The 57,671-nt window shown below is 74.4% G+C and carries 36 protein-coding genes (2 of these 36 running past the window's edge); 28 read left to right on the top strand and 8 right to left on the bottom strand.

From position 1 onward, the window contains the following. Window positions 1–834 carry the beginning of a DNRLRE domain-containing protein gene (locus ACFQSB_RS30370; RefSeq protein WP_380830273.1) on the bottom strand. Its footprint begins 2,700 nt before the window's first position, so 834 of the gene's 3,534 nt are visible here — the first part of the coding sequence; it begins with the start codon at window positions 832–834; the stop codon falls past the left edge of the window. Window positions 835–1,682: 848 nt separating this feature from the next. Here ACFQSB_RS30370 and def point away from each other — a divergent pair. The 3 genes from def to ACFQSB_RS30355 are packed head-to-tail and all read left to right on the top strand — an operon-like array spanning window position 1,683 to window position 4,609. Then, the gene (gene def, locus ACFQSB_RS30365; protein WP_354850044.1) at window positions 1,683–2,231 is read left to right on the top strand and encodes a peptide deformylase; all 549 of its coding nucleotides are present in this window, start codon (window positions 1,683–1,685) and stop codon (window positions 2,229–2,231) included. Window positions 2,232–2,234: 3 nt separating this feature from the next. Then, on the top strand, window positions 2,235–3,185 hold the full coding sequence (gene fmt / locus ACFQSB_RS30360) for a methionyl-tRNA formyltransferase (protein WP_380830272.1): 951 nt from the start codon (window positions 2,235–2,237) through the stop codon (window positions 3,183–3,185). Beyond that, on the top strand, window positions 3,185–4,609 hold the full coding sequence (locus ACFQSB_RS30355) for an RsmB/NOP family class I SAM-dependent RNA methyltransferase (RefSeq protein WP_380830271.1): 1,425 nt from the start codon (window positions 3,185–3,187) through the stop codon (window positions 4,607–4,609). Before fmt ends, ACFQSB_RS30355 begins: the two co-directional genes overlap by 1 nt. A gap of 57 nt (window positions 4,610–4,666) precedes the next feature. On the opposite strand, the gene ACFQSB_RS30350 is transcribed toward ACFQSB_RS30355, so the two are convergent. Continuing rightward, the gene (locus ACFQSB_RS30350) at window positions 4,667–5,689 is read right to left on the bottom strand and encodes a hypothetical protein (RefSeq protein WP_380830270.1); all 1,023 of its coding nucleotides are present in this window, start codon (window positions 5,687–5,689) and stop codon (window positions 4,667–4,669) included. A 109-nt stretch (window positions 5,690–5,798) separates the two neighbouring features. Here ACFQSB_RS30350 and ACFQSB_RS30345 point away from each other — a divergent pair, with 109 nt between their 5' ends. Further along, on the top strand, window positions 5,799–6,440 hold the full coding sequence (locus tag ACFQSB_RS30345; protein ID WP_380830269.1) for a TetR/AcrR family transcriptional regulator: 642 nt from the start codon (window positions 5,799–5,801) through the stop codon (window positions 6,438–6,440). Between the two features lie 521 nt (window positions 6,441–6,961). Here ACFQSB_RS30345 and ACFQSB_RS30340 read toward each other — a convergent pair. Continuing rightward, window positions 6,962–7,279 (bottom strand): hypothetical protein, encoded by a 318-nt coding sequence (locus ACFQSB_RS30340; RefSeq protein ID WP_380830268.1) that lies wholly within the window; start codon window positions 7,277–7,279, stop codon window positions 6,962–6,964. 2 nt (window positions 7,280–7,281) lie between these two features. On the opposite strand from ACFQSB_RS30340, the gene ACFQSB_RS30335 reads away from it, so the two are divergent. The 12 genes from ACFQSB_RS30335 to ACFQSB_RS30280 all read left to right on the top strand — a co-directional run bounded on the left by ACFQSB_RS30335 (window position 7,282) and on the right by ACFQSB_RS30280 (window position 39,191). After that, window positions 7,282–8,181 (top strand): AfsR/SARP family transcriptional regulator, encoded by a 900-nt coding sequence (locus tag ACFQSB_RS30335; protein ID WP_354850058.1) that lies wholly within the window; start codon window positions 7,282–7,284, stop codon window positions 8,179–8,181. 610 nt (window positions 8,182–8,791) lie between these two features. Continuing rightward, on the top strand, window positions 8,792–14,224 hold the full coding sequence (locus ACFQSB_RS30330) for an SDR family NAD(P)-dependent oxidoreductase (RefSeq protein ID WP_380830267.1): 5,433 nt from the start codon (window positions 8,792–8,794) through the stop codon (window positions 14,222–14,224). Then, the gene (locus ACFQSB_RS30325) at window positions 14,221–23,475 is read left to right on the top strand and encodes a type I polyketide synthase (RefSeq protein WP_380830266.1); all 9,255 of its coding nucleotides are present in this window, start codon (window positions 14,221–14,223) and stop codon (window positions 23,473–23,475) included. Before ACFQSB_RS30330 ends, ACFQSB_RS30325 begins: the two co-directional genes overlap by 4 nt. Continuing rightward, window positions 23,472–27,377, top strand: coding sequence for an SDR family oxidoreductase (locus tag ACFQSB_RS30320; protein ID WP_380830264.1), 3,906 nt, complete (start codon window positions 23,472–23,474; stop codon window positions 27,375–27,377). The genes ACFQSB_RS30325 and ACFQSB_RS30320 overlap by 4 nt, the downstream gene beginning before the upstream one ends. A 16-nt stretch (window positions 27,378–27,393) precedes the next feature. After that, window positions 27,394–28,245, top strand: a complete 852-nt coding sequence (locus ACFQSB_RS30315) for a 3-hydroxyacyl-CoA dehydrogenase family protein (protein WP_380830263.1) — start codon at window positions 27,394–27,396, stop codon at window positions 28,243–28,245. Between the two features lie 86 nt (window positions 28,246–28,331). Then, window positions 28,332–28,577: an acyl carrier protein gene (locus ACFQSB_RS30310; protein ID WP_380830262.1), complete on the top strand. Its 246-nt coding sequence runs from the start codon at window positions 28,332–28,334 to the stop codon at window positions 28,575–28,577. Window positions 28,578–28,591: 14 nt separating this feature from the next. Continuing rightward, entirely contained in the window at window positions 28,592–29,752 is a 1,161-nt protein-coding gene (locus ACFQSB_RS30305) for an acyl-CoA dehydrogenase family protein (protein ID WP_380830261.1), read from the top strand. Further along, window positions 29,745–30,797, top strand: coding sequence for an HAD-IIIC family phosphatase (locus ACFQSB_RS30300; RefSeq protein ID WP_380830260.1), 1,053 nt, complete (start codon window positions 29,745–29,747; stop codon window positions 30,795–30,797). Before ACFQSB_RS30305 ends, ACFQSB_RS30300 begins: the two co-directional genes overlap by 8 nt. 19 nt (window positions 30,798–30,816) lie before the next feature. After that, entirely contained in the window at window positions 30,817–31,572 is a 756-nt protein-coding gene (locus tag ACFQSB_RS30295; RefSeq protein ID WP_380830259.1) for a thioesterase II family protein, read from the top strand. Next, complete coding sequence (locus ACFQSB_RS30290; protein ID WP_380830258.1) at window positions 31,563–32,309, top strand: 4'-phosphopantetheinyl transferase family protein; 747 nt, start codon at window positions 31,563–31,565, stop codon at window positions 32,307–32,309. The genes ACFQSB_RS30295 and ACFQSB_RS30290 overlap by 10 nt, the downstream gene beginning before the upstream one ends. Window positions 32,310–32,397: 88 nt before the next feature. Then, window positions 32,398–34,152: a fatty acyl-AMP ligase gene (locus tag ACFQSB_RS30285; RefSeq protein ID WP_380830257.1), complete on the top strand. Its 1,755-nt coding sequence runs from the start codon at window positions 32,398–32,400 to the stop codon at window positions 34,150–34,152. A 50-nt stretch (window positions 34,153–34,202) separates the two neighbouring features. Further along, on the top strand, window positions 34,203–39,191 hold the full coding sequence (locus tag ACFQSB_RS30280) for a type I polyketide synthase (RefSeq protein ID WP_380830256.1): 4,989 nt from the start codon (window positions 34,203–34,205) through the stop codon (window positions 39,189–39,191). 180 nt (window positions 39,192–39,371) lie between these two features. Here the strand turns inward: ACFQSB_RS30280 and ACFQSB_RS30275 are convergent, their stop codons facing one another. Together ACFQSB_RS30275 and ACFQSB_RS30270 are read right to left on the bottom strand one after the other, a co-directional pair. Next, window positions 39,372–40,127: an ABC transporter permease gene (locus tag ACFQSB_RS30275; protein WP_380830255.1), complete on the bottom strand. Its 756-nt coding sequence runs from the start codon at window positions 40,125–40,127 to the stop codon at window positions 39,372–39,374. Between the two features lie 3 nt (window positions 40,128–40,130). Beyond that, a complete protein-coding gene (locus ACFQSB_RS30270; protein WP_380830254.1) occupies window positions 40,131–40,949 on the bottom strand; it encodes an ABC transporter ATP-binding protein in 819 nt (272 codons plus the stop codon). Window positions 40,950–41,001: 52 nt separating this feature from the next. Between ACFQSB_RS30270 and ACFQSB_RS30265 the strand changes: the two genes are divergently transcribed. Both ACFQSB_RS30265 and ACFQSB_RS30260 read left to right on the top strand, forming a co-directional pair. Continuing rightward, window positions 41,002–41,667 carry a TetR/AcrR family transcriptional regulator gene (locus ACFQSB_RS30265; RefSeq protein WP_380830253.1) on the top strand — a complete coding sequence of 222 codons (666 nt, stop codon included), beginning with the start codon at window positions 41,002–41,004 and terminating at the stop codon, window positions 41,665–41,667. 198 nt (window positions 41,668–41,865) lie between these two features. Then, entirely contained in the window at window positions 41,866–42,279 is a 414-nt protein-coding gene (locus tag ACFQSB_RS30260) for an ASCH domain-containing protein (protein WP_380830252.1), read from the top strand. Here the strand turns inward: ACFQSB_RS30260 and ACFQSB_RS30255 are convergent. Next, entirely contained in the window at window positions 42,263–43,378 is a 1,116-nt protein-coding gene (locus tag ACFQSB_RS30255) for an epoxide hydrolase family protein (RefSeq protein WP_380830251.1), read from the bottom strand. The two genes, ACFQSB_RS30260 and ACFQSB_RS30255, sit on opposite strands and share 17 nt — an antisense overlap. Before the next feature lie 63 nt (window positions 43,379–43,441). Between ACFQSB_RS30255 and ACFQSB_RS30250 the strand changes: the two genes are divergently transcribed. Next, window positions 43,442–44,440: a helix-turn-helix transcriptional regulator gene (locus ACFQSB_RS30250; RefSeq protein ID WP_380830250.1), complete on the top strand. Its 999-nt coding sequence runs from the start codon at window positions 43,442–43,444 to the stop codon at window positions 44,438–44,440. 123 nt (window positions 44,441–44,563) lie between these two features. Here ACFQSB_RS30250 and ACFQSB_RS30245 read toward each other — a convergent pair whose 3' ends face one another. Continuing rightward, window positions 44,564–45,142: a dihydrofolate reductase family protein gene (locus ACFQSB_RS30245; RefSeq protein ID WP_380830249.1), complete on the bottom strand. Its 579-nt coding sequence runs from the start codon at window positions 45,140–45,142 to the stop codon at window positions 44,564–44,566. A 148-nt stretch (window positions 45,143–45,290) separates the two neighbouring features. Between ACFQSB_RS30245 and ACFQSB_RS30240 the strand changes: the two genes are divergently transcribed. Next, complete coding sequence (locus ACFQSB_RS30240; RefSeq protein ID WP_380830248.1) at window positions 45,291–46,295, top strand: sigma-70 family RNA polymerase sigma factor; 1,005 nt, start codon at window positions 45,291–45,293, stop codon at window positions 46,293–46,295. 77 nt (window positions 46,296–46,372) lie between these two features. On the opposite strand, the gene ACFQSB_RS30235 is transcribed toward ACFQSB_RS30240, so the two are convergent. Continuing rightward, a complete protein-coding gene (locus tag ACFQSB_RS30235; protein ID WP_380830279.1) occupies window positions 46,373–47,197 on the bottom strand; it encodes a hypothetical protein in 825 nt (274 codons plus the stop codon). 714 nt (window positions 47,198–47,911) lie between these two features. Here ACFQSB_RS30235 and ACFQSB_RS30230 point away from each other — a divergent pair. The 8 genes from ACFQSB_RS30230 to lanM form a co-directional block, all read left to right on the top strand. Continuing rightward, entirely contained in the window at window positions 47,912–48,247 is a 336-nt protein-coding gene (locus ACFQSB_RS30230; protein WP_380830247.1) for a hypothetical protein, read from the top strand. Window positions 48,248–48,389: 142 nt separating this feature from the next. Continuing rightward, a complete protein-coding gene (locus ACFQSB_RS30225; RefSeq protein ID WP_380830246.1) occupies window positions 48,390–49,169 on the top strand; it encodes a sensor histidine kinase in 780 nt (259 codons plus the stop codon). Between the two features lie 149 nt (window positions 49,170–49,318). After that, complete coding sequence (locus tag ACFQSB_RS30220) at window positions 49,319–49,606, top strand: hypothetical protein (RefSeq protein ID WP_354850120.1); 288 nt, start codon at window positions 49,319–49,321, stop codon at window positions 49,604–49,606. A 95-nt stretch (window positions 49,607–49,701) separates the two neighbouring features. Beyond that, on the top strand, window positions 49,702–49,998 hold the full coding sequence (locus ACFQSB_RS30215; protein ID WP_354850122.1) for a hypothetical protein: 297 nt from the start codon (window positions 49,702–49,704) through the stop codon (window positions 49,996–49,998). Further along, a complete protein-coding gene (locus tag ACFQSB_RS30210) occupies window positions 49,995–50,708 on the top strand; it encodes a hypothetical protein (protein ID WP_354850125.1) in 714 nt (237 codons plus the stop codon). The genes ACFQSB_RS30215 and ACFQSB_RS30210 overlap by 4 nt, the downstream gene beginning before the upstream one ends. Next, on the top strand, window positions 50,701–52,866 hold the full coding sequence (locus tag ACFQSB_RS30205) for a cysteine peptidase family C39 domain-containing protein (RefSeq protein ID WP_380830245.1): 2,166 nt from the start codon (window positions 50,701–50,703) through the stop codon (window positions 52,864–52,866). The genes ACFQSB_RS30210 and ACFQSB_RS30205 overlap by 8 nt, the downstream gene beginning before the upstream one ends. Continuing rightward, window positions 52,863–55,628 carry an ATP-binding cassette domain-containing protein gene (locus tag ACFQSB_RS30200; protein ID WP_380830244.1) on the top strand — a complete coding sequence of 922 codons (2,766 nt, stop codon included), beginning with the start codon at window positions 52,863–52,865 and terminating at the stop codon, window positions 55,626–55,628. The genes ACFQSB_RS30205 and ACFQSB_RS30200 overlap by 4 nt, the downstream gene beginning before the upstream one ends. Window position 55,629: 1 nt before the next feature. Beyond that, window positions 55,630–57,671, top strand: the 5' portion of a protein-coding gene (gene lanM, locus ACFQSB_RS30195) for a type 2 lanthipeptide synthetase LanM (RefSeq protein ID WP_380830243.1). 1,129 nt of this gene lie beyond the right edge of the window; 2,042 of the gene's 3,171 nt are visible here — the first part of the coding sequence; the start codon lies at window positions 55,630–55,632; the stop codon falls past the right edge of the window.

Genomic DNA, 57,671 nt, shown 5'->3' with positions numbered 1-57,671 from the left:
GTAGGCGCTCGTGACCGTTTTCGCGCCGCTGGTGGTGGTGGCCGGCTCGGAGCCGTACCTGATCGTGTCCGGGTCCCAGCCGGCGGTGACCCGGCGGACCTGCACGCCCGGGCCCGCGGTGGAGCACGTCGACGACCAGTAGGTCCACAGCCTCAGGTCGGTGTCCAGGATGTGCTTGCCGCGAAGGCCGGCGATGTCGTTGAACAGCAGATATGAACGGGCGACGGTGGTGCCGCCGTCGAAGGTGCCCGCCTTCAGCTCGGTGGAGCCGCGCTGGGAGTCGGGGAAGTTGGTCGCCACCCAGGTGTCGGTGCCGACCGTCAACGTGCTCGTCGGGTCGATGGTCACCGGGTACCGCAACGCGGGATCGCTGAGGTAGCCGGGGTCCGGCCGCAGTGTCAGCACGGCTCCGCCCGCCTCGCGGCGGATCGACGTCGTGACCTCCGCCTGACGGGTCGCCTCGCCGGAAGCGGGATCCTTGGAGGAGTCCCACATGTGCGGAGCCGGTGCGGAGATGACGGTCGTGCCGAGGCCGTCGACGAGGCGAAGACCGTGATCGGCGTCCTTCTGCAGCGTGAGGCCCTTGGTCCTGATCGGCAGAGTGATCGTCAGGGGACCGGACGGCGGCCGGCGCAGAACCAGCGAATGCGTGAAGCCCTGCGGCAGCGACGTGACGACCAGGTCCCCGTCCGGCACCACGCCCGTGTAGGTGGCGGTGTTCCCCCGGACCGCCGGCGCCGGGAGCGGGTGGTTCCAGCCCACCGCGAACGAGCGACCGCCGTTGTCGATGGATGCGAACGGCGCGGTCCCTCCGTGGGACAGCCGTAGATCCACCTGCGCCGCCCTGGGCTTGAGTTCACCGCCGGCGGAGACCAAGGACGGGTCGATGGCGGTCCACGACCCGTTCCCTCTCATCCTGATCGGGCGGTGTGCGCCTCCGTCGTCAGACTGCCGTCCGGGTTCGCCCACGTGGTCGAGTACTCGGTGCGGGCATCGGCCACCTCGACACGGGTCTTCCGCGTGCGGGCGGCCTGCTGCGCCGATGAGAGAGCGGACCGCGGGGCCACGGCTGAGGGGGTGGGCGACGGCCCGCGCTCGGCCCGCGCTCCGGACGCCACGCCGCCGAAGGCCACGCTCGTCATCAGGCCGAGGACGAGCGCCATCCGGAGCGATGGCCGGGCGGGCATTCCTTGACCGGCGCGACGCTTTCCGGCGCGCCATAAGCGTGGGTGGGGAGTCACTGAATCCTCCAGGACACGCGGAACGGGGAATGGCTGACCGGAAGGTCCCGTCCCGTCCGGGGGAGCCGGTATTCCGCCAGCGACTGACCCTAGGTCGGGCTAACCCCACCAATTTGGTGAGTGCTGGACTGATTCTCGTTCAGTGCGGCATTTGTCCATAAGCATTTCCACGTACGTGCAAACGCCCAGGCAGCCCGCGCGCGCCGCCCGCGCCACAGTGATCGACACGGCCACGAACGATCACGCGCCGCGGGCCGCGCCTGCTCCCGCCGGGACGGCGCCGCCGGTGTAGCCTTCGACGACGCCGCGGAACCCGATCAATCCCGGCGCCGTGGGCTCCGACCGGCGGGTGGGGGCGCTCCCGTGATCGCGGACGCGGCGTTCGCGGTGAGCCACATAAACTAGTGAGACCTTCAATTCGTGACGTGAACGGAGTCTTCCGTGGCCATACAGTCGATCCGCCTGTTCGGCGACCCGGTGCTGCGCACCCCCGCGGAGCCGGTCAAGGACTTCGACAAGGAGCTCCGCAAGCTCGTCAAAGACCTCACCGACACGATGATGGACGCCCCCGGCGCCGGCCTGGCCGCGCCGCAGATCGGGGTCGGCCTGCGGGTGTTCACCTACTACGTGGACGACACCCTCGGCCACCTGGTCAACCCCACCCTCGACCTGTCGGAGGACAAGGACGAGGATGGTGAGGAGGGCTGCCTGTCCTTCCCCGGCCTCACCTTCCCGACGCCGCGCGCCATCCGCGCCGTCGCCAAGGGCTTCGACATGCACGGCGAGCCGGTCACCATCGAGGGCACCGACCTGATGGCCCGCTGCGTGCAGCACGAGACCGACCACCTCGACGGCGTGCTGTTCATCGACCGCATGGATCCCAAGCAGCGCAAACTGGCGATGAAGGCGATCCGCGAGGCCGAGTGGAGCGGGCTGGCCGCCCCGGCCGTCAAGTTCTCGCCGCACGCCACTCAAGGGAAGGCTCTCTAGCAAGTGCGCCTCGTCTTCGCCGGAACCCCCGAGACCGCCCTGGCCCCGCTGCGGGCGCTGCTCGACTCGCCCAGGCACGAGGTGGTGGCCGTGGTGACCCGCCCGGACGCCCAGTCCGGGCGGGGCCGCAAGATCCACCCAAGTCCCGTCGCCGAGCTGGCCGAGTCCGCCGGCATCGAGGTGCTGCGTCCGGCCAAGGCGGGCGACCCCGAGTTCCTGGCCCGGCTCAAGGCCATCGACCCCGACTGCTGCCCGGTCGTGGCCTACGGTGCGCTGCTGCCCCAGTCGGCGCTGGACATCCCCCGGCACGGCTGGATCAACCTGCACTTCTCGCTGCTGCCGGCCTGGCGGGGCGCCGCCCCGGTGCAGCACGCCGTGCTCCACGGCGACCCGATCACCGGCGCGGCGACGTTCCAGATCGTCAAGGCGCTCGACGCCGGCCCGGTGTACGGGGTGGTGACCGAGGAGATCCGGCCCGACGACACCAGCGGCGAACTGCTGGCCCGCCTGTCGGAGTCGGGCGCGGGCCTGCTGGCGGCGACGCTCGACGGCGTGGAGGACGGCACCCTGGAAGCCCGCCCGCAGCCCGCCGAGGGCGTCAGCTACGCGCCCAAGCTGGAGGTGGCGGACGCGCGGGTCGACTGGACGGCGCCCGCGATGCGCGTCGACCGGCTGGTGCGCGCGTGCACCCCGAACCCCGGCGCCTGGACCGAGTTCCGGGGCGCGCGGCTCAAGCTCGGCCCGGTCGCGCCCGTCCCCGGCCCCTCGGCCCTCGTGCCCGCCGAGGGCGCTCTCGCGCCGGGGCAGATCGCCGTCGCCAAGGACACCGTCCTGGTCGGCACCGCCACCCACCCCGTGCGGCTCGGCGAGGTCCAGCCGCAAGGCAAGCGCCTGATGGCCGCCGGTGAGTGGGCGCGCGGCGTGCGCCCCGGCGCCGACGACCGGCTCGCCTGATGGGCTCCCCGAGCGGCGCCGGCCGCACGGGCGGCGGACGGCCCGGCGCGGGCGGCAGGAGACCCGCCCCGGGCGGCAGGAGGCCGAAGCCGGTGCGCGACGAGGCCCGCAACGTCGCCTACGACCTGCTGCGGGCCGTCGACGAGCGCGACGCCTACGCCAACCTGCTGATGCCCACGCTGCTGCGCGAGCGAGGCCTGTCCGGCCGTGACGCCGCCCTGGCGACCGAGCTGGCCTACGGCACCCTGCGCGGCCTCGGCACCTACGACGAGATCGTCGCCGCGTGCAGCGACCGCCCGCCGGAGGACATCGACCCGCCGCTGCTGGACGCCATCCGTCTCGGGGTCCACCAGCTCCTCAAGACGCGGGTGCCCCCGCACGCCGCCGTCAGCGCGACGGTCGACCTGGTGCGGCTGCGCGTGGGCACCGGCGCCTCGAAGTTCGCCAACGCCATCCTCCGCAAGGTCGCCACCCGCGACTTCGACCAGTGGCTGCCCATCGTCGCCCCCGACCCCGGCGAGGACGCCGTGGGCCACCTCGCCGTCGCCTACAGCCACCCGCGGTGGATCGTCTCGGCGCTGCGCGACGCGGTCGGCGGCGGCTTCGAGGAGACCGCCGACCTGCTGGCCGCCGACAACGAGCGCCCCGCGGTGACGCTCGTCGCCTGGCCGGGCCGCAGCACCGTCGGTGAGCTGGTCGAGGACGGCGCGGCCGCGGCCCGCTACTCGCCGTACGCGGCCTACCTCCCCGAGGGGGACCCGGCGTCCCTGGAGGCCGTCGCGCAGGGCCGTGCGGCCGTCCAGGACGAGGCCAGCCAGCTCGTCGCGCTCGCCCTGACCCGGGTGCCCGTCGAGGGCTCCGACCGCTACTGGCTGGACATGTGCGCCGGCCCGGGCGGCAAGGCCGGGCTGCTCGACGCGCTCGCCGTGCAGAACGACCGCCACCTGCTCGCCGCCGACCAGCGCTTCCACCGCGCCCGGCTGGTGTGGCGGGCCACGCGCAGGGCCGGGGTCATCACCGCCGACGGCACCCGGCCCGCCTGGCGGGACGGCGCCTTCGACCGGGTGCTGGTCGACGCCCCGTGCACCGGCCTCGGCGCGCTGCGCCGGCGCCCCGAGGCCCGCTGGCGGCGCTCCTCCGACAGCGTCCAGGAGCTCGGCGCGATCCAGCGGCGCCTGCTCGGCTCGGCCCTGGACGCCGTCCGCCCCGGCGGGGTCGTGGCGTACGTGACGTGCTCGCCGCACCTTGCCGAGACCCGCGTCGTGGTCGGCGACGTGGTCAAGAGGCGGGGCGACGCCGAGCTGCTGGACGCCCCGTCCTACCTTCGCGAGGTCGACCACCTGGGCGAGGGCCCCTACGCCCAGTTCTGGCCCCACCGCCACGGCACCGACGCCATGTTCCTGTCCCTCATCCGCCGCACCTGACCCCGGCGCCCGCCGGCCCGGTGGGCACAAGAGGGGCCGGTGCTTCGCCGCCCCGGGTCAGCCGGAGTAGCGTTCGGCGATCGCGGCGAAGGCGGCTTTGGGCTCCCAGGGCATGTCGGGGTAGGTGTCGCCGTTGCGGCCGTCGAGGACCTTGACGATCCCGAGGCTGGCGAGGTCGAGGTCGTCGCGGGGGTCGCCGTCGGGGCGGTGGGGCAGGTTGCGGAGCGCGAAGAGGTGGACGAAGGCGCTGTCGACGCCCTCGCCGTCGAAGATCTCGAGCAGTTCGCCGAGGTAGGCCGCCTGGCCGGCCTCGTCGCGCTCGTACCGCCCGTCCAGCCGCATCGCGCCGGTGGCTTCGTCGATCTGCAGGATCTCCATGCTGCGTGGCGCGACATCGCCCGCACCGCGCCAGGTCGCGGTGCCGAAACCGGTGACGGCGACGGGTTTGGGTTGTGCGACGAGGTCGCGCACGCCCCCTCGGAACCGGTCGGCGACCTCCGCGGATCGGATGAGCTCGTAGGTCACGAAGTCGAACAGGTCCCAGTCGACGCCCTCGAACGGGATGGCGGCGTAGGTGACCTTTCCGTGGAAGCGCTCGCGGACCGCTGCCACGGCGGTGGTGAGAAAGTCGCCGATACGGGTCCTGACCTCGGCGAGGCGTTCCGCCCGGCCGTCCGGGTCGCCCAGCAGGCGAGCGAGTCGTTCCTCGAGGCGGTCACCGTCGGCGAATCCCCGGTTCATGAGGCTCAGCTCGACGCCGGTGACGAACACGACCTCGGCTCCCGCTGCGCGCAGCCGCTCGGCCCGGTCGGCGCAGTCGAGGAACAACGCGAGGATCTCGTCGGTCGTCAGGTCCAGCGGGTACGGCGAGAACCAGACCTCGAGGCCGAGGCCGGCGGCACAGCGGGCGGCGAGCTCCAGGCGCCCCGGGTCGCCGCCGACGATCTGGACGGCATTGCAGTGCAGGTCGTCGCGGATGATGGTCAGCTCTCGCCTGACCAGCTCCGGGTCGAAGCCTTCCACCGAGTTGACGCCATCGCGGATGAACCCGGTGTCGTAGGTCATGCCCTTTGCGCGCATGGATGTCGGTCCTTTCTCGGATGTCTGTGGAGCGGACGAGAGGCGACGCTACCAGATTCTTGCGTGCACGCATCTTTGCGTGCACGCAAGGTGGGTTAGGATGAGGGACGTGACGACGAATCGGCCGGGCCTGCGTGAACGGAAGAAGGAGGCCACCAGACAGGCGCTCCGCGCGGCGGCGCTGCGCCTCGCGCTGGAACGCGGGCCCGAGAACGTCCGCGTCGACGACATCGCCGAGGCCGCGGGCGTGTCGCCCAGGACCTACAACAACTACTTCGCAAGCCGTGAGCAGGCGATCGTCGCCGCGGTCACCGCGGAGCGCGCGTCACGGGTGGCGGCGGCCGTGGCCGCCCGTCCCGCCGACGTCGGCCTCGCCGACGCCGTCATCGACGCCGTCGTCGGGGAGTACACCGACCCCGGCGACGATGCGCGGGACGCGCTGCTGATGATCACTGCCAGTTCCGCCCTGCGCGCCTGCTACGCCGACACCGTCACCACGATGGAGGGGCCGCTCGCCGAAGCCATCGCCCAACGCTGCCGAGGCATGGACCCGCTGACCGCCCAGGTGCTCTCCGCCGGAGTCGGCGCGGCCGCCAAGGTCGCGCTCCAGCGGTGGCTGCGATCGACGGCCGTGCCCGCGTCGACGAGCGGCTTGGTGGCGCCGTCGGGATCGCTGCCGAACCTGATGCGCATCGCGCTGATGCCGCTCGCGCCGGCACTGGACGCGGCCGCGACACGCCCACGCCCATGACGGGTCTCGAAAGGCACGCACATCGCGGGGAGCTTCGGCTGTGGCGACCCGCCGGCGGGGGCCACACCGCCGCCGGGGCGCTCGGGAGGTGCTGACCGGAGCCACGACGCCGTGGGTTCCGACGGGAGGACGTGGTGATGCAGCCTTGCTAATTTTCCGGGGGAATTGTTAGCGATATCGCACATTGGGGCGGGCGGGTCTGTGGGATTCGGTCAAGAGTTTACCGCCCGGTAACCCCCTGATCCGTGAGCGATTCACCGGTCGGTAACCCGCTTACGTGTGGGGGCGCGAGCGCGGATGCCGGCAGGCGGCATGGAAGGCTTGACGATTCCATTGCCGCCGGGCTCTCCGGGACGTTCCGGATCATGAGGCGTCGTTCCCGCCGGCCGGCCGCCGGGTGACGGACGGATCCGGGCCGACCGAAAATTTATCTTGACGAGGCGGGGGTGGGGTGGGAATATCACGAGTGGCGATGATTGCACAAACGTGACATGTGGTCTTACCGCTGAATGTCATGTGACTTACTCCTGAATGTCATGCAACAGAGCGGCACGCTCGAATGTGGCGCAAATCCATCGCATCGGCCGGCGAGCAGGTGTGGCTGTGCTCGGAATACGAAGCGCATCTGAACCGGCTTCCTCCCATTCGATGGATGCGCCTTTCAAGCCTTTCGTGACGCTGCGACGTTCCCCAGATGGGCGATGTTCGATGACCGCGCCGATGTCCGGGCTCATCGACACCGCCCGCGTGAAGTCCGATGCGCACGAGCCCCAGGTACCGGCTTGCCCTCTGAGCCGCTCGACCATGACATCGACCGCCGCTCGAAGGCGAAGGAGCACACGTGATCCCTCATCACGCGGTCGGCCACCCGGCCGCTGTGGCGCCGCAGGCGGGGCCGTCCGGACAACGGCGGTTCACGCGCGAGGGCTCCACGCACATGAAGATCTCGTTGCTCGGCCCACTGGAGGTGCTGGACGCCGCCGGTGGCAGGATCACCCCGAGTTCCTTGAGGCAGCGGATGCTGCTCGCCCGCCTGTGCGTCGATGCGGGGCGTGTCGTCTCGGCCCATCAGCTCCTGAGCGCGCTGTGGCCCAGCGAGCGGCCTCGCACGTCGTTGACGGCACTTCAGGTGAACATCTCCAGGTTACGGAAGTACCTGGCGAACGCCGGAGTCGATCCCGGCACGGTGGTCACGGCGCCGGATGGATACGCGATCGACCTGGAGTGTCATCAGCTGGATGTCCGCGACTTCCGTGGCCTGGTCGCCGAGGCGCGGCAGAGCGACAGGGAACGCCGGACGGAGTTCGCGACCAGACAGCTCCGGCAGGCGCTGTCGCTGTGGCGAGGCGACCCGTTTCGCGATCTGCGCGACTCGGTGGTCCTCGAATGCGCGGCACGGGCGTTCGAGGAGGAGCGGAACGCCGCCTACGAGAGGCTGATCCAGCTCGAGCTGGACCTCGGACGCCACCAGCACATCATCGGCGAGCTGTACGAACTGACCTCGCGGTTCCCCACCTGGGAGACGTTGCACGCACAGCTGATGATCGCGCTCTATCGGGGCGGCAGGACCGCCGAGTCTCTCACCGTCTACGAGGCGATCCGCCGGCGCCTGGTGGCGGAGCTCGGCATCGAGCCGTCGGGTTCACTCAAGCGGATCCAGCTCGCCGTTCTGCGGCAGGACGACCAGCTCGAGTTCCCTGTCCCCCGGGTCGCGGCGATCGTGGTGGGCGAAGCCGGTTGACCGGATGAGGCGGCAGAGCCACCGGGAGCGCACCGGCCCGGGGCCGGGCTGATCCCACGCCCCATTCACGCCCTTCGGTGATCGCGAATCGCGATCAGGCACCCGGAGCGCGCCCGAGGTGAATGCTCGCCGTGCCTTTTGCCGATCCGGCGATCCGGCGATCCGGTGATCCGTTTTCCCTCGCTGTAACCCGGGCATCCATGATCGGCCGTGGCCGAAAGCCGGACTCGCCGGGCTCCGGCTCCCTGGACGCCTGACGCCGGCGGGGGCCGCGCGTTCACCTCAGGCTCCCGCCGTGTTCGCGCGCGGGTGGGCGGGCCGATGTCCCGGTGGTCGCGGGATATGCCGTCACAAACGTCGCGGACGGCGTGCGGCGCATTTTCCCGCGTTTCCCCCTGTGGTGCGCGGCATCCCCGTTCGTCGTCGCTCATCCTGCCTCGCGGGCCCGTGTAATAGATCGGACAGCGTGCTGACAGCGGCGTGAAAGGGCCCTGAAAACGCCATGTAAATGAGGTGAAAGCGCGACTGTCTAGCCTCGGTCTCAGCGTTCTGGAAGGCGTCGCCCGGTATAGGACGCGGCACGGCGAAATGCTCGACGAAAGGACAGCAGGTGTCTGATCCCGGAGAAGTCGAACGGTGGATCGTCGGCCGGCTGGCCGACCTCACCGGCCGCGCCGCCGACGACATCGACCCCACGGACACCTTCGCCGCCCATGGGCTCGCCTCGGTCGAACTCGTCGGCCTGCTCGCCGAACTCGAGGACCGGCTCGGCGCCCCGGTCGACCCGGCGGTGGCCTACCGCTGGCCCACCCCCGCGGCGCTGGCCACGGGCCTCGCGGACGCCGGCCCCGCCCCGGCCCGCGACGGTCCGCACGCCGCGCACGGCGGCGTGCCCCACGGCGGTGTCCCGCGTGACGGCGGGCCGCGCGACCCGGTCGTGATCGTCGGTGTGGCCTGCCGGTTCCCCGGCGGCGCCGACACCCCGGAGGCGTACTGGGACAACCTGGTCAAGGGCGTCCACGCGGTCACCGAGATCCCGGCGTCGCGCTGGCAGGAGCCGCCGGCCTTCGACCACGAACGGCCCACCTCCAGCCGCTACTCCTACACCCGCGAGGCGGCGTTCCTGAGCGACGTCGCCGGATTCGACGCCGCGCTGTTCGGCCTCTCACCGCAGGAGGCGCTGCGCACGGACCCGCAGCACCGGCTGCTGCTGGAACTGGTGTGGGAGGCGCTGGAGAACGCGGGCCTGCGGCCGGACGGCATCGCCGGCGACCGTACCGGTGTCTTCGCGGGCCTCATGGACTCCGGCCAGTACACCCGCCTGCAGCGGGACCTGCACGGCGACGGCCTGCTCACCGACCCGACCTTCGGGCTCGGCGCGGCGCCCAGCGTCGCCGCCGGGCGCATCGCGCACCGCCTGGACCTGCGCGGCCCCGCCTTCACGATCGACACGGCCTGCTCCTCGGCGCTGGCCGCGCTGCACCTCGGCGGGCAGAGCCTGCGCCGCGGCGAGACCGACCTGGTGATCGTCACGGCGGCCTCGCTCATCCTGCACCCGGAGGTCTTCGTGCAGGGATGCGCGATGTCGATGCTGGCCCGGGACGGCCGCTGCAAGACCTTCGACGCCGCCGCCGACGGCTTCGCCATGGGCGAGGGCGGCGGGGCGGTGATCCTGGAGCGGATGTCCGACGCGGTACGCCACGGGCACCGTATCCGCGCCGTTCTGCTCGGCTCCGCCGTCAACCAGGACGGCCGCAGCAACGGGCTGACCGCGCCCAACATGGCCTCGCAGACCGCCGTCATCCGTGACGCCCTGGCCGACGCCGGCGTCGCCCCGTGGGACGTGGCGTTCGTGGAGGCCCACGGCTCCGGCACCGCGCTCGGCGACGAGATCGAGCTGTCCGCCCTGCGGGAGGTCTTCGGCGCGGCCCGCACCGCGCCGCTGTGGGTCGGCGCCGTCAAGACCCAGGTCGGTCACCTGCTCGCGGCCGCGGGCATGGCCGGTCTGATCAAGACGGTGCTCGCTCTGGAGCACGGCGAGCTGCCGCCGAACCTGCACCTGGAGACCCCCAACGGCGCCGTCGAGCCGGACGGTCCGGTCCGGCCCGTGCCGGGGCGCCTGGAGCTGCCGGCGCCCGCCGCGGCGGTCGCCGGGGTCAGCTCCTTCGGCTGGTCCGGCACCAACGCCCACTGCCTGCTGCAGGCACCCCCACCCGCGGCCACCGCGCCGGTCGCACTCACCGCGTCCGCCGCGTCCGCCGCGTCCGCCGCGTCCGCCGCGTCCGCCGCGTCCGCCGCGTCCGCTGGGTCGGCTGGGTCGGCTGGGTCGGCTGGGTCGGCTGGGTCGGCTGCGTCCGCCGGGTCGGCCGGGTTCGCCGGGTTCTCCGGGTCTGTCACGTCGGCCGTGCCTGCCGGGCACCGGGCGGTGCCACAGGACGTGGCGGACCCGGCCCCGATCACGATTCCGGCCTCGGACGCGGTCCCGGCCTCGGACGCGGTCCCGGCCTCGGACGCGGTCCCGGCCTCGGACGCGGTCCCGGCCTCGGACGCGGTCCCGGCCTCGGACGCGGTCCCGGTCTTGGGCGCGAGCCTGCTGTTGCTGTCGGCGGCGAGCCCTGAGGCGCTGCGGGAGCAGGCGGCGGGGCTGGCCCGGCACCTGGCCGAGGGGCCCGCACCGGACCTGGCCGACGTGGCCCGCACGCTCGACGAGGGACGCGCCCGCCTGCCGGCGCGCCGCGCGCTGGTGGCGGCCGGCGTCGCCGACGCGGTGGCGCAGCTGTCGGCCACGCCCTTCGTCCCGGCGCACGTGCTGCGCCACGGGGGCCACCGCCCCCGCGTGGCGTACCTGCTGCCCGGCGTCGGCGACCACCACCAGGGCATGGGCCGGGAGCTCTACGCGACCGAGCCCGCCTTCGCCGACGTCGTGGACCGCTGCCTGGACGTGCTCGCCCGCGACCACGGGATGGACCTCGCCCCGCTGCTGTTCACCGGCCCCGCGGCGGACCGGCCGGACGCCTTCGCCGCTCTCGCGGGGGCTCCGCCGGACGGTGACGCCTTCGCCTCTCTGGCGGCCGCGCGGCGGGGGACCGCGGGCGGCGACCCGCTCGCCCGCGCCGGCCTCTCGCACCCGTACGTGTTCACCGTCGAGATGGCCCTGGCCGCCCTGCTCGGCAGCCGCGGCATCCGGCCGGCCGCGCTGCTCGGCTACAGCCTCGGCGAGTACGCCGCCGCCTGCCTGGCCGGGGTGTTCACCCTGGAGGACGCGCTGGCCGTGGTGGTGCGGCGGGCCGAACTCATCGAGACGGTCCCGCGTGGCGCCATGCTGGCCGTCGCCGCGGCGCCGGACGACCTCGCCGACGATCTCGGCGACGTCCTCGCCGCCGGATCGATCGCCGTCGCCGCCCTGAACGGGCCTGCCATGACCGTGCTGTCCGGCACCGCCGACGCGGTCACCGACGCCGCCCGGCGGCTGGCCGGCCGCGGTGTCGCCTCCGTGCGCATGCGCAGCGACCACGCCTTCCACGCCCCGCTCCTGGACCCGGTGCGGGACGACCTCGCGGCGCTGATCGCGGGCGTCGCCCGTTCGGCGCCCTCCGTGCCCATCGTCTCCAACACCACCGGCACCTGGCTGACCGGCGAGGAGGCGACCAGCCCGCGCTACTGGGCCGACCACCTGTGCCGGCCCGTGCGCTACGCGCAGGGCGCGGCCGAGCTGCGGCGGCACGCCGACGTCCTGGTCGAGGTCGGCCCCGGAACCACCCTCGGCACGCTGCTGCGCCAGAACGGCCTCGCCGGGCCGGACGGCGTCGTCGTCGCCACCATGCGCTCGCCCGAGGAGCGCCGCACCCGGCCCGGCCCCGACGCCGGCGAGCGGGGGACCGTGCTGCGCGCCCTCGGTGACCTGTGGGAACGCGGCGCGGGCGAGCCCGGCCACGGCGGCGCCGGCCGGATCGTGAGCCTGCCGACCTACCCGTTCCAGCGCTCGCGCTACTGGCCCGAACCGGACCCGGAGGCCGCCTCCGCGCCCATGCACGCCGCGCCGCAGGGCCTGCTCACCTACGTCCCGCAGTGGACGCGCGACAGCGTCCGCCCGGCTCCGGCCCCGGACACCGCGCCGGCGCCCGGGGAACGGCACCTGGTCCTGGCCGATCCGGACGGGGTCGGCGCCCACCTGGCCGCGCGGCTGCGTGCCGAGGGCGGCACAGTGCTGGAGGCGCGTCCCGGCGACGGTTACCAGCGGCAGGGCGACCGGTGCGTGATCGACCCCGCCGACGCCGGCCACTACCGCCGGCTCGTCGCGGAACTCGGTGACGGCCCCGGCCCGGTGACCGTGGTCCACCTGTGGAGCCTGAACACCGGCGCGCTGCTCGGCGACGCGGCGCGGGACCCGGACGCCACGCTCGACGGCGCGCTGCGTCACGGTTTCGACAGCCTGTTGCTGCTCACCCAGGCGCTGGGCGGCCAGGTGCCCGGGGCCGGCCTGCGCCTGCTGACCGTGTCGGCGGGCTGCGCCGAGGTGGTCGGCGGGGAGGCGTCCGCGCCCGAGCGGGCCGCGGTGCACGGGTTCGGCCGCTCGCTCCCTCACGAGTACCCGGGGGCGCGCTGGTCGGGACTGGATCTCGACGCCCGCGACGGCGCGGCCGAGCGCGCCCGTCAGGTCCGCGAGGAGCTGGGGCGGCTGCGCCTGGACGACCAGCCCACCGGCCCCGGCGCGCTGGTCGCCTGGCGGCGGGGACACCGGTGGACCCGGTCCTGGCGGCCGGATACCACCGGCCACCGCCCGCCCATCGGCCGCGGCGCCCCCGCGTGGCGGCCGGACGGGGTCTACCTCATCACCGGCGGCACCCGCGGCCTCGGCCTGGCCCTGGCGCGGGAACTCGCCCGCACCGGCGTACGCCGGCTGGCGTTGCTGGGCCGCGGCCCGCTCCCCGCGCTCGCCGACCGACCCGGCCTGCCCGAGGCGGGCGACGAGCGGCTCGCGCGGACCGCGCGCGGGGTCGCGGAGGTGACCGCGCTCGGGGCCGAGGTGCTGCTGCTCGCCGCGGACGCCGGTGACCCGGCGCAACTGCGCCGGGCGGTGGGCGAGGCGCGGCGGCACTTCGGCGCGCTGCACGGGATAGTGCACGCCGCCGGTGTCCCCGGCGGCGGTCTCATCCAGCACAAGACCCCGGCGCAGGCGCGGGCCGTGCTCGCGCCCAAGGTCGCCGCCCTCGGCCCCTTGCTGGAGCTGGCCGGTCCGGGCGCCCCGCCGGGAGAGCGGCTGGAACTGCTGCTGTGCTACTCCTCGGTCGCCGCCGAGGTCGGCGGCCCGGGCGAGAGCGACTACGGCGCGGCCAACGCCGTGCTGGACGCGTTCGCCGCCGCGGCCGACCAGCCCACCGGTACCCGTGTCTGCTCGGTGTCGTGGGGACCGTGGCGGCACGACGCCTGGCAGTCGGCGGCGCTGGCCCACTCGCCGGCGCTGGCGCGGGCCGTACGCGACTACCGCGATCGCCATGGCATCGGCGTGGCCGAGGGCAGCGCCCGCGCGGCGGGCCTCGCCGCCGAGGGACGGTCCACCGTCATGGTCGTCGGCGAGCCGCTGGACCTGCTCGCCCGGCGCTGGGCAGAGCTGCGCACCCCGGCCGAGACGCCCTCCGGCGGCGAGGCGGACGGGGGTGGGAGGACCGCCGGGGCCGGCCGCTATTCGCGGCCCGTGCTCCGCCAGGCCTACGTCGCGCCGCGCACCCCGCTGGAGCGGCAGGTGGCGCGGGTGTGGAGCGCGTTCCTCGGCATCGGCGAGATCGGCGTGCACGACCCGTTCTTCGACCTCGGGGGCAACTCCCTGGTCGGCATGAGCATCGTGCGCGCGCTGGAGGAGCAACTGCGGGTGAGCGTGCCACCGGCCGCGCTGTTCGAGCATCCCACGGTCGCGGAGCTCGCCACCCGGATCGGCGGAGAGCCGGCCGGCGCGCGGCCCCTCGCGGCGAGTGAACGCGGGCGGCGCCGCCGGCAGGCGCGCACGGGCAACGGCGGCGAGCGAAGGCGAGGAGGGTCGGCGTGACTGACCAGACGACCACGGAGTTGTCGGACACCGACATCGCGATCGTCGGCATGGCGGGCCGGTTCCCCGGCGCGGCCGGCACCCGCGAACTGTGGGCCCTGCTCCTCGACGGCAGGACGGGCATCACGCGGTTCACCGACGACGAACTGCGCCGCGCCGGGGTGCCCGAGCACCTGCTGGCCGACCCGGCGTACGTGAAGGCCGGCGCGGTGCTGGACGACGTCGACCTGTTCGACCCGGCGTTCTTCGGGCTGTCGGGGAAGGAGGCGCAGCTGCTCGACCCGCAGCAGCGGCTGTTCCTCGAGTGTTCCTGGAGGGCGTTGGAGGACGCCGGTTGCGATCCGTCCGGCTTCGGCGGCCTGATCGGCATCTTCGGCGGCGCCGCGTGGAGCACCTACCTCACCAACAACCTGCTGCCCAACAAGCCCCTGGTCGCCTCCACCGGCGAGCTCGCGATCGGCCTGGGCAACGAGAAGGACTCGCTCACCACCCGGGTGTCGCACATCCTCGGCCTGGCCGGGCCCTCCCTGGGCGTCCAGAGCTACTGCTCGACCTCGCTGGTCGCCGTCGCCACCGCCGCCACCAGCCTGGCGGGCGGCGAGTGCGACCTCGCCCTGGCGGGCGGCGTCTCGGTGCAGGTGCCGCACCGGGTCGGCTACCTCTACCAGGAAGGCGGGATGACCTCGCCGGACGGCGGCTGCGCCGCGTTCGACGAGTCGGCGCTTGGCACCCCGGTGGGCAGCGGCGTCGCGGTGGTGGCACTGCGCCGGCTGGGGGACGCGCTGCGCGACGGTGACCGGGTGTACGCGGTGATCCGTGGCTGGGCGGTCAACAACGACGCCGGGCGCAAGGTCGGCTTCACCGCTCCGGGCGTCGGCGGTCAGGCCGCCGTGGTCGCCGAGGCGCTGGCCAGCTCCGGCCTCGCCCCCGGCGACATCGACTACCTCGAGGCGCACGGCACCGGCACGGCGCTCGGCGACGCGGCCGAACTCGCCGCCCTGCAGAAGGTGTTCGACGGGCAGACCTGCCTCATCGGCTCGGTGAAGACGAACCTCGGCCACCTCGACCGCGCAGCCGGGGCCACCGGGCTGATCAAGGCCGCGCTCAGCCTGCACCACGGGCAACTGCCCGCCACCCTCAACTTCCGCACGCCCAACCGCCAGCTGCGCCTGGGCGGCGCCACCCTGGACGTGGTCACCGAGCGCCGCGACTGGGCCCGGGGCGAGCGCCCGCGGCGGGCCGGGGTGAGCGCGTTCGGCATCGGCGGCACCAACGCGCACGTGGTGCTGGAGGAGGCGCCGTACGCGGCCCGGGAGACCACCGGCGGCACGGGCGTCGAGCTGCTGGTCTGGTCGGGCCGCACCGCGTCGGCCGCCGACCGCCTCACGGCGGGGCTGGCCCGGCGGCTGGCCGGCGACACCTCCGGCGGTCTCCTCGCGGACGTCGCGTACACGCTGCGACGCGGTCGCACCGCGTTCGAGCACCGCAGGTTCCTCGTGGCCGCCGACGCGGCCGAGGCCGCGGTGGCCCTGGGGGCGGGATCGGGCGTGGCCGCACGCCCGGAGCCGCGCACCGACCGGGCGGTACGGCTGCTGGTCCCGGACCGGTGCACCGGCCTCGGCTGGGCCGAGGAGTTGCACGCCGCCGAACCGCGGTTCCGCGACGCGGTCGAGGAGTGCCTGGCGCGGGCGGCCGAGGTGACCGGCGCCCCGATCCCGAGCCTGGCCGCGAGCCCGCCGCAGGTCGCCGCGTTCGCCGCCGCGTACGGGCTGGGGCGGTGGCTGCGGGCTCACGGGGTCGGCGCCGCCGCCGTGCTCGGCCACCGGACGGGCGCGGCCGTCGCCGCCTGCCTGGCCGGCGCGCTGCCGCTGCGGGAGGCGCTGGCGGTCGCGATGACGGCCGCCGGCCCGACCGGCCCGGCGGAACTGGCCGCCTGGCTGCGGCGGCACGTCACCTTCAGCGCGCCCTCGATCGCGGTGTGGTCCAACCTCACCGGCGAGCCGCTCGACGCGGCCGCCGCCCAGGACCCCGGGACGTGGGCGCGGCTGCTGACCGCCGCCGACTTCGCGGCGGCGGACGCGCTGTCGCGCGACGAGGACGCGGTGCTGCTCGAACTCGGCGCCGACGGCCTGCTGTCGAGCACAGTAGGGCGTCCTTCGACGCGAGGCCCATCGCGTCCCGCCGGCCTGACGCTGTTCCTCGACCGCGACGCCGCCACCGCGCGGCACGCCGCGTACGCCCTGATCGGACGGCTCTGGCTCGCGGGCGTGCCGGTGGACTGGACACGGTTCCAGCAGGACCGCCCGCTGCGGAAGGTCGATGTGCCCGGCCACCCGTTCGACCGCGCGCGCTACTGGATCGACCCGCCCTCCGTGGTCCCGCCTCCCGTGGTACCGCCCGTCGGGGCCGGAGTCACCGAGGCGGGAGTCATCGCGGCCTCCGAGGCGGGAGGCGCCGCGGTCTCCGGGGCGGGGGGCACCGCGGTCTCCGGAGCGGACGCGACGCCCACCGGGGCCGATGTCGCCCCGAACTCCGGCGGGTCCGGCGAGGTGTTCCTCACCGCGCCGGTATGGGAGCCCGTGCCGGGGCCCGCGCCCGCGCCGTGGCCCTCCACGCCGCACGTTCTGCTCCTGGCCGGCGACGCCCCGACCGGACGGGGCCTGCGCGGCCGCCTCGCGGAGCTCGGCGTCCCCTGCACCGTGGTGCGCCCAGGGGCGGGGCTCCGGCTCGCCGGCGACGGCTGCGCCATCGACCCGGACCGCCCGGACCACTACGCCGACCTGGTGCGCTGGGCCGGGGGACAGGCGGGGGACCGGCCCGTGCTGGCCATGCACCTGTGGGCGCTCGACGCGCGCGACCCGGCGCGGAGCGCGGTCCTGGGCTTCGCGAGCGTCGCCGCGCTGGCACGCGCGCTCGGCGAGTCGGCCCTGGACGGACCACAGATGCTGGCCGTCACCCGCGGCGGGTGCGCGGCGGCGCCCGGCGACGTCCCCGTGCCCGAGCAGGCCGCGGTCGCCCCGGTGTGCCTCGTCGCGCGCCAGGAGTACCCGGGGCTGCTCTGCCGCGCCGTGGACCTCGGCGCGGCGGAGGCGGACGCCGCCGGCGTGGCGGACGCGCTGCTGGAGGAGGCCCGCCGGCCCGCGCACGACGTCGCCGTCGCCATCCGCGGCGGCGTCCGCCTCGCCGCCCGGCACGTCCCCGTCCCCGCGCCCGCGGCGCCGCGCTCGGCGATCCGGGCGGGCGGCACCTATCTCATCACCGGCGGGCTCGGGGACGTCGGCCCGCTCGTCGCGGCGCACCTGGCCGAGCGCGGCGCGGCGCGCGTCGTGCTCACCAGCAGGACCGGCCGGGCCGGGACGCCGCCCGCGCTGCGCCGCCTGGCCGCCGCCGGCGCCGAGGTGGAGATCGCGGTCGCCGACGTCACCGACGCGGCCCGCATGCGCGAGCTGGTCGCCGACCTCGCCCGGCGGCACGGCCGCGGCGACGGCGTCGTGCACGCGGCCGGCGAGACCGGGGCGGACGGCTTCGTCGCGCTGCGCGACCTGGGCGCGGCCCTCACGGCGCGGCACTTCGCGCCGAAGCTCGGCGGGGCGCGGGTTCTGCGCGGGGTGCTGGAGGAGCTGCCCGCGACCGAGGCTCCCGACTTCTGCCTGCTGTTCTCGTCGGTCGCCGCGGTGCTCGGCGGCATCGGCTTCGCCGCGTACGCGGCCGCCAACGCCGCGCTGACGGCGCTGGCAGAGGCGGCCGACGCCGGGCAGGGCCCGACGCGCTGGCTCGCCGTGCAGTGGGACACCTGGGCCCTGACCGCGCGCCGCCTGGCCGGCGGGCCGGGCGCGGCGTTCGCCGCCTACGCGATGACGCCGGACCAGAGCACGGCCGCCCTCGACGGCGCGCTCGCGTCGGCGTGCCCGGCGATGACGGCGACCGCCGCGGACCCGGCGCGGCGAATCGCGGGCCGGCTGCCCGAGCCGGCCGCCGCCCCGGCGCCCGAGGTGCAGCGGTTCCCGCGCCCGGACCTGGCCCAGCCGTTCGTGCCGCCCGCGCCGGGCGCCGAACGCCGGCTCGCCGCCATCTGGGCCGAGCAGCTCGGCCTGCGGGAGGTCGGCGCGCAGGACAACTTCTTCGACCTGGGCGGCACCTCACTGCTGGGACTGCAGTTGCTGACGACCGTGGCCCGGGAGTTCGGCACGCGGCTGCCGGCCGTGGCGCTGTTCGAGGCCCCCACCGTGCGGAGCCTGGCCATGCTGCTGCAGCCGCCGCCCGTCACACCCCCCGTCACGCCGGTCGCGACCGCTCTCGCCGGGCACGGCCCGGAGCCGGCGGCGGACACCGCGCCCGTCGCGGTGCCGCCGCCCGGCGCGGCGACCGCGCCCGCGCCCGCCAAGCCGGTCGCAGCGGTCCCCGCGCCCGCCAAGCCGGTCGCAGCGGTCGCGGCCGCCGCGTCGGGGACGGAGGCGACCGTACGCGACCAGCGCATCGCCATCGTCGGCATGTCCGGACGGTTCCCCGGCGCCGCGAACGTCGCCGAGCTCTGGCGGAACCTGCTCGACGGCACCGAGTCCATCAGTTTCTTCAGTCCGGAGGAGCTCGCCGAGGCGGGCGTCGACCCCGAACTGTCCGCGCGGCCCGACTACGTGCCGGCCCGGCCCGTGCTGGACGGCATCGCCGACTTCGACGCCGGGTTCTTCGGCTTCAGCCCCCGCGCGGCCGCGCTGACCGACCCGCAGCAGCGCGTCTTCCTGGAGGTGTGCTGGGAGGCCCTGGAGCACGCGGGCTACGGCGCGCCCGGCGGACGCGGCCGGGTCGGGGTGTTCGGCGGCACCAACATCAGCACCTACTTCCTGCACTCCCAGCAGTACGACCTGCTCGCGGCGGGGGAGGTCAACGACTACGAAGTCGTGATGGGCAACGACAAGGACGCCCTCACCACCACCGTGTCCTACACCTTCGACCTCACCGGGCCGAGCGTCGCGGTGCAGACGTTCTGCTCGACCTCGCTGGTGGCGGCGCATCTGGCCTGCCGCAGCCTGCGGGCGGGGGAGTGCGAGCTGGCCCTGGCCGGCGGCGTGTCGATCCGGGTGCCGAACCGGGTCGGGCACCTCTACCAGGAGGGCGGCATGGCCTCGCCCGACGGGCACGTACGCGCCTTCGACGCCCGGGCGCGCGGCAGCATGTTCGGCGACGGCGCCGCGGTGGTGGTACTCAAGCCGCTGGCCGACGCGCTGCGCGACGGCGACACCGTGTGGGCCGTCATCCGCGGCTCGGCGATGAACAACGACGGCGCGATGAAGGTCGGCTACACCGCGCCCAGCGTCGCCGGGCAGGCCACGGTGATCCGCGAGGCGCTGGCCGACGCGGGCGTGCGCCCGGGGGAGGTCGGCTACGTCGAGGCGCACGGCACCGGCACGCCGCTCGGCGACCCGATCGAGGTCGCGGCGCTGACCCGGGCCTTCGGCCCGGACGTGGAGCACGGCTCCTGCGCGCTCGGGTCGGTGAAGACCAACGTCGGGCATCTCGACCGGGCCGCGGGCGTCACCGGGCTGATCAAGGCGGCGCTGGCGGTGCGGACCGGGGTGCTGCCCCGGCAGTTGCACTTCACCGAGCCCAACCCGGAGATCGACTTCGCGGGCAGCCCGTTCTACGTCCAGACCGAGCTGACGCCCTTCCCCGGCGGCCCGGACCGTCCGCGCCTGGCCGGGGTCAACTCGCTGGGCATGGGCGGCACCAACGTCCACATGGTGGTCGAGCAGCCGCCGGCCGCCGGCCCGGCCGAGCACGCCGGACACGCGCGCCGCTACCACGCGCTGCTGCTGTCCGCGCGGGGCGACGAGGCCGCCGAGCAGGCGTGCCGGCGCCTCGGCGAGCGGCTGCTGGCCGAGGACGCGCCGGAGCTCGCGGACGCGGCCTTCACCCTGCAGACCGGACGCGCCGTGTTCGGCCACCGCCGGGCCCTGGTCACCGGGTCGCTGCAGGAGGCGGGCGCGTCGCTGGCCGGCCTGCCGGGCGCTCCGGGGCCGATGGCCCGCACCGACGCCACGCGCGAGCGCCGGGCCGCGTTCGTGTTCGCGGGCGTCGGCGAGCAGTACCCGGGCATGGTCACCGAGCTCTACCGGCGCGAACCGGTCTTCCGCGCGGCGCTCGGCGAGTGCGCCGAGGTGATACGGGAGTGCGATCCCCGTATCGACACGGTCGGGCTGCTGACCGGCGCGCGGGCGGGCGGGCCCGACCTCGCCGCGCTGCTGGGCCGCGGCGCGGACGCCGGCTCCGGTGACGAGCGGGCCGCGGCGCTGCGACGCACCGACGTCGCGCAGCCGCTGGTGTTCGCCGCCGAGTACGCCATCGCCCGCACGCTGATGGCCTGGGGCGTCCAGCCGGAGCTCATGATCGGCTACAGCCTCGGCGAGTACGTGGCGGCCTGCCTGGCGGGTGTGCTCTCGCTGCGGGACGCGCTGCGCCTGGTGACCCACCGGGCGGCGCTGATCTCGGCCATGCCCGCCGGGGCGATGCTCGCGGTGCCGCTGTCGCCGGCCCGGCTGCGCGGCCTGGCCGGCCCGCTGGAGCCGGCCGGGCTGGACGTGGCCGTGGTCAACGGCCCCGACAGCCTCGTCGTGGCGGGCGCCGTGACCGCCGTGCGGGATCTGGCCGCGCGGCTGACCGAGCAGGGAGTGGCCAGTCGTGAGCTGGACACCACCCACGCGTTCCACTCCCGGCGGCTCGCGCCGCTGCGCGCGGAGCTGACCGGCTGGATCGCGGAGAACGTGACCCTGCGCCCGCCGGTGATCCCCTACCTGTCCAACGTGACCGGCGGGCCCGCGGACGCCGACCTGGTACGCGACCCGGCGTACTGGGCCCGCCACATGTGCGAGACGGTGCGCTTCGACGACGCCATCCGCGCCGTCGTCGACCGGGCCGATCTGGCCGTCGTGGAGATCGGCCCAGGCTGGTCGCTCGGCGCGATGATCCGCTCCTCCGGCTGCCCCCGCGAGCGGTGGCCGCTCATCGTCTCCACCCTGCCCGCCGCCCACGACCCGCGCCCCGACGACCTGACCCTGACCGACGCCCTCGCCCGGCTGTGGCTGACCGGCGTGGACGTCGACTGGCAGGCCATGCACGGACCGACCGGCGACGCCCCCGCCCGGCGCCGGGTGCCGCTGCCCACCTATCCGTTCCAGCGCCGGCGGTACTGGCTCGACGGCGCCTCCGGCGGCCGTCCGCGAGCGGCCGGGGCGGCCGAGCCCGCCCAGGAAGGCGGCGGCTCGCTGGCCGAGGCGGGCAGGCTGCCCCGGCTGGACGAGCGGGACTGGCTGTACGCGCCGGCGTGGCGGCAGGTGCCCTCGGCCGGCGCCGCCGGCCCGGCCGCCGGCTCGTGGCTGGTCTTCACCTGCGAGGGGAGCGCCGCCGAGCTCACCGCGGCGGTGCGGGACGCGGTGGCCGCGTCCGGCGGCGACACGGTCATGGTGCACGCCGGGCCGGCGTACGCCGAGGACGGCGAGAGGTTCCGCGTCCGGCCCGGCTCGCTGGAGGACACCGTACGGCTGCTGCGTGAGCTGCGTGCGCGCGGGTTCCAGCCGGACCGGGTACTGCACCTGTGGACGCTGGCCGACCGGCCGGACGAGCGGGAGCACGTCCGGCTCGGGTTCGAGACGCTGACCGCGCTGGCCCGCGCCGCGGGTGAGGTCGGCTGGGGCGACTGGGCGCTGGACGTGGTGACCCGGGCCACCCAGCAGGTGCTGCCCGGCGAGGAGCTGCGGCCGGCCCGGGCCACGGTCACCGGCCCGGTGCGGGTGATCCCGCTGGAGTACCCGCGGGTGCGCACCCGCCTGATCGACGTGACCGACGCCGCCGACCCGTGCGTCCTCGGCGCGCTGCTGGCCGGTGACGGCGAGCAGGTGGTGGCGGTGCGCCACGGCCTGCGCTGGGCCTGCGACCACGTCCGGCTACCCGACCTGGCCGGAGGCGGCGACCCGCTGCGCGACGAAGGCGTCTACCTGATCACCGGCGGCCTCGGCGGCATCGGCCTGGCGATGGCGCGGGAGCTGGCGCGGGAGCGCCGGGCGCGGCTGGTGCTGTTCGGCCGCACCGGCCTGCCCCCGCGCTCCCGCTGGGACGCGATCGTCGCGGGCGCGGAAGGCGCGGAAGGCGCGGAAGGCGCGGAAGGCGCGGAAGGCGCGGACGGCGAGGCCGACGAGCGGACCCGGCGGCGGGTGACCGCGGTGCGCGAGCTGCTCGACGCCGGCGCCGAGGTCGAGGTCGTCGCCGGGGACGTGAGCAACCCGTCCGACGTGGAGAAGGCGGTCGGCCGGGCGTTCGAGCGGTTCGGCGCGCTGCACGGCGTCTTCCATGCCGCGGGCGTGCCCGGCATCGGCCTGATGCAGCTGAAGGACCCGGCCGACTTCGGCCGGGCGCTGGCGCCGAAGGTCGCCGGCACCGAGGCCCTGGCCGCGGCCCTGCGCACCGGGGAGAGCGACGAGATCGCGCTCGACTTCCTGGTCCTGTTCTCCTCGATCACCTCGGTCACCGGCGGCGGCCCCGGCCAGGTCGACTACTGCGCCGCCAACGCCTACCTCGACGCCTTCGCGCGAGCCCGCGCGGCCACCGGCCGGCGCACGGTCGCCGTCGGCTGGGGCGAGTGGCGCTGGAACGCCTGGTCGGCCGGCCTCGACGGCTACGACCCGGCGCTGCGCGAGTTCTTCACCCGGCACCGGGACCGCTTCGGCATCGGCTTCGACGAGGGCTGGCGGGCACTGCGCCGGAGCCTTTCGGCCGGCCTGCCGCACGTCATCGTCTCCACCCAGGACTTCGGCTCGATCGTGCGGCTGAGCACCGCCTTCGACGTGGACACCGTGCGGCCGGGCGGCGAGGACTCCGGCGCCCGCTACCCGCGGCCGGAGCTGGCCACCGCGTACGCCGCGCCGCAGACCGCGACCGAGCGGATCGTCGCCGGGGCCTGGGGCGAGGTGCTGCGGCTGGACCGGGTCGGCGTCGCCGACAACTTCTTCGAGCTCGGCGGCAACTCGCTGATCGGCGTGGACCTGATCGGCCGGCTGCGGGTGGCCCTGGACCTCGCCGAGCTGCCGCCGCACGTGCTCTACGAGGCGCCCACGGTCGAGGCGCTCGCCCGGCTCGCCGACACCCTGCGGGACGGCGCCGGCGGCGACCGGCCTGGCGCGGACGGGCGGCGGCAGGACCGGGCCGACCAGCGGCGCGTGGCTCTGCGGAACGGCGCCCCCCAGCGAAGGAGGAAGCGATGAACCAGCCCGACGACACCGGGACCGGTGCGGCGGTGGCCGTCATCGGGATGGCCGGACGGTTCCCGGGAGCCGCCGACGTCGACGACCTATGGGACGCGCTGCTGGCCGGCCGGCCCGGGCTGCGCCGGGCCACCGACGAGGAGCTGCGCGCGGCCGGGGCCGGCGACGACGAGCTCGCCGACCCGCGGTATGTGCGGGTGACCGGGCCCGTCGACGACGTGGCGCTGTTCGACGCCCCCTTCTTCGGCCTGACCCCGGGCGAGGCCGAGGCCACCGACCCGCAGTACCGGCTGTTCCTCGAATGCTGCTGGGAGGCGCTGGAGGCGGCCGGCTACCGGCCCGACCGGATGCCCGGCTCCACCGGCGTCTTCGGCGGCTGCGGCTTCAGCCACTACCTGCAGCGGAACCTGCTCACCCGCCCCGACCTCACCGGCTCGCTGGGCAAGCTGCAGTTCGCCGCGGGCAACGACCGCGACGCGCTGACCACGATGGTGTCCTACAAGCTCGGCCTGCGCGGCCCCAGCCTCGGCGTGCAGAGCTTCTGCTCCACCTCGCTGTCGGCGGTCCACCTGGCCGTGCAGAGCCTGCTGACCTACGAGAGCGACGTCGCGCTGGCCGGCGGCGCTTCGATCGACCTGCCCCAGCCGGCGGGCTACCGGTACGAGGAGGGCGGGATCGTCTCCCCGGACGGGACGGTGCGCAGCTTCGACGCCGCCGCCAACGGCACGGTCGTGGCCAACGCGGTGGGCGTGGTGGCGCTCAAGCGGTTCGACGACGCCCTGCGCGACGGCGACCAGATCCACGCCGTGGTCCTCGCCTCGGCGATGAACAACGACGGCCGCGGCAAGGCCGGCTACTCCGCCCCGGGCACCGCGGGCCAGGCCGCGGTCATCGAGGACGCGATCCGGCTGTCCGGAGTGGACCCGGCCGACATCGGCTACATCGAGTGCCACGCCACCGGCACCATGCTCGGCGACTCGGTCGAGCTGTCGGCGATGCGCCAGGCGTTCGCCGCGATCGAGCGGGAGCACCCGCCGGCGGGCCCGCGCCCGGTGACCGTTCTCGGCTCGCTCAAACCGACCCACGGGCACATGGACCGCGCCTCCGGCGTGGCCGGGCTCATCCGCGCCTGCCTCGCCCTGCGCCACGGCGTGCTCCCTGGCACGCCGCACTACCGCACGCCCAACGCGGCGCTGGCCGAGGCGGGCGGCCGGTTCTCCGTGCTGACCGAGCAGCGGCCCTGGCCCGGCGAGGAGGGTTCCCGCCACGCCGGGGTGAGCTCGTTCGGCCTCGGCGGCACCAACGTGCACGTGGTGCTGCGCGAGCCTCCGCGACCTGCTCCGCGGCCCGCCGCGTCCGGGCCGTACCTGCTGGCCTGGTCCGCGCGCGACCAGGACGCGGTGGCCGAGGTCGCGCGACGGCTGCGCGCGCACCTGTCCGCCCGCCCCGGCCTGGACCTCGGCGACGTGGCCTCCACGCTGCAGCGGTCGCGGACCGGATTCGCGGTTCGCGCGCACGTCGTGTGCGCCGACCGCGAGGACGCGCTGGCCGCGCTCGCCGACCCGGCGCGCTGGTCCACCGGGACCGCCGAGCGGCGCGATCCGCCGGTCCGCCTGGACCTGCCCGACGCCGGCCCGGCCCGCGCGCGGGCTTGGAAGGAGCTGGCCGGCGCGGTTCCCGGACTGGCGGACGATGGCGGCCCGGCGGCCCTGGTCCGCCTGCTGGCCGCGGCGGGCCTGCGGATCGCCGAGCTCACCGGCCCGGACCACCGGCGCGACGAGCTCGCCGACCTGCCGCTCGCCGAGCCGGGCGCGCCGGGCGGTCCGGCACTGAGCCTGACGCCGCCCGACCAGGGCGCGGCCGCCTGGCTGCTGCGCCGGGTCGGCGACCTGTGGCTGTCCGGAGTGGACTGGGATTGGGCGGTGCTCTCCGACGGGCACCGGCGCCGGGTGGCCCTGCCCACCTACCCTTTCCGCCGGCGGCGCTACTGGATCGAGCCGGGGCCCGCGGCCGGGACCGCGGCCGCCACGGGCGAGCCCGACCTGTCCCGCCGCGACGAGGTCGCCGACTGGTTCTACCAGCCGGTCTGGCGCGCGCGGCCGCTGTTCGCCGAGCCGTCCGCGCGGCGGCTGCGCGAACTCGGGCCCTGGCTGGTCCAGGGGGACGGCCCGTTCGGTGAGGCGGTCGCCGCCCGGCTGCGCGCGGCAGGGGCGCAGGTGTGGGCGGTACGGCCCGGCGGGGCGTTCGGCGGATCCGCCGCCGACGGCTTCACCCTGCGCGTCGACGACCACGGCGACCACGAACGCCTCGCCGAGGCGCTCGGCGCACCGCCCCGCACCGTGCTGTGGGGCCCCGGGCCCGGCCTGCCGGTCCCGGACGGCGCCGGCGCGCACGAACGGGCCGCGGCCTTCGACCAGGCCCAGCGGCACGGCTTCCACGGCGCCCGCGCGCTGGCCGCGGCGCTGCTGCGCCGGCCCGCCGCCGAGCCGCCGCGGATGCTGCTGCTCAGCCGCCTCGCGCAACACGTCGTCGGCGACGACCTGCGCCGCCCCGAGGACGCCACCCTGGGCGGCCTCGCGCTGGTGCTCAACCAGGAGCACACCGGCATCCGCTGCCGCCACGTGGACCTGGACGTGCCCTGGGACCGGCCGCCGTCCGGCCAGGCGGTGAGCGACCTGCTCGCCGAGGCATGCGAGGGCGACGACCCGCAGGTCGCCCACCGCGACGGCGGCCGCTGGGTGGCCGGCTACGAGCGGTTGCCGGTGCCGCCCGTCACCCGCGACGCCGCCCGGCCCGGGCTGCCCGACGGCGCGGTCGTGCTCATCACCGGCGGCCTGGGCGAGGTCGGGTTCGCGATCGCCGAGCACCTGGCCCGCACCGTCCGCGCCCGGCTGGTCTTGACCGCGGCCTCCGCGCTTCCGCCGCGCGAGGAATGGCAGGCCTGGCTCGGACGCCCGGACCTCGCCGAACGGGTGCGCCGCGGCCTGCGCAACGTGCTCGCGCTGGAGCGGGCGGGCGCCGAGGTGCTCGCGCTGACCGCCGACGCCGCCGACCCGGCGCGCATGCGCGAGGTCGTCGCCGCGGCCGAGGAGCGGTTCGGGCGGCTGGACGCGGTGGTGCACGGCGCGGGCGTGTCGCACCAGGACCACTTCGGCACCGCCGTCGCGATGACGGCGCGGCAGGCCGAGGCGCACTTCCGGCCGAAGGTGCACGGCTTCCTGGCGCTGCAGGAGGCGCTCGGCGACCGGGCGCCGCACCGGCTGACGCTGTCGTCGCTGGCGGCGGTCCTGGGCGGACTGGGCTTCGCCGCCTACGCCGGCGCCAACGCCGCACTCGACGCGTACGCCCTGGCGGCGCGGCGGGCCGGGGCGGGCCGCTGGCTGTCGGTGGACTGGGAGGCGTGGCGCACCCGTGCCGAGGCGCACCTCGCGCCGGGCACGACCATCGCCGCGTACGCGATGACCGTCCCCGAGGGCGTGGAGGTCTTCGACCGGGCCTGGTCGCTGATCCCGAAGCTCGGGCGGCTGGTCACCTCCAGCGGCCCGCTCGCGGCCCGGCAGGCCCAGTGGACGGCCTCGGCGCCCGCCGCGCCGGCGCCCGAGGAGGCCGGCGCCCCGCGCCATCCCCGCCCCGATCTGACCACCCCGTTCGTGCCGCCGGCGACGACGCTGCAGCGGCGCCTGGCGCGGGTGTGGAGTGAGGTGCTCGGCGTCGAGCGCATCGGCCTGGACGACGTGTTCTTCGAACTGGGCGGCCACTCCCTGCTGGCCACCCAGCTGACCGGCCAGGTGCAGCGGGAGCTCGGCGTCCCGGTGTCGGTGATGACCGTGCTGCACCACCCCACCCTGCGGCGGTACGCCGCCGAACTGGCCCCCGTGGCCGGTGAGCAGACCACCACCTGAGAGGAGAACGTCGACCATGAGCGTGATCGGTGTCGCCGGAGCCGGTGTGATGGGCACCGGCGTGGCCCAGAACCTGGCCCAGACCGGGCACCAGGTGGTCCTCATCGACAAGGACCCGCAGGTGCTCGGCACGGCGCTGCGGAAGATCGAGACGCAGGCGCGGATGAGCCGGCTGCTCGGCGGCCCGGCCGTGGACGCCGCCGCCGTGCTGGCGTCCATCACCACGGCGATGGGCCCCGAGGCCCTGGCCGAAGCCGACTTCGTGATCGAGAACATCACGGAGAACTGGGAGCTCAAGCGGGAGCTCTACCGGGAGATGGACCAGGTCTGCAAACCGGAGACCGTGTTCGTGGTCAACACCTCCGCGCTGCCGATCACGAAGGTGGCGTCGGTGACCGGCCGGCCGGACCAGGTGATCGGCGTCCACTTCATGAACCCGGTGCCGATGAAGCCGGCGGTGGAGCTCATCCCGGGCCACCACACCTCGGCCGAGACCGTGCGGCGCACCCGCGAGCTGCTGGGCGCGATGGGCAAGAAGGCGGTCGACGTCAAGGACGCCTGCGGCTTCATCTCCAACCGGGTGCTGATGCTGACCGTGAACGAGGCCGCGTTCCTGGTGCACGAGGGCGTCGCCACCGCCGAGGCCGTGGACGAGGTCTTCCGCAGTTGCTTCGGCCACCCGATGGGGCCGCTGGAGACCGCCGACCTGATCGGCGTCGACACCATCCTCTACAGCGTCGAGGTGCTGTACGAGCACTACGGCGACGGCAAGTACCGGCCCTGCCCGCTGCTGCGCACCATGACCGACGCCGGTCTGCACGGACGCAAGTCCGGCCGCGGCTTCTACGACTACGGCGCCTCCGCCTGACCGGCCGCACGGTCCGGTCCGGCCGCGCCCCTCAGTCCGGCCGCACAGTCCGGTGCGGCCGCAAACCACCACCGGGGAGGGACATCATGTCCGACCACGACACCACGACCATCGCCGCCTTCGTCCACCAGCGCTACCCGCAGGTGGAGTTCGCCCACGACCAGGACATCTTCTCGCTCGGGTTCGTGAACTCGCTGTTCGCGATGGAGCTGGTCATGTTCGTGGAGAAGACGTTCGGCTTCACGGTGCCCAACCAGGAGCTGCGCCTGGACAACTTCCGCACCATCGACTCGATCGCCGCGCTGGTCCGCCGCCAGACGGCGATGGTCTGACGGCGGGCACGGCGATGACCTCGTCGCTGACCGAGCCCGCCGCCCTCGACCTGGGCCCCGCCGTGGACCGGGCCGCGGCACGGCGCTTCGCGCAGACCCACCTGGCGCCGCTGGCCGGCCGGTTCGACCAGGACGGCCGCGTCCCGCGGGAGACGCTCGACCGGATCGGCGCCGCGGGATTGTGGGCGCCGTTCCTGCCGGTCGAGTACGGCGGCCGGGGAGCCTCGATGCTGACCGTGGGCCACGTCCACGAAGAGGTGGGCCGTGCCTGCTCGTCGGTGCGCAGCCTGCTGACCGTGCACGGGATGGTGTCCTGGGCCGTGCTGCGCTTCGGCGGCCCCGAGCAAAGGGAGCGGTGGCTGCCGCGGCTCGCCGCCGGAACGGTGCTGGGCGCCTTCTGCCTGTCCGAGCCGGGCGCGGGCAGCGACGCCGCGAACCTGACCACCCGGGCCACCCGCGGAGCGCGGGGCTGGGTCATCGACGGCGTCAAGAGGTGGATCACCGGAGGGCAGCGCGCCGACCTGTTCCTGGTGTTCGCCCGGACCGGCGGCGGCATCGGAGCGTTCCTGGTGCCGCGCGACGCGCCGGGCGTGACCGTCACCCCGATCCACGGCATGCTCGGCACCCGTGGCAGCATGCTCGCCGAAGTCACCTTCGACGGCGCGCAGGCCGGGCCCGACGCTCTGGTCGGCCCGGACGGCTTCGCCGCCGGCATGGTCATGACCGGCGTGCTGGACCTGGGCCGTTACAGCGTGGCCGCCGGGTCGGTCGGCATCCTGCAGGCATGCCTGGACGCCTGCGCCCGCTACAGCGCCCAGCGCGAAGTGAGCTCGGGACCGCTGTGCGACCTGCAGCTCATCAGGGCGAAGTTGTCCGACATGGTCACCGACACCCGGGCCGCGCGGCTGCTGTACGAGGAGGCCGGGCGGCTCAAGGACCGCGGCGACGCGGGCACGATCATGGCCACCTGGGTCGCGAAGTACTTCGCCTCCGTCGCCGCCGCCCGGCACGCCGCCGAGGCCGTGCAGATCCACGGCGCCGCGGGCTGCGCCCCGGGACACCCCGTGGAGCGGCTGTTCCGCGACGCCAAGGTCATGGAGATCATCGAGGGCAGCAACGAGATCCAGCGGATCACGATCGCCGCCGACGCATACAGGGAGGTCGCTCATGGGTGACGAACTGTCCGAGGAGAAGCGCCGCGGCCGGGTCAAGTGCGTGGTCTGGGACCTGGACCACACGCTGTGGGACGGCGTGCTGCTAGAGGACGGCGCGGTGAGGGTGAAGCCGGAGGTCGCCGAGGCGATCCACGCGCTCGACGGGCTCGGCATCCTGCACTCCATCGCCAGCAAGAACGACCACGAGGCGGCCTGGGAACAGGTCGAGAAGGCCGGCCTCGCCGACAGGTTCCTGTACCCGCAGATCGGATGGAACGCCAAGTCGCACTCGGTCCGGCAGATCGCCAAGAAGCTCAACATCGGGCTCGACGCGATCGCCTTCGTCGACGACCAGGAGTTCGAGCGGGCCGAGGTGGCCGCGGCCTGCCCGCAGGTCCTCTGCGTGGACCCGGCCGGCCTCGCCGGGGCGCTGCGGACGCCGGAGTTCCGGCCCCGGTTCGTCACCGCCGAGTCGCGCATGCGCCGCGAGATGTACCTCGGCCAGATCAGCCGCGACGACGAGGAGGAGCGCTTCGTCGGCACCGGCGAGGAGTTCCTCGCCCAGCTCGACCTCGTCGTGCGCATCGAGACCGCCGCGCGCGACGATCTCCAGCGCGCCGAGGAGCTGACCGTCCGCACCAACCAGCTCAACTCCACCGGCCGCACCTACTCCTACGACGACCTCGACAAGCTGCGCACCTCCGACGACCACCTGCTGTACGTCGTCACCCTCGACGACCGGTTCGGCTCCTACGGCAAGATCGGGCTGGTCCTCGTCGAGACCTCGGAGAAGATCTGGCACCTGCGCCTGCTGCTGATGTCGTGCCGGGTGATGTCACGCGGCGTCGGCACGATCGTGCTCAACCACCTGCTGCGCCGGGCCCGCGACGCCGGCGTGGAACTGCACGCCGACCTGGTCGAGACCGGCCGCAACCGGATGATGCAGATCGCCTACGCGTTCGCCGGCTTCCACGAGCTCGGCCGCGACGGCCGGCACGTGACGCTGCGGGCCGACCTCGGCGCCATCCCGCCCCCGCCGTCCTATGTCCGCCTGCTCACCGACTGACCGGACGGGAGACGCGACGGTGTCCGTACACCTCGGGGCCGGCAGATGGCTGCCCGGTCCGGTGGCCGCCGGGGCACGACTGCGGTTGCTGTGCCTGCCGCACGCCGGGGCGGGCGCCTCGGCGTACCGGCGGTGGGGCGCCGGGCTGCCGGCCTGGATCGGCGCGGTGCCGGTGCAGCCGCCCGGACGGGAGACCCGGCTGGGGGAGCGGCCCTACCGGGACTGCCGGGCGCTGGTGCGGGACCTGGCCGGCGAGGTCGCGCCCACGCTGAGCCGCCCGTACGCCGTGTTCGGGCACAGCCTCGGCGCGCTGCTGGCCTACGAACTGGTGCGGGAGCTGATCGAGAGGGGCTGCCCGCCGCCGGCGCGGCTGTTCGTGTCCGGACGCAAGGCCCCGCAGCTCGCCGAGACCCTTCCCCGCCTGGCCGGCGCCTCCCTCGACGAGCTGGCCGGCCTGCTGAGCCTGCTCGGCGGCACCCCGCCGGAGCTGCTCGGCGACCGGAAGGTGCTCGCGCTGATGGCGCCGGTGCTGCGCGCCGACTTCGCCGTCAACGAGAGCCACCACTACGCCCCGCACGCGCCGCTGGAGGTGCCGATCACCGCGTTCGCCGCCACCGCCGACGCCCGCGCCTCGGTCGCCGACGTCGCCGCCTGGGGTGCGCGCACCGGCGCGGAGTTCCGCCTGCACACGCTGCACGGCGGCCACTTCGCCGTGCTGGAACAGGCCACGCGGGTACACGCCCTGATCGCCGAGGAGCTCGCGCCGTGGAGCTGACCATCCTGCCACCACCGGTCCAGGGCCTGCGCCTGTGGCGGGTGCCGCTGGACCAGGACGTGGCCGCGCGCCGGCGCGCCTGGGCGCTGCTCAGCCCGGACGAGCAGGCGAACGCCGGGCGCTTCGCCCAGGCCGGGGACCGGCACCGGTACACGGTGGCGCGCGCCGCGCTGCGCACCGTGCTCGGCCAGGCCTGCCGCCTGCACCCCCGGGCGGTGCGGCTGGCCACCTCCGAGACGGGCCGTCCACGCCTCGCGCCGCGCGCCCGCCCCGGCGCCCGACCGCTCGACTTCAACCTCTCCCACAGCGGCGACGTCGCGCTGATCGCCCTGTGGCGCGGCACGGGACGCGTCGGCGTCGACGTCGAGCACGGCTCGGCACTGGTCGACTACGCCGCGGTCGCGCGGTCCATGTTCCCGGCGGTGGAGGCCGACCGGGTCGCCGCCGCCCGGGGCGAGGACCGCGCCGACCGGTTCCTGCGCCTGTGGACGGCCAAGGAGGCCTACCTCAAGGCCCTGGGCGTCGGCATCGCCCGGCTGCGCGACGTCGTGGTGCGTCCCGGCTCCGTGCGCCTGGGCGCGGACCCGCGCTCGGCGGGCCGGCTGTGGCCGCTGGACGTCGCGGCCGGATGCGCCGCCGCCGTGGTGCTGTGCCCGGCGACGCCGGGCCTCGGGACACCGGACGCGCGACGCCGAGGCACGACCGCGCGATGGAGGGTGAGCGATGGACGACCCTGAACCGTTCCGACCGGTACGACTAAGACGACTTCCGGCCCTGCCGGCCGCACGCGGGCCGGGCCTGGGCTCCCGCGACAAGGAGAAGCCGATGTCCACGAGCTTTGTCCACCATGTCCGAGCGATGCTGGAGCGCTACGCCGACCGGCGCCACTACACGGTCGTCCGGGAGATCGCCGGCGGAGTGGTGGAGGAGCGCACCAGCTACCGCCAGGTCGACGAGCGGGCCAGGCAGATCGCCGACGGGCTGGCCCGGCGGCTGGCCGTCGGCAGCCGGGTGCTGCTGGTCTACCCGAACGGCGCCGAGTTCCTCATCGCGTTCCTCGGCGCCCTGTACGCGGGCATGATCCCGGTGCCCGCGCCGCTGCCGCACGACGGCCGCAGCATGAAGCGCATCTCGGGCATCATGATCGACGCCGACGTGCGCCTGGTGCTCACCGCCGAGCAGAGCGCGCCGGGCGTCACCGAACTGCTGCGCGAGGACGGCCGCTTCGACGCGCTCGACTGCCTCGTCACCGACGCCGCGCCGCTGGGCGACGCCGCCCGGTGGCGCATGCCCGAGGGCGTCGGACCCGGCACGGTCGCGTTCCTGCAGTACACCTCCGGCTCCACCAGCGAACCCAAGGGCGTGATCGTCACCCACGCCAACCTGCTGGCCAACGAGCGGGAGCTGACGACGGCCTGCGCCATGGACGACGGCACGGTCATGGTCAGCTGGCTGCCGCACTTCCACGACATGGGCCTGATGGGCGGGCTGCTCGCGCCGTTGTTCGCCGGCGGCGACTCGGTGCTGATGACCCCCACGCACTTCATCAAGCGGCCGGCGCACTGGCTGCAGGCGATGACCCGGCACCGCGCCACCAACACCTTCGCCCCGAACTTCGCCTACGACCTGTGCCTGCGCCGGGTCACCGACGAGCAACTGCGCGAACTCGACCTCAGGACGCTGCACACCTGTATCAACGGCGCCGAGCCGATCCGCGGGCGGACGGTGGCGGACTTCACCCGGCGCTTCGCGGCGGCGGGACTGCGCCCCGACGCCGTCAAGCCCGGCTTCGGCCTGGCCGAGGCGACGCTCGCGGTCACCGCGACCCCCCGCGGGAGCGCCGCGCTCACCTGCGAGGTGGACCGGGATGCGCTGACCCGCCACCACATCGTGCCGGTCACCGCCGGGGCCGGCACGGTCCTGGTCAGCAGCGGCAGGCCGATCGAACAGCAGGTGCGCATCGTCGACCCGCGGACGCGGCGGGTGCTCGCCGAACGCGCCGTCGGCGAGATCTGGACGCGCGGCGCCAGCATCGCCCGAGGCTACTGGAACAAGCCCGGCGAGACGCGCGAGACCTTCGGGGCGCACACCGCGGACGGCGAAGGCCCGTTCCTGCGCACCGGGGACCTGGGCTTCCTGCTGGACGGCGACCTCTACGTCACCGGCCGGCTCAAGGACGTCATCATCGTCAACGGCCGCAACATCTACCCGCAGGACGTCGAGCAGCTCGTCGAGTCGGTGCACCCGGCGCTGCGGGGCAGGATCGGCGCGGCGTTCGCGGTCGGCGCCGACCCCGAGCACGTCGTGATCGTGCAGGAGACCAGCGTCCCTCAGCTACGCGGCCTGCCCGCGCGGGAACTCGCGCTGCAGGTGCGCCAGGCGATCGTGCGGACGTTCGACCTGTCCATGCCCGGCATCGTCCTGATCGCCTCCGGCGTGCCGCGCACCACCAGCGGCAAGGTCCGCCGGCGCGCCTGCCGGGACATGTTCCTGGCGCGGGACCTCAACCCGGTGCACGAGGACCTGCCGCCGCGGCTGCTGGCCCTGCTGCCCGAGCCGGTCGGCGCCGCCCGGCGGTGACGCCGCCGCCCGTGCGACCGGCGACCGACACCCCTGGAGGTCAAGGCACCATGGCAGCCACCGACACCGACAACGACACCGGCGCCGGTACCGAGATCGAGACCGGCGCCGAGATCGAGACCGGCGCCGACCCCGTCACCGTCGTCGGCGCCGGCGACCAGGTCCGGGACACCGACATCGCGGTCATCGGCATGTCCGGCCGGTTTCCCGGAGCCCGCGACGTGGCGGAGTTCTGGGCGAACATCGCCTCCGGGACCGAGTCGATCCGCCGGTTCGGCCGGGAGGAGCTGCTGGCGAGCGGCGTCCCCCCGGCCCTGGCCGACGACCCGGCGTACGTGCCCGCCCGCCCGGTGCTCGACGACGTACGCGGGTTCGACGCCGCGTTCTTCCGGTTCAGCCCGCGCGAGGCCACCATCGCCGACCCGCAGCAGCGGCTGTTCCTCGAATGCGCCTGGGAGGCGCTGGAGGTCGCCGGCCACCCCGACCCCGAGACGCGCGGCCGGGTCGGCGTCTTCGCCGGGGCCAACCTGAGCACCTACATGCTGGAGCGCGGCGCCCAGTTCGAGCGGGACCTGGGCGCCGGTTCCCTCGAGGTGGTCACCGGCAACGACAAGGACGCGCTGTCCACCATGGTGTCCTACAAGCTGAACCTGACCGGGCCCAGCGTCTCGGTGCAGACGTTCTGCTCGACGTCGCTGGTCGCGGTGCACCTGGCCTGCCAGGCGCTGCGCGCCGGTGACTGCGAGCTCGCCCTGGCCGGCGGGGTCTCGGTGCGGGTGCCGGACACGGTGGGGCACCTGTACGCGCCCGGCGGCCTCGCCTCTCCGGACGGGCGAGTGCGCACCTTCGACGCCGGCGCCCGCGGCACCATGTACGGCGACGGGGTGGCGGTGGTGCTGCTCAGGCCGGCACGGGCGGCGCTCGCCGACGGTGACACGGTGCTGGCGCTCATCCGCGGCTCGGCCGTGAACAACGACGGCTCGATGAGGTTCGGGTTCGCCGCGCCGAGCATGGCCGGGCAGGCCGCGGCGGTCTCGGCCGCGCTGGCCGGCGCGGGCGTGCGCGGCGACGAGATCGGCTACGTCGAGGCCCACGGGGCCGCCACCGAGCTCGGCGACCCGATCGAGGTGGCGGCGCTGAACCGGGCGTTCGGCGAGGCCGCGCGGGAGCGGGGCTGCGTGCTCGGCTCGGTGAAGCCCAACGTCGGGCACCTCGACCGGGCCTCCGGCGTCACCGGGCTCATCAAGGTCGTCATGGCGCTGCGCGAGGAGGTCATCCCGCCGACCCTGCACTTCCGCACCCCCAACCCGACGATCGACTTCGCGGGCGGCCCGTTCCGGGTCAGCGCCGAGCCGGTGCCATGGTCGCGGACGGACGGACGGCCACGCATCGCCTGCGTCAACAGCCTCGGCACGGGCGGCACCAACGCCCACGTCGTCGTGCAGGAGCCCCCGCCGGTTCCCGAGCGCCCGCCGGGGCCGCGCCGCCACCACGTGCTTCCGGTGTCGGCCCGCTCGCAGGCCGCGCTCGAGCAGTCCTGTGCCCGGCTGGCCCGGCACCTGGACGAGCGGGCCCCGCGCCTGGCCGACGTCGCGTTCACCCTGCAGGCCGGACGCCGGGTGTTCGACCACAGGCGGGTCCTGGTCGCGGCGTCGACCGCGCAGGCCGCGGCCCTGCTGCGCGGCGAGCCCGCCGGCGGCGCCCCGGCCCGCACCCGTCAGGAGACCTGGCGCGCCCGCCCGGTCACCTTCCTCATCGCCGGGGTGGGGGAGCGGTTCCCCGGCATGGTCGCCGGCCTCTACGCCACCGAACCGGTGTTCCGCGCGCACGTCGACGAATGCCGCGCGCTGCTCGGCGAGCCGCTCGCCGACGACATCCGGGCGCTGCTGCTCACGCCGACGTCCCCACCCGGCCTTCCGGCCCCGTCGCAAGCTCCGCCCGAGACCGAGCCGCACCAGCACCCGCCCACAGCGCCGCCGCGCGACATCGAGGTGGCCGAATCCGCCGCGTTCGTCGCCGGGTACGCGCTGGCCCGCACGCTCATGCACTGGGGCGTCACGCCCAGCACCATGATCGGCCACGGCGTCGGCGAGTACGTGGCCGCCTGCCTGTCCGGCGTGCTGTCCCTGCCCGACGCGCTGCGATTGGTGGCCTACCGGGCGCGCCTGATCGCGGCGTGCCCTGCCGGCGCCATGCTCGCCGTCGCGGCCGGCGAGGCCCGGCTACGCCGCCTGGTCCCCGACCTCGCCGCGCGGGGTGTCGACCTCGCCGCCGACCACGGAGACCAGGTCGTGGTCGCGGGCCCGCCTGATGCGGTCGCGAGGCTGGCCCGGGAACTGACCGAACGGGGAGTGGCCTGCCGGGAGCTGCCCGCCACCCGCGCGTTCCACTCCCGGATGCTCGCCGGCGTCCGCGACGAGCTCACCGCGTGGGTCGCCGCTTCGGTGACGCCGCGCCCGCCGGCCCTGCCCTACCTGTCGAACCTCACCGGCGCCCTCGCCACCGCCGGCCTGGTCACCGACCCCGGGTACTGGGCCGCGCACATGTGCGCCCCTGTCCGCTTCGCCGACGCGGTGGCAGTGGCGCTGTCCGACCCCGACACCGCTTTCGTGGAGATCGGACCCGGCCGGTCGCTGGGCGCCATGGTGGGCGCCCACCCGGCGTGCGGCCCGGACCGCCGGCCCCTCATCGTGCCGACGCAGCCTTCGGCCGGAGAGGACCGGCCCGACGACGAGGTGCTCGCCGAGGCCCTCGGCCGGATATGGCTCACCGGCGCCCACGTCGACTGGCTCACCTACAACGGCCGTGCCGCGACGTCCCCGAACCACAACGGCACGGCGCAGAGCCAGGCCGGAGCGGCGCAGGGTCAGGGCGGCGTGGCGCTGCCGAGGCGGGTGCCGCTGCCGACCTACCCCTTCGAACGCCGGCCGTTCTGGCTGGAGGCGCGGCGCGACCCCCTCATCGGGCCGGCGGCCACCGGGCCGGCAGTCGGCGGCCCCGCCTCGCGGAAGGACGAACCGGAGGTCCTGCCACTGCTGCCGGAGGACCAGTGGTTCCACCTTCCCGTCTGGCGGCAGACCGCGCCTCGGCGGCCCGCGCCGGTCGGCGGCGTCTGGCTCGTGCTCACCGCACCGGGCGCGGAGCCGGTCACCGACGCCCTCACCGCCCGCCTCGGCGCGCTCGGCGCCTCGTACGTCCTGGTCTCGCCCGGCGCCCGATACGCCGAGAGCGAGGACGGCTTCACCATCCGGCCCGGCATGCCCGAGGACGCGCGGGCGCTGCTCGACGTCCTCAAGGCGGCCGGGCGCCTGCCCACCCGGGTGGTCCACCTGTGGCACCTCGAAACGCCCGGCGAGGCCACGACCAAGGGCCTCGCCAAGGACCGGACCGAGTACCCGGCTCTGGGCCCGGCCGAGGATTCGGTCGAGCACTCGGTTGTGGGCTTGGCCGAGGATTCGGTCGAGCACCCAGCCGAGGACCTGGTCGAGATTCCGGCAGAGGACCGGCCCGAGGACGGGGCCGGGGACCGGGCCGGGGATCCGGCCGAGCGTGCCGTGCGGTACGGCCTGCACACCCTCGTCGGGCTGGCGCGAGCTTACGGCGACCTCGGCTTCCCCTGGCGGTTCGATGTCGTGACCACCGGCTCGCAGTACGTGCTCCCCGCCGACGCCGCGCGCATGCGACCCGAGCAGGCCACCGCGGTCGGCGCGTGCCGGCTGCTGCCGGTGGAGCATCCGGGTGCCGAAGGGCGACTGATCGACGTCGGGCGGCCGACCGCCGACGTGCCGACGCACCTCGTCGACGAGCTCCTCGGCGAACCCACCGACCGCGTCGTGGCGCTGCGCGAGGGACGGCGCTGGACGCCGTCGTACGGCCCCGCACCACGCCCGGCCGTCCTGGACGGCGCCCCACCGGTGCCTGGGCTGCGTCGCGGTGGCGTCTACCTGATCACCGGCGGCCTGGGTGCCGTCGGCATGGCACTGGCGCGTCGCCTCGCCGGGGAGTACGCCGCCAAGCTGGTCCTGCTCGGCAGAACTCCGCTGCCGCCGCGGGCCCGGTGGCCGGTCGTGCTGGGCGACGAGGCCGCCGCCCCGTCCCTGCGGCGTCGTCTGCGTGAGGTGCTCGAACTGGAGCGCCTGGGCGCGGAGGTGATCGTCGTCAGCGGCGACGTCGCCGACCGCACCGTGGTGCGCCAGGCCGTCGACCTGGCCAAGAAGCGCCATGGCGGCCTCGACGGGGTCCTGCACGCCGCCGGCGTGTCCGGCGCGGGCGTGTCCGGCGCAGGCATGTGGGGCGCGGGCGTGTCGGGCGCGGGCGTGTCGGGCGCGGGTGTGGGGAGTGCGGGCGTGTCGGGTGTGGGGCGTGCGGGTGCGGGGGTGTCCGGCGCGGGCATGGCCCGGTGCGCGACCGCCGACGGCATCGACCAGGTGCTGGCGCCGAAGGTGGCGGGTACCCGGACGCTGCTGCGGGAGCTGACGGGCGAGCAGGTCGGGTTCGTGGTCCTGTTCTCCTCGACCGACGCGGCCACCGGCGGCGATGCGGCCACCGGCGGCGGCGCGGGCCGGCTCGGCTCCTGCGCGGCCAGCGCCTGCCTCGACGCCTTCGCCTATGCCAGGCCGCTGCCCGGCACCCGAGTCGTCTCGATCGGCTGGGGCGAGTGGGTCTCGTCCCCCTGTGCCGATGGCCTGAACGGGCACGCCCCCGAGGCGGGGGAGGTCTCCGCCCGGCGGCGGGCCGTCTTCGGCATCGGGCCGGAGCAGGGCTGGCGGGCGATGCTCGACGCGCTGCGCATCGGCGAGCCGCATCTGGTCGTGTCCACCCAGGACTTCACCGAGCTCGTCGGCCGGAGCCTCCGGTACACCTCGGAGGACCCGCGCCAGGCCTCGCGGCCCGCCGCGTTCGCCGTCGCCACCACGCCGGAGACAGAGGCGGCGCCGGAGACGGCGATGGAGACGGCGATCGAGGACGCCGAGCCGGGCGCGGACCGGCAGGCCCGCGTCGACCGCCGCAGGCAGAGTCTGCGCGCCAGGAGGCGCTGAGCCACCGTATTGGCCCGCCCGGGTGCCGTCCGGCGCGCCCGCCCTCCTGGAACCGGCACCACATCCGGCCGGGCCGTCCCGACCTCCCGGCGGCCACTTCCCGGTCTCCGGGCCGCTACGGCCTCCCGGTCTCCGGGTGGCCGTGGTCCTGCGGGGGCCGGGCATCTGGGGGCGGGAAGGTCAGAGCGCCGTGGTGCGGCCGTGGCCGCGGCTCAGCCGCCAGGTGGCGTAGGTTCCGGCGGCGACGCCGACCGCCAGCAGCACGGCCGCCGCGAGCAGCGTTCCCCGCACGTTCCCGCGCAGCGCGGCCTGCAGCATGGACAGGGCCCAGTAACCCGGCGACACCGGTGCCACCGCCCGCAACCACCCAGGGAACATCTCGACGGGGACGAACGCGCCGCCCAGCGTGGTCAGGGTCAACCCGCCGATGTCACAGATCGCGCTCAACTCGCCGTGGCTGCGGACCGTGGCCGCGATCGCGGTGCCGATGGCGAGCAGGGTCGTGCCCCAGACGGCCACCGCGAGCGCCACCAGCCACGTGTTCCCGGCCGGGCGCACCCCGATCACCAGCATGCCGTAGGTCAGCAGGATCGTCTGCTGCGCGAGCAGGACCAGGAAGACCGGTAGCCCCTTGCCGAGCAGCAGCTCGGCGGTGGTGACGCGGGTGGATCGCAGCCGGTCCCAGGTGTGCCAGGTGCGTTCCGTGAGCGTCGCGGTGCCGACGATGGCCAGCGCCAGCGTCGAGAAGATCACCAGCATTCCGGTCGTCACCTGCAGGGTGCCGCTGGAGAACGCCCGATTGTAGACGGGCTTGAACACGAGCATGAGGATCATCGGCATCAGCAGGTAGCTGATGAACTGGCCGGGGTCGCGCAGCCGCAGGGTCCAGTTGATCCGCGCGACGGCGAGGACGCGGTACAGGGATTCGGTGAGCATCGGTCACGCCAGCGACCGGTAGAGGTCGTCGATGGAGGCCTTGCGTATGTCGATGCCGTGCACCGAGCCGTGGGGCCGGCTCAGCAGATCGACCAGGGTCTTGGCGGCGTCGTTGGTGCGCATCCGGAGCTCCTTGTCGTCGATGTGCACGCGAACCTCGTCGGTCAGGCCGCTGAGGAGTTCCTCGCTGGTCCCGCGGGCGATGATCCGTCCCCTCCGCGCGACCGCGAGGGTGGCGCCGAGGTCGGCGAGTTCGGGCAGGTAGTGCGTGGTGTACACGACCGCGGCGCCCGCGGCGGCGCGCCGCCGCACGGCGGCCAGCAGCGATTGCCGGGTCTGCGGGTCGGCGCCGGCGGTGGGCTCGTCGAGCAGGAGGAGACCGGGCCGGTGCAGGAGCGCGATCGCCGCCTGGATGCGCCGCTGCTGCCCGCCCGAGAGCAGCCCGGCGCGCCGGTCGAGGAGGTCGTCGAGCAGCATCGCCTCGACGACCTCGTCCGTCGCGGCCGCGAGTGCCGCCCGGCGCAACCCGGCCAACCGGCCGTAGAGCACGAGGTGCTCCCGGGCGGTCGCACCGGGGTAGAGCGCGATGTGCTGCGGGGCGACCCCCACATCGCCCCGGGCGGCGCGTGGCGCCCGGCCGCCGATCGTCACCGTGCCGGCGTCGGCGCGGACGAGCCCGCAGACGATGTCCACGAAGGTCGTCTTGCCGGCGCCGTTGTGCCCGACCAGGCCGGCGATCTCACCCGGCGCCACGTCGAGCGTGAACCCGTCGAGGGCGCGTACATCGCCGTAGCGCTTGGTCAGGCCGACCGCTCGGAGCATCGATGCCTCCTCAGTCTACACCGTAGAGTAATCTACAGTGTAGACTGAGACGATGCGGAAGCTCAAGGACTCGCGCCGTGCCGAGATCGTCGACGCGGCCCTGCTCGTCGCGGCCGAGCAGGGCGTCAAGGCGGTGTCCATGCGCGCGGTCGCCGCCCGCATCGGGCTGACGCCGATGGCGCTCTACGGGTACTTCCGCAACAAGGACGAGCTGCTGGACGCCATCATCGGCCGCATGCTCGCCGAGATCTCACGGCCGGCGGCCGATCTCGGCTGGAGGGAGACGATCCTGCATCTGGCCGCCGAGGTCCGTTCCGCGGCGCGCCGGCATCCCTCCGTCTTCCCGCTGCTGTTCACCCGTCCGGCCGTGAGCCCGTCCGCGATCATGGTCATCGACCTGCTGTTCGACGCGCTGCTGCGCGCCGGTGTCGAACCGGCGCAGGTGCCCAGGATGGAGCGGATGATCAGCACCTTCCTCATCGGGTACGCGATCTCGGAGGTCGGCGGCCGGTTCTCCGAGGGCTCGCTGGACACCCGAGGCCGCCGCGCCCAGCTGGAGCCCGACCTGCTGCCCGGCCATCAGCTGCTGGCCGGGCATCTGGACGCCCGGGTGGACTGGGACGCCGAGTATCAGGCCGACCTCGACGGTCTCCTCGACATCGTGGCCGGACTGGCCGCCCGCGATCAGCGCCGCCGGCAGCCGATCGGCAAGCCGTGACCGAGCCGGTCACCAGGGCCGGTCGCCAGGGCCGGTCGCCAGGGCCGGGCATCGGGCCGTCGTCGTAGCGGCGGCGGTCCGGATACAGTCACAACCCGGCCGAGGCTCCCGATTCGCCGTACCTGAGCGGCGATCCCCCGTGGAGGACCGCTCGTCGACCGGCCGGTCGAGCCAATGACGAGTCGATGAGGTGATGTGGTGGTGTGGCCGCGAGTCGACGGCATGCGTTCCCTCGAACTGGGCACCCCTGGCGAGATGCGGGCCTGGTTGAACGGCCTCGTCGTCAGTGGCGTGAAGACCGCGACGACCGGTCTGCTCGCCGAATACGCCGCCGAGACCGAAGGGCTGGAGTATCCCGGCGAACGTCTGGCCGTTCTGGACGACGACGGCGCACCCGTCGCCACGGTGGAGATCACCGCTGTGGAGGTGAAGCCCTTCATCGAGGTGACCTGGGAGCACGCCGCCGCCGAGGGAGAGGGCGACGCCTCCCTGGACGACTGGCGCGCCGGCCACCGCCGCTACTGGTCCCGCGCCGGCACCCCCGTCCAGGACGACACCCCGGTCGTCTGCCTCTCCTTCCGCCTCACCGGCAGTGTCAGCGGAGGGAAGTGAAGAAGGTGCGCAGGTCGGTGGCGAGGATGTCGGGGACGATGTGGGCGGCGTAGTGGCCGCCGCGGTCGTAGGACTTCCAGTGGACGATGTTGGCGTGGTCGCGCTCGGCGAAGGTGCGCATGGAGACGAAGTCACCGTCGAACATCGCCAGGCCGAGGGGGACGGTGGTGGGCTCCTTGGGGTGCTCGGCGCGGGCGTCCTCGTAGTAGAACCGGGTGGCCGAGGTCGCGGTGCCGGTGACCCAGTAGAGCATCGTGTTGGTGAGGACGAAGTCGGCGTCCAGGTCGGCGGCGTCGCCGAGGAGCTGGGAGTTCCAGCCCAGCAGGCCCACCGGCGAGTCGTAGATCGCGTACGACAGCGTCTGCGGCTGCTGGGAGTGCAGGACGTTGAAGGCCATCTTGTTGTCGTAGAACCACTGGAGCACTTCCAGCGCCTTCTTGTCCTCGGGGGTGATCTTCTCGAACTCGGCCGGGTCGCCCGACGGGAAGGAGTAGATCTGCGTGACGTGCACGCCGGCCACGTGCTCGGGGGCGAGGCGTCCCAGCTCGGGGGCGACGAACGAGCCGCCGTCGTTGCCGGCCGCGCCGTAGCGGTCGTAACCGAGCCGCCGCATCAGCTCGGCCCACGCCCTGGCCGTGCGGTACCGGTTCCAGCCGCGTTCCCTGGTCGGTCCGGAGAAGCCGAAGCCGGGCAGCGAGGGGATCACCACGTGGAACGCCTGCGCCGGGTCCTCCGGGTGGGTGAGCAGGTCGATGATCTTCAGGTACTCCACGATCGAGCCCGGCCAGCCGTGGGTGAGGATCAGCGGCAGGGCGTCCGGGTGCGGTGAGCGGACGTGCAGGAAGTGGATGTCCTGCCCGTCGATCTCGGTGAGGAACTGCGGGTACCGGTTGATCGCGGCCTCCTGCGCGCGCCAGTCGTAACCGTCGCGCCAGTACTCGGCGAGCCTTCTGACGTACTCCACCGGCACGCCGTAGTCCCAGCCCGTCCCGGGGATCTCGTCGGGCCACAGCGTGCGGTCGAGCCGGTCGTGCAGGTCGTCGAGCCGGGCCTGGGGGACGTCGATGCGGAAGGGCCTGATCTCTGCGTTCTGGTTCATGAGAAGGACACTAGAGGGCCTTCCGGTCAGGTGCTGTCCTGAAGGTGGGGCAGGCTGGGAACCATGTTGGAGACCTCGGCGCGGCTGCTGCGCCTGCTGTCCTTGCTGCAGTCCCGGCGCGACTGGCCGGGCGCGTCCCTGGCCGAGCGGCTCGGGGTGAGCGAGCGCACCGTCCGCCGCGACGTCGACCGGCTGCGCGAGCTGGGCTACCCGGTGAACGCGACGCGCGGCACCGACGGCGGCTACCGGCTGGGCGCGGGCGCGGCCATGCCGCCGCTCCTGCTGGACGACGAGGAGGCGGTGGCCGTGGCGGTCGGGCTGCGGACGGCCGCCCGTGGCGCCGTGGCCGGCATCGAGGAGACGTCGGTGCGCGCGCTCGCCAAGCTGGAGCAGGTGCTGCCGTCCCGGTTGCGTCATCGGGTCGGCGCCCTGCAGGCGTCCATCGAGGCCGTGCCCCCGGACCGGCCGGGGCCCTCGGTCGATCCCGGCGTGCTCACCGCGCTCGCCGCGGCCTGCCGCGACCGGGAGCGCCTGCGGTTCGACTACCGCGCGCACGACGGGTCGGCCGCCGTGCGCACCGTCGAGCCGCACCGGCTGGTGTCGTGGGGCCGCCGCTGGTACCTGGTCGCCTGGGACGTCGAGCGCCAGGACTGGCGGACCTTCCGCGCCGACCGTGTCGAGCCGCGCACGCCCACCGGCCCGCGCTTCCCGCCCCGGGACCCGCCCGAGGGCGGGGCGGCCGCCCATGTCGCGCGCGGGGTGTCGGCGGCGGCGTGGCGGCACCGGGCCCGCGTCCTGGTGCACGCCCCGGCCCAGGTCGTGGCCGAGCGCGTCAACCCCGCCGTCGGCGTGGTCGAGGCGGTGGACGAACGCACGTGCGTGCTGCACACCGGGGCGGACACCCTGAACACCCTGGCGGTCTACCTGGGCATGCTCGACCTGGACTTCCAGGTCACCGAACCGCCGGAACTGGTCGACCACCTGCGCACCCTCACGGCCCGCTATGCCCGCTCCACCCAGCCCTCTGCAATCGGCGGCCGACACGACCTCTGGCCCGGGTAAAGGGATCCGGGCGTTCATGCGTACTTGGGGCGTGGAGCAAAGAGGACAAGAATGCAGCGAGTTCTACGCCGCCTCCAAGGATGACCGCGTGCGGATCGTGGTGGTCTGACCCGGTGGCTTCCGTCAGGCGTTCCGGACAGGGCGGTAGACGAGCGAGACGAGGCCGAGGCCGACGACGCGGGTCCCGGCGAGGCACATCGGCTTCATGCCGCTGGTCTCGCCGAACAGCCGATCGCCCGCTCCGGCCACGACCGGGTACGTCATCAGCCGCAGCTCGTCCACGAGGTCGTGCTCCAGCAACGCGCGCGTGAGGCGGCCGCTGCCGTAGACGACGATCTCCCCGTCCACCTGCCGCCTCAGCGTCGACACCTCCGTCACCACGTCGCCCATGATGGCGGTCGCGTTGTTCCAGCCGGGGCCGTCGAGCGCGGAAGAGGTGACGACGTACTTGGGCAGGCTCCTCAACCTCTCCGCCCACTCACCGGTGCGGGACGCCCAGCCACGCGCGAGGAACCACTCGTAGCTGCGCCGTCCCAGCAGCAGGGCCTCGGCGCCCAGGGCCTCCTCGAACTCGAGCTTGGCCCACTCCTCGCGGTCCCTGTCGCCGATGCACGTGAACCAGTCGCCGCGCGCGAGGTCGTCCTCGCCGGACTGGATGACTCCGTCGAGCGAGATGTTCTCGCTGATGATGATCTTCCCCATGTCGGTTCTCCTTCGTCGCCGTTGTCGCGCACTGGTCCAGACGACGCCGTGCCGGGAAAGGGGGCGCTCGGCGACCGCCCCTTTCGCCCCATTGCCGGCGTCCATGTAGAGAGGAAGAGACAGAGCCACGGGAGAAAGGCGGCCAGGAGTGGAATTGGCCGGAGCCGAACTGATCGGCAGGGCGCGGGCCGGGGACGGCGAGGCGTTCGGTGAGCTGACCGAGCCGCACCGCCGCGAGTTGCAGGTGCACTGCTACCGGATGCTCGGGTCGTTCCAGGACGCGGAGGACGTCCTCCAGGACGTTCTGCTGTCCGCCTGGCGGGGACTGGACGGGTTCGACGGCCGCGCCTCGCTGCGCACCTGGCTCTACCGGATCGCCACCAACCGCTGCCTTGACGCGCTTCGCTCGGCCGCGCGCCGCCCGGCCAAGGAGTGGGACATCCCCGGAGTCGAACCGCCCGAGCCGACCCGGCTCGGCGAGGTCGTCTGGCTGGAGCCGTACCCGGACGTCCTCCTCGACGGCGGGATCGACGTGCCGCTCGGCCCGGAGGCCCGCTACGAGAGGAACGAGTCCATCTCCCTGGCCTTCGTGACCGCGCTCCAGCTCCTGCCGCCTCGGCAGATCGCCGTCCTCGTCCTGCGTGACGTCCTCGGGTTCCACGCCGATGAGGTGGCCGGCATGCTCGACACGACCGTCGAATCGGTCAAGAGCGCACTCAAGCGGGCGCGCGCCGGCCTGCGGCGCCGCCGGCAGGCCACCGCTTCGGAACCGCCTCCCGCCGCCGGCTCGCGGGTCGAAGAAGCGCTGGTGGCGAAGTTCGTCAGCGCGTACGAGTCCGCCGACGTCGACGCGCTGGTGGCCCTGCTGACCGACGACGTCTTCATGTCCATGCCGCCGCTGCCCCTGGAGTACGAAGGACGCGACGTCGTGGCCCGATTCTGCTCGAGCCTGTTCGGCGCCGGCCGCAGGTTCGACCTCGTGCCGACGCGGGCCAACGGCCAGCCGGCGTTCGGCGCCTACCTGCGCGCCCCGACCGGCGTCAGGCACGGGACCGGCCTGTTCGTCATCGCTCTCAGCGGCGGACGGATCAGCGCCTTGACGCGCTTCGAGAACAGCGTGCTCCCGGCATTCGGGCTGCCGAGATCACTCTGACGGGGTGGGTCACGCCCGCGCGACCCGGCCGGGGGAGCAGGCCGGGTCGGCGGGAGTGGGATGAGCCTCGTGACCGGTCAGCCTGGGGGGAACTGGCCGTTCTTCGCCACCGGGACGCCGAGCTGCGCGGCTCCTGACAAGACCGCCGTCTCGGCCGGCAGGCCGGCGAGCACCGGGTTGAGGTGCTTCAGGCTCAGGGTGACCGGGTTGATGGCGGGGGCGATGACGTCGAAGTTCTCCAGGTCGATCCACCGCACGATGCTCGCCACCGCCGTCGGCACGCTGTCGCCGGCCTTGAGCACCGGCACGCAGAGCTGGCGGCCGTAGGTGACCTGCACCGACGTGGTGGGGATCTGGTTGGTCAGCACCGGGTTGAGCTGGGTGAGGGCCAGCTTGCGGTTCATCAGGGTGTTCGGGGTGAGCCCGTAGCACTTCAGGTCGATGTGCGAGACCAGCGACAGCACCTCGGAGGGCGGGACCAGGCCGTTCTTGGCGACCGGGACGCACAGGTGCTGCGGGGCGGTCATGACGACCTGCTCGCGCGGCAGGTCCTGGAGCACCGGGTTGAGGTGGCTGAGGACGAGCGACCTGTTCACCGTGGCCCCGGTGATCCGGTAGCACGACAGGTCCACGTACCGGATGAAGTCCAGGACGCCGGACGGCGGGATCACCTGGTTCTTGGCGACCGGGACGCACAGCTTCTCGCGCGCGCCGAGGGTGACCTGTTCGGTCGGCAGGTCCTGGAGCACCGGGTTGAGGTGCTTCAGCGTCAGCGTGGTGGTGGGCGGCTGGTAGGTGCTGGTCTTGAAACACTCCAGGTCGAGGTAGGAGGTGAAGGCCTTCGGGGTGGGCAGCGCGAGCGCGGTGGCGGACGGCGCGACGAGGGACGCCGCGGCGACCATTCCCACGACGAGGCACAGCACGCGCCGGACGGCCGATATCGGGCGTCCTCGATTTCCTCTGGCGGATACGCGCATGGCTCGGCTCCAGGAGTCCGTGGATGGGGTGGGATCCCAACTGTCTGTCCGCGGGATGGATTTGACAAGAAACGTGTCCGCTTTCTGACGCGCTCGGCATATGGCGCGGTTGATCGAAGCGCATTGCGGCCCGGCGCCGGGGCCGGGCGATCGGGCAGGGCCGATTACCAGGGGTTGGGCCGCGCCGGGACGGCCGTACCGCTCGACCGGCATCGCCATTTCACGCCGGAGAGGGCCGGCTGTGATATGGCGTCACCGGCGGGATGATTGTTCCGCGTCACGTCCGCCGATCACCGTGACGGCCCGTTCCCCGGGCCGCCGGCCGACGGGGGATAAAGGGAGATCCGAATAGGCTTCTGGTTTCCCTCGCGGCCGATTTCTGTAATCGGCATATCAGAGAAGAGAAGAAGGGCCGCTGCTTTCCGGCGCCGGGCGGAACGGTGACGTCCCGTCCGCGAGAAGGGCCGCGGCCCGGTGTCACATGACAGTTATCACAAGCGGTTGGTGTTAGTTGTTTCTACCGGCGGCGGGCGTGCGGGGCGAGTCTGGACCTGCGCAAAGAGGCAGCGAGCAGTCCAGATGCCCGCTGCCGCTCCCGTCGGATCCCGGCCGCCGAGCCGGGCGGAAGGAAGTGGCCCGATGGCCGAAAGCCTTTACATTCTCGGTGACGACGACCGCAAGAAGTTCGCCAGGCTCGTCGCCGCCGCCTGGTCGGAGGGCGAGGTCAAGACCCGCTACGGCCGCGAGCCCCGGCTGATGCTGGCCGAGTACGGCATCGCCTACCCCGATGGCGTGGCCACCCCGCCGCTGCCGCCCAAGCCCGCCGGCGAGTTCAGCATCGAGGAGCTGGAGGTCGCGGCCGGCACCGAGGCCCCGGCCGACGGCTGCTTCGGCTCGGTGAGCTCGATCAGCAGCATCGGCGGCTGCCTCGGCACCGCCTCCACCTACGGCTGCGGCATGGAAGCGAAAGCCTGACCCGTCTTGGGTCGCCTTCCCTCCCGAGGGCGCACCCGGGACCTCCGTCGTGGCACCCGGCGGCCCGCCGCCGCCGGGTGCCTCCGGAAAGCGGGTTCCGTGATGCGTTGCCTTCCCCCGAATGGGTTGCCATGATCCGTTTGTGACCCAGACAGGGGTTGTAGGGCCCAAAGCGGTCGCTCGCGCGCCGCTGGAGGTGCGGATCGGCCGCGCGGCGATCGTGGCGTTCGCCCTCTACCTGATGACACCCACGTTCGTGCACTACATCGAGGACGCGCGGCCCGCGCGGATCCCCGGTGCCGTACTGGCGGCGGTGGTCGTCGCCCTCTACATCGCGGCCGGCTGCACCGGCCCGCGCGGTCCCTGGCACCGCTGGGCGGTCGGGGTGATGGCGCTGCTGGTCTACCTTCCGCTGCCCTTCCTCGGCGAGTGGTGGGCCGCCTCCAGCGTCTTCCTCACCGCGATGACGCTGGGACTGCTTCCCCGGCCCTACCCGCTTCCGGCCTTCGCGCTGGTGGCCGTCGCCGAGACCTTCAAGTCGATGGCACTCGGCGACGTCCTGGCCGGCGGCCTGTCCTGGACGCTGTCGGTCGCGGTGGCGGCCATCCCGCTCGCGGGACTGACGCACTTCGCCGAGACGGCGCGGGTCCTGTACGCGACCAGGGCCGAGCTCGCCACGGTCGAGGTGGCGGCACAGCGCGTGAGGACCGTCCGCGAGCTGGAAGCCATCCTCGGCAGCCGCCTGGACGCCATCGCCGAGCAGGGACGCACCGTCCTGTCCGGCGTGGACGGCGACGCCGCGGCCGTCAAGACGGAGCTGGGCCGCATGCTCGACATGGCCCGCGAGGCGCAGACGGAGATGCGCGGGTTCGCGCATCGGGAGCAGCGGCTCCCATCGGGAAAGGCGGACTACCAGATATGACGAACATCACGACACGTCGGTGTTAGTTGTTTCTGGCGTGCTCTGTCGCCGATGACAAGTCTGGTCCTCGTAGGGGTCAACCCCCTGACCTCCCGGGAAGAGCGGACGAGCGTCCGCGACGACCGGAGCCTCACCACCGAGGTGACACCATGCCGCAAGACCCGTTGTCCCCCGAACTGCGCACCCAGCTCGCCCGGTTCGTCGCCCGCGCCTGGTCCGACGAGACGATCAGGCGGGAGTTCGAACGAGACCCCCGCGCCGCGCTCGCCGGCGCCGGCGTCGAATGGCCGCGGGAGCTGCCCCCGCCCGACCTTCCCGCCCAGCCCGGCCAGGCCATCGACCTGGAGAGCCTCGAATCGTCCGCGGGCGGCGCCCTCGGCACGATCGGCACCGTGAGCTGCCCCACCGGTTGCTTCTCCGGCGGGCAGACCGCCTGACGATCACAGCAGTCCCAGGCGGGGCGGTGGGCAGTCCAGATGCCCACCACCTCGCCGGAAAAAGCATCTCATACACCGCGGCGGGAGGCCTTGTGATGAATGTGGACACGATGGGCTGGGACACGGTCCAGCGCAGAGCGTTCGGCGAGCTGACGGCGAAGTCGTGGCTCGACGGCGAACTCCGGCGCCGGTACGAGCGCGAACCCCTCGTCGTGCTGGCCGAGTTCGACATCCGGCTGGCCGAGGGTTCGGTCGCGCCGACGCTGCCGCCGGAGCCCGGCACCGAGCTGGTCATCGAGATCCTCGACGGCGCCGAGGCGCCGCCGCCGCCTCCGTGCCTGCTCAGCCTGTGCTTCTGCCTGCAGTACTCCCCGGGGAGAGATCCGCGATGACCATGACCGCGGTGGAGGCGCCGGGAGGCGAGCGCATCGACCAGCTCGTCTCCACGGTCCGGACCAAGGCGTGGCTCGCCGCGGTCGCGCTCATCCTGGTGGCGGCCTGCGCGGTCGGCTGGGCCTGGTTCGGCCAGGTCCGCGACGTGGTCGCCGGCACGGGCGTGCTGGTGGCGGGGGGCGGCCCCGTGGGGGTGGCCGCGCCCGTCACCGGCAGCCTGGCCGAGGTCCTGGTCCGCCCGGGCCAGGAGGTGACGCCCGTGACGCCGCTGGCGGTCATCGCCGACGCGCGAGGACGCAGGCACGTGGTGACGGGCACGGCGAGCGGCCGGGTGCTGCGCACGGCCGTGCCCGGCGCCGCCCTGGCCGCCGGCGGCACCGTCGCGGCGGTCGACCCGGCCGCCGGGCCCCTGCGGGCGCTGCTGACGGTCGGCCGCGACAGGGTCGGCTCGCTCGCCCCCGGCCAGCCCGTCGCCTTCGGCGGCGGGTGGCAGGGCAGGGTGAGCGCCGTCGAGCCCTACCCCGCCTCCGGCGAGCTGCTGCGCCCGCTCTACGGCGACTCCCTGCGGGCCGAGGGGCGCTACCTGGTGACCGTCGACTTCGGCCGTCCCGCCTGGCCGGGCGCCACGCTGACCCCGGTCGCCGGGGAGATCACCGTCGCCGTCGTCCGGCCCGTGGACGCCCTGTTCGGCGGAGGCCGCCGTGGCTGAGCGGACGGCCCGGCCGCGGCCCGTGCGCACCGAGCGCCGTCCCCAGATGGAGGACGCCGACTGCGGGCCCGCCTGCCTGAGCATGATCTTCGCCTTCCACGGCCTGCGCGTCCCCCTGCACGAGATCAGGGAGCGGTGCGGGGTCGGCAGGGACGGGCTGACCGGGGCGGGGATCAAGGCGGCGGCCGAGGAGTACGGCTTCACCGTCGCCGGCTGGCGGGTGGAGGCCGACGAGCTGGAGACCTTCCCCGTCCCCTCGATGATCTTCGTGGACCGCCGGCACTACGTGGTGCTGGAGGGCCTGCGCAAGCGGTGGGCCTACCTCAACGACCCCGCCGTGGGCAGGATCCGGCTGAGCAGGGAAGAGTTCCGGCGCAGGTTCAGCGGAATCGTGCTGGTCCCGCGTCCGGGCGAGGGCTTCGCTCCCGGAGGGGCGCGCTTCCCGATGGCCCGCTCCGCGCTGGCGAAGGTGCGGCCCTACCTGGCCGCGCTGCTCGCCATCGCCGTCATGGCCTTCACACTGGCCCTGCCCGCGGCGGTCACCTCCCTGCTCACCCGGCTGCTGCTGGGCAGGGTCCTGGTCGCGGGCGACACGGCCTGGAGCGCTCCGGTGCTGCTCGGGCTGCTCGGCTGCGTCGGCTTCACCCTGGCGGGGACGTGGGCGCAGCAGCGGCTGCTCGGCGCGGTGCAACTGGCGATGGCGGCCGACCTGTCGGGCCGGTACGTGTGGCGGCTGCTGCGGCTGCCCGGCGACCACTTCCACCGGCGGGGGACCGGCGGCCTGGTGACCCGCACGTCCTTCGGCGCGGGGCTGGCGCTGCTGATGTCGGACCGGGTCGCGGCGGTCATCGCGGCCCTGCTCACCATGGTGGTGCACTCCTCGATCCTGTTCGCCTTCCACCCGGCCTTCGCCGCGGTCGCCGCGCTGCTGGCGGCGGTCAACCTGGCGGCGATGCGCGCGGTCAGCCGGCGCAGCGCCCCGCACCAGCAGCGGCTCATCTTCGACGAGCACCGCCGCGACAGCATGGCCTTCAACGGCGTCTCGATGGCCGAGTCGCTGAAGGCCGACGGGGCGGAGAACTGGTTCTTCGCCAAGTGGGCGGGCCTGTCGGCGCGCACCATGGCGGCGACGCAGGACCTCATGCGGGTCACGCAGGCGCTGATGGTGGTGCCCGCCGCGCTCGGCTCGCTCGCCGGTGCCGCCATGGTCATCACCGGCGCGGTGCTCGCGGCCCGCGGCGAGGTCACGATGGAGACCGTCATCGCCGCCCAACTGCTGGTCGGCGCCTTCCTGGTGCCGGTGTCCTCGCTGGTGGGCATCGGCGCCGAGGCGCAGGTCGTGGCCGCCCAGACCAGCATGCTCGACGACGCGCTCAGCGCCGAGCCCGACCCGCGGCACGCCGAGCCGCCCCGCGCGCCCGAAGGGACGGGCGGCCTGCGCGGCGCGGTGGAGTTCGACGGGGTCACCTTCGGCTACGACCGCCAGCACGGCCCCGTCATCGACGGACTGTCATGGCGCGCGGAACCGGGCCAGCGCATCGCCATCGTCGGCCGCACGGGCAGCGGCAAGTCCACGGTCGCGCGCCTGCTCACCGGAGCGGTGCAGCCGTGGTCGGGGCAGGTCAGGTTCGACGGCGTGCCACGGCAGGACACGCCCCGCGAGACGCTGACCACCTCGGTCGGCTACGTCGAGCAGCAGCTCCAGGTGTTCGAGGGCACCGTGGCCGACAACCTCACCCTGTGGGACCCGACGGTCCCGCCGTACCGGCTGCGCAGGGCCGTCACCGACGCTTGCCTGGCCGACGTGGTGCACCGCAGGGGCGGGCTTTCTGGCGGGTGGGTCCAGGAACGCGGGCGCAACCTGTCGGGCGGCGAGCGGCAGCGCATGGAGATCGCCCGCGCGCTCGCGCTGTCCCCCTCGGTGCTCGTGCTCGACGAGGCGACCAGCGCCCTGGACGCCGAGACCGAGGCACTGGTGGACGCCAACCTCAAGGCCAGGGGCTGCACCTGCGTGGTGATCGCGCACCGGCTCAGCACGGTGCGCGACAGCGACCTGATCCTCGTGCTCGACCGGGGCAGGGTCGTCCAGCGCGGCACGCACGCCGAGCTCATCGCCCAGCCCGGCACCTACCGCACGCTCGTCGAGGAAGCGGCATGAACCGACACCCTGTGGGCCCGAACGGCGGCAACGGCGCGAACGGTGCGAACGGTGCGAACGGCGCCAATGGCGCGATCGCCCGCCCGTCCGCCGGGGAAGCCGCGGCCCCCTTCGCCGGGGACCCGGGCGGCTACCCCGTCAGCGAGATCGAGCTGATCGACCCCTACGCCTGCTGGCGCGTGGTGAGCGGCTCGGTCGACGTCCTGCTGGCCCCCCTGGACGGCCAGGGGCGCCGCCACCGCGTCCTGCGGGTGGAGACCGGCCAGCTCATGCACGGGTTCGCCGCGACCGACCTGCCCGGCGGCTACACCGTCACGGCCTCCCCGGCCGAAGGCACCGCGGTGCGCCGCGTCCGCAGGGAGGCCGGCGCGCTCTCGGCCTGGGCGCGCCGGCTGCGCCACCCGGGCGCGACCGCCGGCCCGGACGGCGCGCCGTCCCGGGACCGCCGCGACGGCGGGACGCAGGACCCGCCCGGCGACCGCGTGCTGCGCGCGCTGCGCCGCGAGACGCTGGCGCGGACGCTGCTGCTCGCCGAGGCCGAGGACGCCGACCGGGACAACTGGCGCGCCGCCCGCGCAGCGGCCACGGGCGAGACGCTGTGGCGCTCGTTCGCCGACGTCGCCGTCGCCGCCGGCGCGCCGCCCTCGCCCGACCGGCCCCGCACCGGCGCCGAGCGCGCCGTCAAGGTGGTCAAGGCGCTCGGCGACCACTGCGGGTTCGCCGCCCCCGACGCCGGGCCCGCGCTCGGCGCCCCCTCCGCTTCCTCCCGCGCGGGCGAGGCCGCGCGGGAGGACGACTCACCCTCCGCCGACCCGCTCGGCGCGGCGCTGGACGCCGCCAGGGTCAGGCACCGGCGCGTGCGCCTGGACGGGCGCTGGTGGCGCACCGCCACCGTCCCCATGATCGGCTTCACCCGTGACGGCGGGCGGCCGGTGGCGCTGCTGCCGCACCGGGGCGGCTACCGCGCCGCCGACCCGGCCACCGGCCGGCGCCGGGTCACCGAGGCCGTGGCCGCCGGCCTCGCCCCCGACGCCCTGCAGATCTACCCGCCGCTCGGCGAGGGCGTCGCCTCGCCCCTGGCCCTGCTCAGGTTCGGCCTGCGCGGCGCGGGCAGGGAGCTCGCCTGGCTGCTCGCGACCGGCGGCGGCGCGGCGTTGCTCGCCCTCGGCGTCCCCATGTTCACCTTCACCCTGCTGAACTCCGCGGCCGACCCCGCCGACCGGCCGGCGATGGTCTGGACCGCCGTGATGATCGTCGGCGTGGTCTGCGCGGGCGCGCTGCTGCTCGCCGTGCGCAACGCGGTGCTCGTGCGCGTGCACAGCCGCCTGCAGGAACGGCTCGAACCGGCCGTCTGGAGCCACCTGGTCTCCCTGGACCTGCCGTTCTTCGACCAGTACTCCACCGGCGAGCTGGTCCAGCGGGCCAACGCCGTCTCCGACATGCGAAAGTCCCTCGGCGAGGCCGCGGTCAACTCCCTGCTCGGCGGCATGTTCTCGCTGTTCGGCCTGCTGGTGCTCGTGGCGGTGGACTGGCGGATGGCCCTGGCCGCGCTCGGCGGGGTGGCGGTGCTGCTCGGCGTGCTGGCCGCCCGCGCCGTGCGCCAGCAGCGCCACGAGCTGGTCATGCACGAGCAGTACGGCAAGGTCTACTCCCTGCTGTACGCCTGTCTCGGCGCGATCGACAAGATCCACGTCGCCGGCCGCGAGGCGCAGGTCTTCGGCCTGTGGTCGCGGCTGTTCGCCACCCAGCAGCGCGCCGCCGCCGCGGCGCAGCGCGAACGGGCGGTCTCTGCGGCCATCGGCGCCTCCGCGCAGCCGGCGCTGCTGCTCCTGCTCGCCGTCACCGGGCTGGCCCTGCGCGTGCCCGCCGCGTCCTTCGTGGTCGCCGCAGTGGCGCTCGGCCAGTTCGTGCTCGCCCTCGGCCAGATGAACCGGGCCGTCGAGGCGGCCTTCGCCCTGCTGCCCCGGTTCGAGCGGCTGCGCCCGGTGCTGGAACGCCCGGCCGAGACGCCGCCCGGCGCCAAGGACCCCGGCGAGCTGACCGGTCTGGTGCGGCTCGCCGGAGTCTCCTTCGCCTACCCCGGCACCGCGATGCGGATCCTGGACGAGGTGTCGATGGTGTTCCGGCCGGGCGAGTTCGTCGCGGTCGCGGGCCCGTCCGGCGCCGGCAAGTCCACCCTGGTGCGGCTGCTGCTGGGCTTCGAGCCGCCCCGCACCGGCCAGGTCCTCTACGACGGCGGCGACCTGCGTGACCTGGACCTGCGCCGGGTGCGCTCCCAGGTGGGCGTGGTGATGCAGCAGGCCCGCGTGCTGCGGGGCTCGGTCATGGAGAACATCGTCGGCGACGTGCCCGGCGCGACCGAGCAGGACGCCTGGCGGGCCGCCCGCCTGGCCGACCTGGACGGCGACATCGCCGCCATGCCCATGGGCATGCACACCGTCGTCGGCGAGGACAACGCCTCCTTCTCCGGCGGGCAGCTCCAGCGGCTGCTCATCGCCAGGGCGCTGGTGAAGCGCCCGAAGATCCTCATCCTCGACGAGGCGACCAGCGCGCTGGACAACCACACCCAGGCGCTGGTCAGCCGGAGGATCGCCGAGCTCGACATCACCCGCATCGTGATCGCGCACCGGCTGAGCACCATCAGGTCGGCGGATCGGATCTACGTACTCGACCAGGGCAGGGTCGTCGCCGACGGCCCGTTCGAGGAGCTGATGGACCAAAGTCCGCTCTTCGCGCGCATGGTCCGCCGACAGGAGGTCTGAGATGACGGCCCTTGGATATGCCGACGTGCGGGGGGAGGGCCTGCTCGCCGTGCCGGGCGGGGACGAACGGCTGATCGCCGTGCTGGCCGCCGCCGCCCCGTTCTCCGAGCGCGTGTCGGGTGAGTTCTTCGTCCCGGTCGCCGGGCGCGGCCCCCGCCAGGCGTCCGAGCGCACCAAACGCTGGCTCAAGGCCGCCGTGGGCGACGACGACGACGCCAAGCGGGCGCTGCTGCACCACCGCAGGCGCTCGGGCCGCGACCTCGGCGCCGGACTCGTCGACGTCCGCCTCGCCGACCCGCGCCGGCTGCCCGACTGGGGGTACGCCCTGGTGGACTTCCTGCTCGCCCAGCCCCCCACGGCCGCCGCCGACCCCGCCACCGGGCGCCCGGGCTCCCCGTTCGTGTCCTTCAGGCGCGCGGTGAACCGGCTGGTCGACATCGAGGACGGGACGGTGCGCGGCGTGCCCGTCACCCCCGAGGCGTGCGAGGACATCGCCGGGCAGCTCGTCGAACGCCTGACGCAGGTGTGCTTCTCCGGGTTCGCCTTCGAGGCGCAGCTCGCCGGCACCGCCAACGACGTGTCCGCCTGGCTGCAGAGCCCCGGCCTGGACGTCAGCCAGGCCGGCTGGCTGGACCGGCTGGAGACGCTGCCGGGGCTGGCCTACGTCATGGGCGTGACCTGCCTGCAGTGGCGGCGGGTGGTCCACGAGCTGTTCGACCGGCTGGGCGCCGACCTGCCCGAGCTGCGCAGGACGCTGTGGGGCTGGACCGCCCCCGGCCCGGTCACCGGGTACTCCGGCGACTCGGGCGACCCGCACAACCACGGCCGGGTCGTCACGCTGCTCACCTTCGCCTCCGGCGAGCGGGTGGTCTACAAGCCCAAGGACCTGCGCTCGGTGGTCGGGCTGATGGACGTGTGCACCCTGCTGAACAACCACGGGCTGCCCCTCGCCCTGCACACCCGCGAGGTCGTCCTGCGCGAGGACTACGGCTGGGAGGAGTACGTCACCGCCGAGCCGGGGACCGACGAGGACAGCGTCCGCCGCTACTACACGCGCCTGGGGATGCTGGCCAGGCTCGCCCAGTTCCTGGAGTGCCGCGACCTGTGGGCCGACAACCTGGTCGCCAAGGGGGACACGCCGGTCTTCATCGACCTGGAGAACGTCCTGCAGGCCCGCATCAGCAAGCCGTCCGTCATCGGCGACCGCATCCAGTCGCTGTGGGGCAGGGTCGAGGAGACGGTGGCCAGGACCGCGGTCATCAGCTTCCCCCGGGTGATGGGCGGCGGCGTCCAGGCGCACGACATCGGGTGCATGGCCGGGCTGCAGGAGCAGATCGCCCGGCACCCCCAGGCCTACCCCCTCGGCTGGGAGGCGCCGCCGTACCGGCCCACCTGGGGCGCCGGCGAGCTGGCCCAGCCGAGCCGCTACGCCGACGAGGTGGCCGAGGGCTACCGGCAGATGCAGGAGTGCCTGGCCCGCAACCAGGACCTGCTGGCCGACCCGCGCGGCCCGCTGGCGCTGCTGCGCGAGGCGCCGGTCCGCTACATCTGGCGCAGCACCTGGGACTGCGTCGAACTGCTCGGCACCAGCCTGAGCCCCGGCGCGCTGATCGACGGGGTCGCCCGGGAGGTCTGCCTGGCCCACCTGTTCCGCAGCGCCAGGGAGACGCTGCGGCACGACCCCGGGCGCGAGGACATCCTGGAGATCGTCGAGCAGGAGATCGACGCCTTCCGCCGGATGGACGTCCCGCTGTTCGTCTCCAAGCCGGGATCCGACTCGGTGTTCACGCCCGACGGGGTGGAGATCCCCGGGCACTTCGGGGGCACGGCCTGGCAGCGGCTCCAGGACCGTGTGGCCGACCTGGCGGGTTTTCCGCTGGACGAGCATCTCGCCGTCCTCGCGACCTGCCTCGATTTCACCGGCGCCGGGGAACTCCCCGCCACCTTCCCCGGCGCCGGGCCGCGTCCTCGCACGGTGCGCGAGATCGGCCTGCACGTCTACGACCTGTCGGGCCGCCGGGAGGAACCGCAGGCCGAGGTGCT

This window comes from Sphaerisporangium rhizosphaerae, assembly GCF_042665155.1.
GTDB classification, from domain to species: Bacteria; Actinomycetota; Actinomycetes; order Streptosporangiales; family Streptosporangiaceae; genus Sphaerisporangium; species Sphaerisporangium rhizosphaerae.
This window is presented reverse-complemented; position numbering and strand designations above follow the sequence as displayed.

What these genes read in the sequence shown, in the direction of transcription:
- ACFQSB_RS30200 (WP_380830244.1), top strand. Translation starts at nt 52,863, where the DNA reads ATGAACCGACACCCTGTGGGCCCGAACGGCGGCAACGGCGCGAACGGT.
- ACFQSB_RS30310 (WP_380830262.1), top strand. Translation starts at nt 28,332, where the DNA reads ATGTCCGACCACGACACCACGACCATCGCCGCCTTCGTCCACCAGCGC.
- ACFQSB_RS30280 (WP_380830256.1), top strand. Translation starts at nt 34,203, where the DNA reads ATGGCAGCCACCGACACCGACAACGACACCGGCGCCGGTACCGAGATC.
- ACFQSB_RS30210 (WP_354850125.1), top strand. Translation starts at nt 49,995, where the DNA reads ATGACCATGACCGCGGTGGAGGCGCCGGGAGGCGAGCGCATCGACCAG.
- ACFQSB_RS30250 (WP_380830250.1), top strand. Translation starts at nt 43,442, where the DNA reads ATGTTGGAGACCTCGGCGCGGCTGCTGCGCCTGCTGTCCTTGCTGCAG.
- ACFQSB_RS30230 (WP_380830247.1), top strand. Translation starts at nt 47,912, where the DNA reads ATGGCCGAAAGCCTTTACATTCTCGGTGACGACGACCGCAAGAAGTTC.
- ACFQSB_RS30235 (WP_380830279.1), bottom strand. Translation starts at nt 47,197, where the DNA reads ATGGTCGCCGCGGCGTCCCTCGTCGCGCCGTCCGCCACCGCGCTCGCG.
- ACFQSB_RS30275 (WP_380830255.1), bottom strand. Translation starts at nt 40,127, where the DNA reads ATGCTCACCGAATCCCTGTACCGCGTCCTCGCCGTCGCGCGGATCAAC.
- ACFQSB_RS30270 (WP_380830254.1), bottom strand. Translation starts at nt 40,949, where the DNA reads ATGCTCCGAGCGGTCGGCCTGACCAAGCGCTACGGCGATGTACGCGCC.
- ACFQSB_RS30355 (WP_380830271.1), top strand. Translation starts at nt 3,185, where the DNA reads ATGGGCTCCCCGAGCGGCGCCGGCCGCACGGGCGGCGGACGGCCCGGC.
- ACFQSB_RS30350 (WP_380830270.1), bottom strand. Translation starts at nt 5,689, where the DNA reads ATGCGCGCAAAGGGCATGACCTACGACACCGGGTTCATCCGCGATGGC.
- ACFQSB_RS30305 (WP_380830261.1), top strand. Translation starts at nt 28,592, where the DNA reads ATGACCTCGTCGCTGACCGAGCCCGCCGCCCTCGACCTGGGCCCCGCC.
- ACFQSB_RS30215 (WP_354850122.1), top strand. Translation starts at nt 49,702, where the DNA reads ATGAATGTGGACACGATGGGCTGGGACACGGTCCAGCGCAGAGCGTTC.
- ACFQSB_RS30255 (WP_380830251.1), bottom strand. Translation starts at nt 43,378, where the DNA reads ATGAACCAGAACGCAGAGATCAGGCCCTTCCGCATCGACGTCCCCCAG.
- ACFQSB_RS30285 (WP_380830257.1), top strand. Translation starts at nt 32,398, where the DNA reads ATGTCCACGAGCTTTGTCCACCATGTCCGAGCGATGCTGGAGCGCTAC.
- ACFQSB_RS30300 (WP_380830260.1), top strand. Translation starts at nt 29,745, where the DNA reads ATGGGTGACGAACTGTCCGAGGAGAAGCGCCGCGGCCGGGTCAAGTGC.
- ACFQSB_RS30265 (WP_380830253.1), top strand. Translation starts at nt 41,002, where the DNA reads ATGCGGAAGCTCAAGGACTCGCGCCGTGCCGAGATCGTCGACGCGGCC.
- ACFQSB_RS30320 (WP_380830264.1), top strand. Translation starts at nt 23,472, where the DNA reads ATGAACCAGCCCGACGACACCGGGACCGGTGCGGCGGTGGCCGTCATC.
- ACFQSB_RS30315 (WP_380830263.1), top strand. Translation starts at nt 27,394, where the DNA reads ATGAGCGTGATCGGTGTCGCCGGAGCCGGTGTGATGGGCACCGGCGTG.
- ACFQSB_RS30245 (WP_380830249.1), bottom strand. Translation starts at nt 45,142, where the DNA reads ATGGGGAAGATCATCATCAGCGAGAACATCTCGCTCGACGGAGTCATC.
- ACFQSB_RS30220 (WP_354850120.1), top strand. Translation starts at nt 49,319, where the DNA reads ATGCCGCAAGACCCGTTGTCCCCCGAACTGCGCACCCAGCTCGCCCGG.